48 protein-coding genes and 1 pseudogene (2 of these 49 only partly in view) are annotated in these 56,380 nt (G+C 67.7%); 20 read left to right on the top strand and 29 right to left on the bottom strand.

The window, feature by feature from the left end; genetic code table 11:
- On the top strand, window positions 1–102 hold the 3' end of the coding sequence (alr, locus tag J8847_RS05475; RefSeq protein WP_229429518.1) for an alanine racemase. The gene continues 1,029 nt to the left of window position 1, outside the view; only the last 102 of its 1,131 coding nucleotides appear in the window; its start codon lies beyond the left edge, outside the window; its stop codon occupies window positions 100–102.
- A 1-nt stretch (window position 103) separates the two neighbouring features.
- Here alr and J8847_RS05480 read toward each other — a convergent pair whose 3' ends face one another.
- Window positions 104–475 carry a cupin domain-containing protein gene (locus tag J8847_RS05480; RefSeq protein ID WP_211523676.1) on the bottom strand — a complete coding sequence of 124 codons (372 nt, stop codon included), beginning with the start codon at window positions 473–475 and terminating at the stop codon, window positions 104–106.
- A gap of 76 nt (window positions 476–551) precedes the next feature.
- Between J8847_RS05480 and J8847_RS05485 the strand changes: the two genes are divergently transcribed.
- Window positions 552–1,463 (top strand): LysR family transcriptional regulator, encoded by a 912-nt coding sequence (locus J8847_RS05485; protein WP_211523677.1) that lies wholly within the window; start codon window positions 552–554, stop codon window positions 1,461–1,463.
- Window positions 1,464–1,468: 5 nt separating this feature from the next.
- Here J8847_RS05485 and J8847_RS05490 read toward each other — a convergent pair whose 3' ends face one another.
- A complete protein-coding gene (locus J8847_RS05490) occupies window positions 1,469–1,648 on the bottom strand; it encodes a hypothetical protein (protein ID WP_211523678.1) in 180 nt (59 codons plus the stop codon).
- Window positions 1,649–1,962: 314 nt separating this feature from the next.
- Here J8847_RS05490 and J8847_RS05495 point away from each other — a divergent pair, with 314 nt between their 5' ends.
- From J8847_RS05495 to J8847_RS05530, 8 genes are all read left to right on the top strand, one after another.
- Window positions 1,963–3,597, top strand: coding sequence for a sensor domain-containing diguanylate cyclase (locus J8847_RS05495; RefSeq protein WP_211523777.1), 1,635 nt, complete (start codon window positions 1,963–1,965; stop codon window positions 3,595–3,597).
- Between the two features lie 243 nt (window positions 3,598–3,840).
- A complete protein-coding gene (locus J8847_RS05500) occupies window positions 3,841–4,233 on the top strand; it encodes a hypothetical protein (RefSeq protein WP_211523679.1) in 393 nt (130 codons plus the stop codon).
- An 83-nt stretch (window positions 4,234–4,316) separates the two neighbouring features.
- Complete coding sequence (locus J8847_RS05505; protein ID WP_211523680.1) at window positions 4,317–4,607, top strand: hypothetical protein; 291 nt, start codon at window positions 4,317–4,319, stop codon at window positions 4,605–4,607.
- On the top strand, window positions 4,604–6,019 hold the full coding sequence (locus J8847_RS05510; RefSeq protein WP_211523681.1) for a TolC family protein: 1,416 nt from the start codon (window positions 4,604–4,606) through the stop codon (window positions 6,017–6,019). Before J8847_RS05505 ends, J8847_RS05510 begins: the two co-directional genes overlap by 4 nt.
- A gap of 14 nt (window positions 6,020–6,033) precedes the next feature.
- Window positions 6,034–7,425, top strand: coding sequence for a multicopper oxidase family protein (locus J8847_RS05515; RefSeq protein ID WP_211523682.1), 1,392 nt, complete (start codon window positions 6,034–6,036; stop codon window positions 7,423–7,425).
- Window positions 7,426–7,463: 38 nt separating this feature from the next.
- Entirely contained in the window at window positions 7,464–7,802 is a 339-nt protein-coding gene (locus J8847_RS05520) for a copper-binding protein (protein WP_211523683.1), read from the top strand.
- Window positions 7,803–7,922: 120 nt separating this feature from the next.
- On the top strand, window positions 7,923–8,252 hold the full coding sequence (locus tag J8847_RS05525) for a four-helix bundle copper-binding protein (protein WP_211523684.1): 330 nt from the start codon (window positions 7,923–7,925) through the stop codon (window positions 8,250–8,252).
- Window positions 8,253–8,381: 129 nt separating this feature from the next.
- Window positions 8,382–8,657 (top strand): hypothetical protein, encoded by a 276-nt coding sequence (locus J8847_RS05530; RefSeq protein WP_211523685.1) that lies wholly within the window; start codon window positions 8,382–8,384, stop codon window positions 8,655–8,657.
- A gap of 21 nt (window positions 8,658–8,678) precedes the next feature.
- On the opposite strand, the gene J8847_RS05535 is transcribed toward J8847_RS05530, so the two are convergent.
- Entirely contained in the window at window positions 8,679–12,218 is a 3,540-nt protein-coding gene (locus tag J8847_RS05535; protein WP_229512530.1) for an indolepyruvate ferredoxin oxidoreductase family protein, read from the bottom strand.
- 124 nt (window positions 12,219–12,342) lie between these two features.
- On the opposite strand from J8847_RS05535, the gene J8847_RS05540 reads away from it, so the two are divergent.
- The gene (locus J8847_RS05540) at window positions 12,343–12,810 is read left to right on the top strand and encodes an Lrp/AsnC family transcriptional regulator (protein WP_211523686.1); all 468 of its coding nucleotides are present in this window, start codon (window positions 12,343–12,345) and stop codon (window positions 12,808–12,810) included.
- Window positions 12,811–12,813: 3 nt separating this feature from the next.
- On the opposite strand, the gene J8847_RS05545 is transcribed toward J8847_RS05540, so the two are convergent.
- Complete coding sequence (locus J8847_RS05545; RefSeq protein WP_211523687.1) at window positions 12,814–13,788, bottom strand: tripartite tricarboxylate transporter substrate binding protein; 975 nt, start codon at window positions 13,786–13,788, stop codon at window positions 12,814–12,816.
- A gap of 139 nt (window positions 13,789–13,927) precedes the next feature.
- Here J8847_RS05545 and J8847_RS05550 point away from each other — a divergent pair, with 139 nt between their 5' ends.
- The 3 genes from J8847_RS05550 to J8847_RS05560 all read left to right on the top strand — a co-directional run bounded on the left by J8847_RS05550 (window position 13,928) and on the right by J8847_RS05560 (window position 17,609).
- Window positions 13,928–14,626 carry a response regulator gene (locus J8847_RS05550; protein ID WP_211523688.1) on the top strand — a complete coding sequence of 233 codons (699 nt, stop codon included), beginning with the start codon at window positions 13,928–13,930 and terminating at the stop codon, window positions 14,624–14,626.
- Window positions 14,623–16,041 carry a sensor histidine kinase gene (locus tag J8847_RS05555; RefSeq protein WP_211523689.1) on the top strand — a complete coding sequence of 473 codons (1,419 nt, stop codon included), beginning with the start codon at window positions 14,623–14,625 and terminating at the stop codon, window positions 16,039–16,041. The genes J8847_RS05550 and J8847_RS05555 overlap by 4 nt, the downstream gene beginning before the upstream one ends.
- Before the next feature lie 128 nt (window positions 16,042–16,169).
- Window positions 16,170–17,609, top strand: a complete 1,440-nt coding sequence (locus tag J8847_RS05560; protein WP_211523690.1) for a CitMHS family transporter — start codon at window positions 16,170–16,172, stop codon at window positions 17,607–17,609.
- Here J8847_RS05560 and J8847_RS05565 read toward each other — a convergent pair whose 3' ends face one another.
- From J8847_RS05565 to J8847_RS05595, 7 genes are read right to left on the bottom strand one after another with little or no spacing between them, the layout of a single operon-like run.
- Complete coding sequence (locus J8847_RS05565; protein WP_211523691.1) at window positions 17,610–18,848, bottom strand: Zn-dependent hydrolase; 1,239 nt, start codon at window positions 18,846–18,848, stop codon at window positions 17,610–17,612.
- Window positions 18,849–18,859: 11 nt separating this feature from the next.
- Window positions 18,860–20,254, bottom strand: a complete 1,395-nt coding sequence (gene hydA, locus J8847_RS05570; protein ID WP_211523692.1) for a dihydropyrimidinase — start codon at window positions 20,252–20,254, stop codon at window positions 18,860–18,862.
- Between the two features lie 15 nt (window positions 20,255–20,269).
- Window positions 20,270–21,739: an NCS1 family nucleobase:cation symporter-1 gene (locus J8847_RS05575; RefSeq protein WP_211523693.1), complete on the bottom strand. Its 1,470-nt coding sequence runs from the start codon at window positions 21,737–21,739 to the stop codon at window positions 20,270–20,272.
- 1 nt (window position 21,740) lies between these two features.
- Window positions 21,741–23,030 (bottom strand): NAD-dependent dihydropyrimidine dehydrogenase subunit PreA, encoded by a 1,290-nt coding sequence (preA, locus tag J8847_RS05580; RefSeq protein ID WP_211523694.1) that lies wholly within the window; start codon window positions 23,028–23,030, stop codon window positions 21,741–21,743.
- Window positions 23,018–24,394: an NAD(P)-dependent oxidoreductase gene (locus J8847_RS05585; protein ID WP_211523695.1), complete on the bottom strand. Its 1,377-nt coding sequence runs from the start codon at window positions 24,392–24,394 to the stop codon at window positions 23,018–23,020. Before J8847_RS05585 ends, preA begins: the two co-directional genes overlap by 13 nt.
- A 15-nt stretch (window positions 24,395–24,409) precedes the next feature.
- Window positions 24,410–25,903, bottom strand: coding sequence for a CoA-acylating methylmalonate-semialdehyde dehydrogenase (locus J8847_RS05590; protein ID WP_211523696.1), 1,494 nt, complete (start codon window positions 25,901–25,903; stop codon window positions 24,410–24,412).
- A gap of 5 nt (window positions 25,904–25,908) precedes the next feature.
- Entirely contained in the window at window positions 25,909–27,225 is a 1,317-nt protein-coding gene (locus tag J8847_RS05595; RefSeq protein ID WP_211523697.1) for an aspartate aminotransferase family protein, read from the bottom strand.
- A 183-nt stretch (window positions 27,226–27,408) separates the two neighbouring features.
- Between J8847_RS05595 and J8847_RS05600 the strand changes: the two genes are divergently transcribed.
- Window positions 27,409–28,848, top strand: a complete 1,440-nt coding sequence (locus tag J8847_RS05600) for a PLP-dependent aminotransferase family protein (RefSeq protein WP_229512532.1) — start codon at window positions 27,409–27,411, stop codon at window positions 28,846–28,848.
- An 8-nt stretch (window positions 28,849–28,856) separates the two neighbouring features.
- Window positions 28,857–29,477 (top strand): TetR/AcrR family transcriptional regulator, encoded by a 621-nt coding sequence (locus J8847_RS05605; RefSeq protein WP_211523698.1) that lies wholly within the window; start codon window positions 28,857–28,859, stop codon window positions 29,475–29,477.
- On the opposite strand, the gene J8847_RS05610 is transcribed toward J8847_RS05605, so the two are convergent.
- Together J8847_RS05610 and J8847_RS05615 are read right to left on the bottom strand one after the other, a co-directional pair.
- Window positions 29,474–30,586 (bottom strand): 6-phosphofructokinase, encoded by a 1,113-nt coding sequence (locus J8847_RS05610; RefSeq protein WP_211523699.1) that lies wholly within the window; start codon window positions 30,584–30,586, stop codon window positions 29,474–29,476. The genes J8847_RS05605 and J8847_RS05610 overlap by 4 nt on opposite strands.
- Window positions 30,587–30,589: 3 nt before the next feature.
- Window positions 30,590–31,027 carry a universal stress protein gene (locus tag J8847_RS05615; RefSeq protein ID WP_211523700.1) on the bottom strand — a complete coding sequence of 146 codons (438 nt, stop codon included), beginning with the start codon at window positions 31,025–31,027 and terminating at the stop codon, window positions 30,590–30,592.
- A 318-nt stretch (window positions 31,028–31,345) separates the two neighbouring features.
- On the opposite strand from J8847_RS05615, the gene J8847_RS05620 reads away from it, so the two are divergent.
- On the top strand, window positions 31,346–31,774 hold the full coding sequence (locus tag J8847_RS05620; protein ID WP_211523701.1) for a hypothetical protein: 429 nt from the start codon (window positions 31,346–31,348) through the stop codon (window positions 31,772–31,774).
- A 52-nt stretch (window positions 31,775–31,826) separates the two neighbouring features.
- On the opposite strand, the gene J8847_RS05625 is transcribed toward J8847_RS05620, so the two are convergent.
- On the bottom strand, window positions 31,827–33,269 hold the full coding sequence (locus J8847_RS05625) for a sorbosone dehydrogenase family protein (RefSeq protein WP_211523702.1): 1,443 nt from the start codon (window positions 33,267–33,269) through the stop codon (window positions 31,827–31,829).
- Window positions 33,270–33,364: 95 nt separating this feature from the next.
- Complete coding sequence (locus J8847_RS05630; RefSeq protein WP_211523703.1) at window positions 33,365–34,345, bottom strand: tripartite tricarboxylate transporter substrate binding protein; 981 nt, start codon at window positions 34,343–34,345, stop codon at window positions 33,365–33,367.
- Between the two features lie 144 nt (window positions 34,346–34,489).
- Here J8847_RS05630 and J8847_RS05635 point away from each other — a divergent pair, with 144 nt between their 5' ends.
- Window positions 34,490–35,449, top strand: a complete 960-nt coding sequence (locus J8847_RS05635) for a LysR substrate-binding domain-containing protein (protein WP_211523704.1) — start codon at window positions 34,490–34,492, stop codon at window positions 35,447–35,449.
- On the opposite strand, the gene J8847_RS05640 is transcribed toward J8847_RS05635, so the two are convergent.
- The 7 genes from J8847_RS05640 to J8847_RS05670 all read right to left on the bottom strand — a co-directional run bounded on the left by J8847_RS05640 (window position 35,446) and on the right by J8847_RS05670 (window position 45,311).
- The gene (locus J8847_RS05640) at window positions 35,446–36,528 is read right to left on the bottom strand and encodes a porin (protein ID WP_211523705.1); all 1,083 of its coding nucleotides are present in this window, start codon (window positions 36,526–36,528) and stop codon (window positions 35,446–35,448) included. The two genes, J8847_RS05635 and J8847_RS05640, sit on opposite strands and share 4 nt — an antisense overlap.
- 41 nt (window positions 36,529–36,569) lie before the next feature.
- Complete coding sequence (pyk, locus tag J8847_RS05645; protein ID WP_211523706.1) at window positions 36,570–37,988, bottom strand: pyruvate kinase; 1,419 nt, start codon at window positions 37,986–37,988, stop codon at window positions 36,570–36,572.
- On the bottom strand, window positions 37,978–39,249 hold the full coding sequence (locus J8847_RS05650; RefSeq protein ID WP_211523707.1) for a glycerate kinase: 1,272 nt from the start codon (window positions 39,247–39,249) through the stop codon (window positions 37,978–37,980). The genes pyk and J8847_RS05650 overlap by 11 nt, the downstream gene beginning before the upstream one ends.
- Before the next feature lie 17 nt (window positions 39,250–39,266).
- Window positions 39,267–40,607 (bottom strand): dicarboxylate/amino acid:cation symporter, encoded by a 1,341-nt coding sequence (locus J8847_RS05655; RefSeq protein WP_211523708.1) that lies wholly within the window; start codon window positions 40,605–40,607, stop codon window positions 39,267–39,269.
- Between the two features lie 114 nt (window positions 40,608–40,721).
- A complete protein-coding gene (locus tag J8847_RS05660; protein WP_211523709.1) occupies window positions 40,722–41,810 on the bottom strand; it encodes a tartrate dehydrogenase in 1,089 nt (362 codons plus the stop codon).
- Window positions 41,811–41,929: 119 nt separating this feature from the next.
- Entirely contained in the window at window positions 41,930–42,919 is a 990-nt protein-coding gene (locus J8847_RS05665; protein WP_211523710.1) for a peptide-N-glycosidase F-related protein, read from the bottom strand.
- A 172-nt stretch (window positions 42,920–43,091) separates the two neighbouring features.
- Window positions 43,092–45,311: an NADP-dependent malic enzyme gene (locus J8847_RS05670; protein WP_211523711.1), complete on the bottom strand. Its 2,220-nt coding sequence runs from the start codon at window positions 45,309–45,311 to the stop codon at window positions 43,092–43,094.
- Between the two features lie 292 nt (window positions 45,312–45,603).
- Here J8847_RS05670 and J8847_RS05675 point away from each other — a divergent pair, with 292 nt between their 5' ends.
- The gene (locus tag J8847_RS05675; RefSeq protein WP_211523712.1) at window positions 45,604–46,356 is read left to right on the top strand and encodes a transporter substrate-binding domain-containing protein; all 753 of its coding nucleotides are present in this window, start codon (window positions 45,604–45,606) and stop codon (window positions 46,354–46,356) included.
- 147 nt (window positions 46,357–46,503) lie between these two features.
- Here J8847_RS05675 and J8847_RS05680 read toward each other — a convergent pair.
- Window positions 46,504–47,475: pseudogene (locus J8847_RS05680) on the bottom strand (chloride channel protein); the annotation flags it as partial.
- Between the two features lie 36 nt (window positions 47,476–47,511).
- Window positions 47,512–47,703 carry a hypothetical protein gene (locus J8847_RS24490; RefSeq protein ID WP_373999836.1) on the bottom strand — a complete coding sequence of 64 codons (192 nt, stop codon included), beginning with the start codon at window positions 47,701–47,703 and terminating at the stop codon, window positions 47,512–47,514.
- A gap of 245 nt (window positions 47,704–47,948) precedes the next feature.
- On the opposite strand from J8847_RS24490, the gene J8847_RS05685 reads away from it, so the two are divergent.
- Window positions 47,949–49,904, top strand: coding sequence for a sigma-54-dependent Fis family transcriptional regulator (locus J8847_RS05685; RefSeq protein WP_211523780.1), 1,956 nt, complete (start codon window positions 47,949–47,951; stop codon window positions 49,902–49,904).
- Window positions 49,905–49,906: 2 nt separating this feature from the next.
- Here the strand turns inward: J8847_RS05685 and J8847_RS05690 are convergent, their stop codons facing one another.
- The 5 genes from J8847_RS05690 to J8847_RS05710 form a co-directional block, all read right to left on the bottom strand.
- Entirely contained in the window at window positions 49,907–50,893 is a 987-nt protein-coding gene (locus J8847_RS05690) for an FAD:protein FMN transferase (RefSeq protein ID WP_211523713.1), read from the bottom strand.
- A gap of 14 nt (window positions 50,894–50,907) precedes the next feature.
- On the bottom strand, window positions 50,908–52,977 hold the full coding sequence (locus J8847_RS05695) for a 4Fe-4S binding protein (protein WP_211523714.1): 2,070 nt from the start codon (window positions 52,975–52,977) through the stop codon (window positions 50,908–50,910).
- A 12-nt stretch (window positions 52,978–52,989) separates the two neighbouring features.
- Entirely contained in the window at window positions 52,990–54,138 is a 1,149-nt protein-coding gene (locus J8847_RS05700; protein WP_211523715.1) for a porin, read from the bottom strand.
- A gap of 274 nt (window positions 54,139–54,412) precedes the next feature.
- Window positions 54,413–56,146, bottom strand: coding sequence for a PQQ-dependent methanol/ethanol family dehydrogenase (locus J8847_RS05705; RefSeq protein WP_229512544.1), 1,734 nt, complete (start codon window positions 56,144–56,146; stop codon window positions 54,413–54,415).
- Between the two features lie 40 nt (window positions 56,147–56,186).
- On the bottom strand, window positions 56,187–56,380 hold the 3' portion of the coding sequence (locus J8847_RS05710; RefSeq protein WP_211523716.1) for a DUF779 domain-containing protein. Its footprint extends 193 nt past the window's final position; 194 of the gene's 387 nt are visible here — the last part of the coding sequence; the start codon falls outside the window, past its right edge; its stop codon occupies window positions 56,187–56,189.

Raw genomic sequence — 56,380 nt, forward strand, 5'->3', positions numbered from 1 at the left:
GAGCAGCAGCCGGTGGACGCCGTCGCTACCCAGGCCGGCACCATCGGCTACGAGCTGCTGACCCGCCTGGGCCGCCGCTTCCACCGCAACTACACAGCCTGAGTCACCAGGGCAGCGGGATCTCCCTGCCCTCGGCATCCACCACCGGCACCGGCGAGCCCGACAGAATCCCATAGAGGGTCAGCGGCTCGCCGCCGGTATTCACGATCTGATGCAATTCGTTGGGCTGGCACAGCAGCACCGTGCCGGCCGCGCATGGCGTCTCGGTTCCCGCGTGGTGCATAATTCCCTCACCCCCGGTAAAAACGACCACTTCCTCGCAGTCGTGGCGGTGCAGCGGGGTCGCGCTGCCCGGCGCGAGCGTCTGCTGCCAGACTTCGAATGCCTGGATACCGCCCGCCTGCGAGGCGAGGGTCTGGTGCCGGATGCCGGGCAGTGCGAACACCGGGATCGAATCGACGTGGCGGACTTGCATGGGCTGCTCCTTTCGCTGCGTGGGTAGGGAATGCGGGAATTATCCGCGCGCGCCGGCACAAAGGGAACGGCACAACATGGCGAAACCATCTGGACTCAAAGTCAACACCGGCGCCCAGGACCTGATCAAGCAGCGCTGCTTCGTGCAGACCGTGCGCACCGGCGGCATCACCAGCGCGGCGCGCCTGCTGGGCCTGACGCCCTCGGGAGTGAGCAAGAACATCGCGCGGCTGGAAGCGGAACTCGGCGTGCAGCTGCTGGCGCGCGACAGGCGCAGCATGGCGCCGACCGGGCGCGGCCAGGAAGCCTTCGAAGCCTACGACGCCCTGATCGCCCAGCTCGACCAGATGCAGGAACAATTGGCGGCGCCCGCCGAACTGACGGGGCAGCTGGGGCTGTCGCTGCCGGGCGGCTGCCTGCCCTGGCTGGCGCCGCTGCTGGCGCGCTACCGCGCCGCCCATCCGCTGGTACAGCTGCGCCTGAACGTCAGCGACGTCCACAGCGACCTGGTGCGCGACCGCAACGACCTGGCGCTGCGCTTCGGCCGCCTCAAGGACAGCAGCGTGCGTGCGCTCGGGCTGGCGGCGACGCCGCTGGTGGTGTGCGCCAGTCCCGCCTACCTGGAGCGCGCGGGCGTGCCGCGTCAGCCGGCCGAGCTGGCCGGGCATGAAGGTGTGTTGTTTCGTCTGCCGGAAACCGGCCGTGCGCGGCCGGTGGAGCTGGTGCCGGAATCGGCTTCCTGGCGTGCGGTCGCCGTGATCGACGACGGCCAGTCGCTGGTGCATGCGGCGCTGGCGGGATTCGGCCTGATCCAGGCGCCGCTCCTGCTGGTGGAGGCCGAGCTGGAGGCCGGGCGGCTGGTGGAAGTGCTTGCGGCGCACCGCCCGGCGCCGCTCGAGGTCAATCTGCTGTTTTCAAGCCACGCCTGGCTGCCGGCGCAGACGCGCGCCTTCATCGACCTGGCGCGCCTGCAGTTCGGACTCGGCTGACTTTCTTACTTGGCCTGCTCGGCCAGGCGGCGCAGGACGGCCGGCGACACCGAGTCGGCGCCGTGGTTCATGCGGTACAGCGCCCAGACGTCGTTCGAGGCGGTGAACAGGCCACGGACGGCGTCGACAGCGGCGCGGGCGAAGCTGGTGGCGTGGGTGGTGGTGCGGAGGCTCAGGGTCGACATGGTGTTTTTCCGGGTGCGTTGATCTTGCTTACCAGTATGGGCTCTTTGAGATAGAAATCAAATTGCGATCCATGATGATCGCCATTCATAAATCAACTATCTCGCCCGCCCTTGTTGTTTCGCGATGACATCTTGCAATCGGTAACGATGTATATGAGCAACAAATCTGTATATACGGAAACTTACACCGCAGTTCCGATATACTCACCAATTATCACAGTCATGCGCCCTACTCATGCGCAGACTGCCCACCTGGCCCTGACTCCGCCGGATTCGTTCGCCGATATTGACGCGCAGGAGTCGCCGTGCCCCCGATGCTCCATCATTTTTCCAGTTTCAAGGTCAAACTCTCGGTGCTGGTCACCGGCATGGTGCTGATCGCGGCCGTCGGGGTCGGCGGCATCTCGCTGCTGTTCGCCGACTTCCAGATCGAGCGCATGATCGCCAAGCAGGAGCTGCTGGCCCTGGGCGGCGCCGCGGCCTATATCGACAACGACCTGCGCCACAAGCAGCAGCTGCTGCGCGCCGTCGCCGAAGAAGCGCTGACGCGCGAGCTGGGCCCGCAAGAGATCCAGGCCCTGCTCGAATCGCACGACAGCCTGCGTGACGAATTCGTCAACGTCGCCGCCTACGATGCGCGCGGCGACCGCGTGGCGAGCCTGCGGGACCGCCAGGACAAGTTCATCAACGTCAGCCGGAGGCCCTACTTCCGCCAGACCATGGCCGCGCGCGAGAGCGTGGTGTCCGAGCCCTTTCGCAGCGCCTTGACCAGGCGCCCGGTGGTCTCGGTCACCCAGCCCGTGATCGACCGGCGCGGCAATATCGTCGCCGTCCTGCTGGGCGGGATCGACCTGCTGCGCCCGTCCTTCGCCGCCCAGATCGACGCCCTGCGCGCGGGCGAAGCGGGCTACCTGTTCATCGTCGCGAAAGACGGGACCGTGGTGCACCACCCGAACAAGACCCTGCTGCTGGCCCGTCCCGGCGAGGAAGCCCAGCCGGTGCTGCATGCGGTGCGCGCGGCGCCCGAGGGCTGGCGCACCGACATGGTCGACGGCGGCTCGCGCGCGCTGGTGGCCTGGCGCCGCCTGTCGCACGTGGACTGGACCATCGCGGTGTCGTATCCGCTGCGCAGCGCCTTCGCACCCATGGTCTCGGTGCGCCTGAACTCCTTCGCCGCGGCCGGCCTGTTCACCGTGCTCGCCGGCCTGTTCGGCTGGGCGCTGGTGAAGATCCTGCTCGAGCCGCTCGACAAGCTGCAGCGGAACATCGAGGCGCACGACGCGGGCGCCGCCGGCATCGAGGTGTTCGACACCCAGGAGCGCGACGAATTCGGGCTGCTCAGCCGCGCCCTGTACCGGCTGTCGCGCCACCGCCAGCAGTCGGAACGGACCCTGCAGCGCCAGGCCACCACCGACGTGCTGACCGGCGCCTACAACCGCCGCATGTTCGAGGACTTCCTGCCCGCCGCCCTGGCCAGGAGCGACCGCTCCGGCGAACCGGTGGCCGTCGCCTTCCTCGACATCGATCACTTCAAGGACATCAACGACACCCACGGCCACGCGGCGGGCGACGCGGTGCTGGTCGAGTTCGCGCAGCGGCTGGCGGCGTCGGTGCGCGCCGCCGACACCGTCGCGCGCCTGGCCGGCGACGAGTTCGTGATCGTGTTCGAGCAGCTGCAGGCGGCCGACGAGGCGCACATGATCGGCGCCAAGATCATGGCCGCCATGGCCCCGCCCTTCCACGCCGGCGGCCAGGCCGTGCGCGTTACCGCCAGCATCGGCATCGCCGTGGCCACCCAGGCCACCAGCATGGAGGCGATCATGCGCTCGGCCGACGAGGCCTTGTATGGCGTGAAGGCGGCCGGACGCAATGGCTATGCCGTCAACCTGGCCGGCGCCGGAAAACTCGGCACGGTGCGCCCCAAGCCGCTCAGGCAGGCGGCTTCCTAGGGTCGGGCGGCGTCTGCACAGGCGGCATACCGGCGCGCCGGTAGCGGCAAAACAGGCAGGGCGGGCAGCGCGGGACGGGCGGCGCCAGCGGCAATTCTTGCGCTTTCATCTAGCCTCCTCGGGGTTGGAATTCCGCACTCTGCGGCTTCCCATAATGGCAAGGTCAAGCGGATTATTCAGCGCGCTTTAAGCATGCTTAAGGCCGTCCCCTGGCAAAAACGCCGTGCTATACTCGCCGCACCTATGACCCGCGCATTCAAGACATTCCTGGTGTGGCTCCTGATGGCCGTGCTCCCGCTGCATGCGGTGGCGGCGGGCGCCGGCATGTCCTGCATGCCGCAGCACCAGGCCGCCAAGGTCGAGGCCAAGGCGCAGCACGGCGCCGACCAGGCGCATGCGCACCATGGGCATCACGAGGCAGTCCAGGCGGACGATGTCCCCGAGGCGGATACGCAGACGCATTCGTCCTGCAGCGCCTGTTCCGTCTTCTGCGTCGGGGCGGTCGCCCCGCCTTCGGCGTATATGCCGCTTCTTTCCTTCGACGGCTCCGAATCCGTCGTCGTCACGCCCGCAGCCTTCGCCGCGGGCTTCATTCCGGACGGTCCGCAGCGGCCTCCCCGGCGTCACTCCGCCTGATCGAAGCAGCCAGGGCTTTCGCCCTTCCTGCGCGCACCCGCGTGCTCCCGGCACGCGACCGTTTCCGATTTTGAGGATGCACCATGAAACACACGCTTTGGGCCGCCATCGGCGCCCTGCTGGCCGCGCCGCTGGCCGCACAGCCCCAGCGCGCCGCTGATCCGGCCGATCCCGGCGCCGCCGTGGCGCCGCTCGTGTATGAATCCGTCATCGCCACGCCGCCCGTGCAGGATGCGGCGACACCCGACAAGCGCTGGCGCGCCGCCAACGACACGGTCGGCGGCCAGCCTGGCCACGGCCACGCGCATGGCGCCCCGGCCGCGCCGGCGCCCGTGGATCACAGCAAACACCACCACAGCGAGGGAAAGCGATGAGCGCCCTTTCCACCTTGCCTGTCCCGCGCGCCATCTGCGCGGCGGTGCTGACGCTGGCCCTGGGCGGCTGCGCCAGCTTCTCGAAGGACGGCGGCATGTATGCCGTTTCGGCCCTGACCGCCGAGCGCACCGGCCAGGACGTCCGCCTTCCGGCGGCCGGCGGCGGCGATGAGGCCGCCCAGGCCGAGCTGGCGCGCCTGCTGAAGGAGCCGCTGGGCGCCGACCAGGCGGTGCGCGTCGCCCTGCTCAACAACCGCTCGCTGCGCGCCTCGCTGGCCGGCCTGGGCGTGGCCGAGGCCGACCTGGTGCAGGCCGGCCGAATCGCCAATCCCGGCTTCAGCTTCAGCCGCATGGCCGCCCATGGCGAAACCGAGATCGAACGCAGTGTGATGTTCGACCTGGTCGGCCTGCTGACCATGCCGATCCGGCGCGACATCGAGGCGCGCCGCTTCGAAGGCGCCAAGCTGGTCGCCGCCACCAGCGCGGTGCAGCTGGCCGCCGACACGCGCAAGGCGTATTTCGATGCGGTGGCGGCCAGGCAGTCGGCCGCCTATGCGCAGCAGGTCCACGAAGCGGCCCAGGCCAGCGGCGAGCTGGCCCGGCGCATGGCCCAGGTGGGCAACCTGAGCGGCCTGGACCAGGCGCGCGAACAGGCCTTCTCGGCGGAGGCCGCGGCCCAGCTGGCGCGCGCCCGCCACAACGCCACCGCCGCGCGCGAACGCCTGGCGCGCCTGCTGGGCGTGTGGGGCGAACACACCGCCTTCACCTTGCCTGACCGTCTGCCGGAGCTGCCGGCCGCGCCGCGCGAGGCCGGCAACATCGAAGCGCTCGCCATGCAGCAGCGCCTCGACCTGCGCCTGGCCCAGCTGGAAGCCAAATCGACCGCGCGCGCCCTGGGGCTGACCAAGGCCACCGGCTTCGTCAACGTGCTGGAAGCGGGCTACGTCAATGCCAGCAAGAGCGGCGAACCGCGCGAGACCGGCTACGAGATCGAACTGGCCCTGCCGCTGTTCGACTGGGGCGGCGCGCGCGTGGCCAAGGCCAAGGCGATCTACATGCAATCGGTGCACCGCACCGCCGGCATCGCGGTCAACGCCCGCTCGCAGGTGCGCGAAGCCTATTCCGCCTACCGCACCAGCTTCGACATCGCCAAGCAGCACCGCGACGAACTGGTCCCGCTGCGCAAGAAGATCTCGGAAGAAGTCCTGTTGCGCTACAACGGCATGCTGGTCAGCGTGTTCGAGCTGCTGGCCGACGCGCGCGCCCAGATCGCCGGCGTGAACGCGGCCATCGAGGCCCAGCGCGACTTTTGGGTCGCGGAGACCGACCTCCAGGCCGCTGTCAGCGGCGCCGGCGGATCGACCGTTACCCTCGGCAGCGCCGCTCCGGCACAAGCCGCTCCCGCACATTGAACGAGGACACAGCAATGACTTCCCGTCGCAATTTCTTTACCGGCGCCGCCGCCCTGGTGGGCGCGGGCCTGGTGAGCCGCGCCGGCGCCGCCACCCTGCCGGAAGCGCCGATCATGAACAGCGCGGCCACCCAGCCGCCTCCGCCGCCGCCCAACGGCCGCCCCTACAATCCGGTCGTCACCCTGAACGGCTGGTCCCTGCCCTGGCGCATGAACAATGGCGTCAAGGAGTTCCACCTGACCGCCGAACCCGTGGTGCGCGAGATCGCCCCGGGCATGAAGGCCAACCTGTGGGGCTACAACGGCCAGAGCCCGGGCCCGACCATCGAGGTGGTCGAGGGCGACCGCGTGCGCATCTTCGTCACCAACCGGCTGCCGGAGAACACCAGCATCCACTGGCACGGCCAGCGCCTGCCGAACGGCATGGACGGCGTCACCGGCCTGACCCAGCCGCCGATCGCGCCCGGCAAGACCTTCGTCTACGAATTCGTGGCGCGCCGGCCGGGCACCTTCATGTACCACCCGCATGCGGACGAGATGGTGCAGATGGCGATGGGCATGATGGGCTTCTGGGTCACGCACCCGAAGAACCCGGCCCACCATGCCGTCGATCGCGATTTCGTGTTCCTGCTGGGTTCCTACGACATCGACCCGGGCAGCTACACGCCGAAGGTCAACGAGATGCTGGACTTTAACCTCTGGACCTTCAACAGCCGCGTCTTCCCGGGCATCGACACGATGAACGTGCGCCAGAACGACCGCGTGCGCATCCGTGTCGGCAACCTGACCATGACCAACCACCCGATCCACCTGCACGGCCACGAGTTCGAGGTGACCGGCACGGACGGCGGCTGGACCCGGCCCGAGTCGCGCTGGCCGGAGGTCACCACCGACATCGCGGTGGGCCAGATGCGCGCGATCGAGTTCATCGCCGATGCGCCGGGCGACTGGGCCTTCCACTGCCACAAATCGCACCACACCATGAACGCCATGGGCCACGACGTGCCGAACCTGATCGGGGTCGACCACCGCGGCGTGGCGGAAAAGATCTCGAAGCTGGTCCCGGACTACATGGTCATGGGCGACAAGGGCGGTTCCATGGGCGACATGGAGATGCCGCTGCCGGAAAACACCCTGCCGATGATGACCGGCCAGGGCCCCTTCGGCGGCGTCGAGATGGGCGGCATGTTCACCGTGGTGAAGGTGCGCAAGGACCAGAAGCGCGGCGACTACAGCGATCCGGGCTGGTACAGGCACCCGGCCGGCACCGTCGCCTACGAATGGAAGGGCGAAGCACCGGCGGCCGTGCGCAGTCACGATCACGGTGGCCACGCGATGCCGTCAAAGAATGCCAGGGAAGTCGAGATCAAGGTGCGCAAGCCCGTCGGTCACCATGGCAAGCATTAAGCAGACCAATAACACCGAGACAAACGAAAGGAATCACCATGAAAGCAATCACCCGTATCGCCGCGGCGCTCGTCCTGAGCGCGGCTTGCACCGCCGTCTTCGCCCAGCATGGCGGCCATGACGGCGACGGCCACGCCCGTCCGGCCGCCACGGCCGAACTGGCGGACGGCGAGGTTAAAAAGATCGACAGGGAAACCGGCAAGATCACCCTGCGCCACGGCGAGTTGAAGAACCTGAACATGGCGCCGATGACGATGGTGTTCCGCGTGAAGGACGCAGCGATGTTGGACCAGGTGAAGGCTGGAGACAAGGTTCGCTTCAGCGCCGACCGCGTCAACGGCGCCCTCACCGTAGTCCAGCTCCAGGCTGCGCAGTAAGGATGCAGCATCGGATCCGCCGTCGACTTTCATACAGGAATCGAACGAGCAGCGTCCCGGCCTTGCGCTACCATTGGACCCTACCGACCCGATGAGGAGCAAGCGATGAGCGGATCTGAAATGGCAAATGTGCAGTCGTGTATCGAAGCCTGCCAGGAAGCGCTGCGGGCCTGCCAGGCCTGCGTGGCCGGCGACGTCCGTGACGGCTCGACAGACTGCATACCGGTCAACCTCGACTGCGCCGACATCTGCGCGGCCACGATCAATGCGCTGGCGCGCGGCTCGGCCCACCACGGCGACTTCTGCGCCCTGTGCGCCCACATCTGCCGCGCCTGCGCCGCCAAGTGCGCCCAACATGCGGCCATGCACAAGCACTGCGCGGAATGCCAGGCCGCCTGCGAACGTTGCGCCGCGGAATGCGACAAGCACGCCAGGGAAAAGCACATCTGAGGCCAGGCCCGGAGGTGGCTGTTACTTAGTAGCAGTTATTTACAAATTCGTCTTGGAATCCCGCGCGGACGCGGCGCTAGAATGGGTCATCGTTCCTGATTGTCCCTTACGTCCACGGGGGAGGCTGCCATGAAAACGCAGACCAAAGGCGTCGCGAAACGCCTCGTCATTTCGCTCCTGCTGGCAGCCGGCCTCGGCGGCTGCGTGTATGCGCCGCCCTACTCGGCCTACGATGGCGGCTATGGCTACAGCGGCGGTCCGGCCTACGCCTACCCGCCGGTCAGCCTCGACCTGGGCTTCTCGTACTACGACCGCGGCCCGCGCTACCACGGCGGTGGCCATCATCACTGGCGCGGCCACCACGGACGCGGCCATCATCGCGGATGGGATCGCGGCCGGCACTGAGCTTTCCGTGCCGGCCGGCGATTACGCCTGGCGCTTGATCTGGATGACGCGCGCCGGAGGATGGCGGTAGTTCGCCATCAGCTCCGCCCACTGCGCATCCATCGCATCCATGGCCGCTTCCTTGATGTGGCCATAGCCGCGCACCGCATCCGGCAACTGCGCCAGCTTGAGCGCCGCGTCCTTGTTCTCCGCATTCAGGCCGCTCGCCAGATCGCGCACGAAGCCGAGGTAGCGGTCGCGCATGGCGCGCTCGCGCTTGCGCTCGTAGGTATAGCCGAACACGTCGAAAGCCGTGCCGCGCAAGCCCTTGAAGCGGGCCAGCACGCCGAACACCGGCATCAGCCACGCGCCGAACTGCATCTTGGCCGGCACATCCGATCCCGGCTTGCGGCGTGCCAGCAGCGGCGGCGCCAGGTGGAAGGCCAGCTTGTAGTCGCCGTCGAACTGCGCCGCGATCTGCTCGCGGAACACAGGGTCGGCATGCAGGCGCGCCACTTCGTACTCGTCCTTGTAGGCCATCACCTTGAACAGGTTGCGCGCCACGATCTTGCTGAGCTGCTTGCGCGAACCGGCGCCTTCCAGCGCCGCTTCGCGCTGCTCGACGGCGGCCACGGCTTCCTGGTACAGGCGCGCATAGTCCGCGTTCTGGTAGCGGGTCAGCCAATCGACGCGGAAGGCGACGGTATCGGCCAGGGACTTGGGGGCGCTGAACTGGATGACCTGGGGCGTCTGGGTGAGCCGGTCGAGCGCCTTCTCGTCCGCGGCGGCCAGGCGGCCCAGCATGAAGGCGCGCTTGTTCATGTCGACCGCCACCGCATTCAGTTCGATCGCCCGCATCAATGCGGCCAGGCTCACCGGCACCAGGCCCTGCTGCCAGGCATAGCCCATCAGCAGGATGTTGCTGCCGATGGTGTCGCCCAGGAAGCGCGCCGCGATCTGCTGGGCGTTCAGGCGCAGCAGGTTCGCCTCGCCGGCGGCCTTGCCGAGCTTCTCGAGCAGGCCGTCCTTGTTGATCGTGGCATCGCGCTCGCGGGTGAAGTCGGCGGTCGGGATTTCGTATTCGTTGGCGACCACGCGGGTATGGCCCTCGCGCATCACGGCCAGGCCGTCCGGCATCGCCGCCACCACCAGGTCGCAGGCGAACACCGCGTCCGCCTGGCGCAGGTCGATGCGCACCTGGTGCAGGCGCTCGGGCGAGGACGCCACCCGCACATGCGACAGCACCGCCCCGCCCTTTTGCGCGAAGCCCATGAAGTCCAGGGTCGAGGCGCCCTTGCCTTCCAGGTGGGCCGCCATGGTGATCAGGGCGCCCACGGTGACCACGCCGGTGCCGCCGACGCCGGCCACCAGGATCTCGTAAGGCTTGGCCAGCGCATCCGCCGCCGGCGCCGGATAGGCCGACAGCGCCTGCTCCAGGTCGGCCAGCGACAGCGATACGCCGGCCGGCTTGCGCAGCGATCCGCCCAGCACCGAGACGAAGCTCGGGCAGAAGCCTTCGACGCAGGAGTAATCCTTGTTGCACGAAGACTGCTCGATCTGGCGCTTGCGGCCCAGTTCCGTCTCCAGCGGCAGGATGGACAGGCAGTTGGACTGCACGCCGCAGTCGCCGCAGCCTTCGCACACGGCCGGGTTGATCACCATGCGGCGCGCCGGGTCCGGGAACACGGTCTTGTCCGGCGTGTTCTTCTTGCGGCGGCGGCGCTTTTCGGCGGCGCAGGTCTGGTCGTAGACCAGCACCGTCACGCCGGGAATCTCACGCAGCATGCGCTGGATCGCATCCAGTTCGCCGCGGTGGTGCACGGTGACGCCGGCCGCCAGGCTGACGCCCTCGTAGCGGCCGGGATCGTCCGTCACCACCACGACCTTCTTCGCGCCCTCGCTGCAGACCTGCTGCACGATCTGCGGCACCGACAGGCTGCCGTCCACCGGCTGGCCGCCGGTCATCGCCACGGCGTCGTTGTAGAGGATCTTGTAGGTGATGTCGATGCCGGCCGCGATGGCCTGGCGGATCGCCAGCGAGCCCGAATGGTAGAAGGTGCCGTCGCCCAGGTTCTGGAAGATGTGCTTCTCGCCCACGAAGGGCGCGGAACCGGCCCAGCTGACGCCCTCGCCGCCCATCTGCGACAGGTAGTAGGTGTCGCGCTTCATCCAGGTGGCCATGAAGTGGCAGCCGATGCCGGCCAGGGCGCGGCTGCCTTCCGGCACGCGGGTCGAGGTGTTGTGCGGGCAGCCGGAGCAGAAATACGGCGTGCGGCGGATGCCGTCCGCGCTGTTCGATGGCAGCTCTGCGGCGCAGAAAGCCGGCAGCATGCGCGCCAGCTCCAGCTGCGGGAAGCGCGGCGCCAGCCAGCGCACCAGCACCGGGGCGATGCGCGAGGGACGCAGTTCGCCCAGGGCCGACAGCAGGGGCTGCCCCTCGGGGTCGGTCTTGCCGATCACGCTGGGTCGCTGCCCCGCCGGCAGGTTGTAGAACAGGTTCTTGACCTGCTGTTCGATGACCGGGCCCTTCTCTTCCACCACCAGGATCTCGTCCAGGCCGGCGGCGAAGGCCGCCAGGCGGGTGTGCTCGAGCGGATAGGTCAGGCCCGGCTTGTACAGGCGCACGCCCAGGGCTTCCAGCTTCTCCAGGCTCAGGCCCATGCGCTCCAGCGCTTCCAGCAGGTCGAGCCAGGCCTTGCCGGCGCTGATGATGCCGATCCTGGCCTGCGGCGCAGGCACCGCCAGGCGGTCGATCGAGTTGGCGCGGGCGAAAGCCTGCACCGCCTCCAGCTTGGCGGCCACGCGCTGCTCCAGCGCCAGGCCCGGCAAATCGGGCCAGCGGTTGTGCAGGCCGTCCGGCGGCGGCGCGTAGTCGGTCGGCGCGACGAAGCGCGGCATGGCGGGCAGCTCGACCACCGCGCCGCCTTCCACCGTCTCGGAAATCGCCTTGAAGCCGCACCAGGCGCCGGTGTAGCGCGACAGGGCCCAGCCGTACAGGCCGAACTCCAGGTATTCCTGGATGTTGGCGGGATTAATCACCGGCATTCCCCAGGCCATCAGCGCCTGTTCGCTCTGGTGCGGCATGGACGAGGACACGCAGCCGTGGTCGTCGCCCAGGATGACCAGCACGCCGCCGTGCGGCGAGGAGCCGTAGACATGGCCGTGCTTGAGGGCGTCGCCGGCGCGGTCCACGCCCGGCCCTTTGCCGTACCACATGGCGAACACGCCGTCGACCTTGCGGGTCGGGTTGGCCTCGACCTGCTGCGAGCCCATCACCGCGGTCGCGCCCAGCTCTTCGTTGATCGCGGGGAGGAATTCGACCTTGTGCTGTTCCAGCAGCTTGCGGGCGCGCCACAGCTCCTGGTCGACCGCGCCCAGCGGCGAGCCGCGGTAGCCGCTGACGAAGCCGGCGGTGTTCAGCTGCTGCGCTTCGTCGCAGCGTTTCTGCATGCACAGCAGGCGCACCAGGGCCTGGGTGCCGGTCAGGAACACCCGGCCCTGCTGGCGGGTCAGGTTGTCGGTGAGCGCATAGTCCGGGTCTGCCAGCCGGATCGGCGCAGAGGTCTCCATCGTCGTGTCCATGTTTTCTTATTGTGTGAGTCGAAAAGATGACAGAAGGATATGCCGCACGGGGCGAAATATTTTTTCTATCTTTTCGGTTTTCAGTACTAGAATTGCAAAAACATTTCTAGAACTGGCCTCAAATATGAAAAACGTGTCGATGGATCACGCATCGATGAAAATCCTGTGCGAATTGCAGAAGAACGGCAGGATTTCCTCGAACGAGTTGGCGGAGAAGGTGGGCATGTCGGCCAGCCCCTGCTGGCGCCGCCAGAAGGACCTGGAAGAGAACGGCGTCATCCTGCGCTACACCGCCCTGCTCGACCGCCGCAAGCTGGGGCTGGCGGTGGTCTGCCTGCTGCACGTCTCGCTGCTGCGCCATGCGGAAGGGGTGGTCGAGCAGTTCGAGGAAGCGATGCGCCTGCGCCCGGAAGTCGTCGAGTGCTACGAGACCACGGGCAATTCGGACTACCTGGTCAAGGTGGTGGTGGCCGACATGGACGCCTACCACGACTTCCTGCACAACGTGATGGTGAAGCTGAACGGCGTCTCGCAGGTGAATACCAGCGTGGCGCTGCGCGAGGTGAAGTACGAGACCGCGCTGCCGCTCTAGCGGTCAGCGCTCGCGCACCAGCTTGAACTGGATGGCGCGCCGGTTGTAGTCGGCGATCGACTGCTTGACGTAGCGGGTCAGCGCCTCGCCGGTGAGCGAGAACGGATACAGGCCCGCCTCCTGGCGCATGCGGGCGAAGTCGGGACGCGTTTCCATGTGGGCGAAGGCCGCGACCCAGCGCCGGTAATCGGCGTCAGGCACGTCCGGCCCCATCCACACGCCGCGGATCACCGGCCACACCACGTCGTAGCCCTGCTCGCGCGCGGTCGGCACGCTGGCCAGGATGCCCGGCAGGCGCTGCTCGGACAGCACCGCCAGAACCCTCACCTGGCCGCGGCTGGCGTACAGCAGGGCTTCGGAGGTGTCGCCCGAAATCGCCTGGACGTGGCCGGCCTGCATGGCGACGAATTGCTCGCCGCCGCCTTCCAGGGCCACGAAACGCAGCTTGCGCGGCTCGACGCCGGCCTGCTGGACCAGCAGCGCCATCTTCATCCAGTCCTGGCTGCCGATGGTGCCGGACATGCCGACCAGCACGCGGCGCGGATCGCGCTTGAGCGCCTTGAGCAGTTCGCCCAGCGAGCGGTACGGAGAGCCGGCAGGCACGGCGATCATGCCGTAGTCGGTGCCGAAGGCCGCGACCCAGCGCACGTCGTCGGCGCTGGCCTTGCCGAATTTGCCGCGCGCCAGGTTCAGCACCGAGCCGCCGGAAAACGCGACCAGGGTGTTCGGCTCGCTGCGGCGCTGCGAGACCAGGGTATGCCAGGCCACGGCGCCCACCCCGCCCGGCATGTAGCTCAGCTTCAGTGCGGGCGCGCCCGGTTCGCCGGGCAAGGCATGCTGGGCCAGCTTGCAGGTCAGGTCCATGGCGCCGCCCGGCTTGGACGGCACCAGGCATTCGGCGGCGGCCGGCTGCCTGGCCTGGGCCTGCCAGCAGGCGGCCGCCAGAAGCGGTAACAGGAGGGTGCGCAGCATCTTCATGGGCTCATCATAGCGCGTGGCGGCCGAGTGTACAGCGGCCAGGCTTTCAGTTCGCTTTCAGGCTTCCCGGACGTTGTGGAAATCCCTTATCGGCCCGCCGGAGGCCCCGGCGCGCGGATTTTGCGCTTACACTGGCGCGATGAGAATCCTGCTAGTCGAAGACCACGTCGAGCTGCAGCACTGGGTATCCAAGGCCCTGCGCGACGCCAACCTCACCGTCGAATGCGCGGCCACGGGCGCCGACGCCGACGCCCTGCTGCACACCCAGGACTACGCCCTGGTGATCCTGGACCTGACCCTGCCCAAGATGGACGGGCTGGACGTGCTGCGCCGCCTGCGCGCGCGCGGCGGCGCGCGCGGCGGCACGCCGGTGCTGATCCTGACCGCGCGCGGCGGCCTGGAGGAAAAGGTGCAGGGCCTGAACCTGGGCGCCGACGACTACCTGGCCAAGCCCTTCGAACTGGCGGAGCTGGAGGCGCGCGTCAAGGCGCTGCTGCGGCGCCGCTTCGGCGGCGGCGGCAACGAGAACCTGGTGCAGCGCTGCGGCGGCCTCAGTTTCGACACCGTCTCGCGCATGTTCCACTACTGCGGCGAGCCCTTGGCCCTGACGCCGCGCGAGCATGCCGTGCTGGAAGCGCTGATCGCACGCCCGGGGCGCGCTCTCTCGAAAGACAAGCTGTTCGACGAAGTCTTCGCCCTGGTCGACGACGCCAACGTCGACGCCATCGAGCTCTACATCCACCGCATCCGCAAGAAGCTGGAGCGCCGCGCCGACGGCAACGCCGCGATCGTGACCTTGCGCGGCATCGGCTACCTGCTGCAGGAGCGCCAGGCTTGAGAAAGGCGCCCGGCAGCCTGCGCAACCAGCTGCTGCGCTGGCTGATCCTGCCGCTGGTGGCGCTGGTCGCCGTCAATGCCGTGTCGCTCTACCGCGACGCGCTGGAGGCCGGCGACATCGCCTACGACCGTTCCCTGCTGGCCTCCACCCGCGCCCTCGCCGAGCGGGTCTCGGTACGCGGCGGCAAGGTGGTGGCCGACGTGCCCTACGTCGCCCTGGACAGCTTCGAGACCGACACCCTGGGCCGCATCTACTACAAGGTCACCGGGCCGAACGGGGAAACCGTCTCCGGCTACGACGACCTGCCGCCGGTGCCGGAGGGCGTGCCGCGCTCCGACCTCTACCCTGCCCTGGTGCGCTTCTACCATGCCGAGTACAACGGCGAACCGGTGCGCATCGCGGCCCTGCACCAGCCGGTGTTCGACGATTCGATGCGCGGCATCGCCCTGATCCAGGTGGGCGAGACGCTCGACGCCCGGCGCGCGCTGTCGCGCCGGATCCTGCTCAATACGCTGTGGCGCCAGGCCCTGCTGGTACTGGCGGTGGCGACCCTGGTGTGGTTCGCGGTGCGCCTGGTGCTGCGCCCCCTCATGGCGCTCAAGACCGAGGTCGAGACGCGTTCGCTGTCCGACCTGTCCGATGTCGATCCGGCCCTGGTGCACAAGGAAGTGCGGCCGCTGGTGACGGCCATGAACGGCGCCATGACGCGCATGCAGAACCTGATCGCCAGCCAGCGCCGCTTCATCGCCGACGCTTCGCACCAGCTGCGCACGCCGCTCACGGTGCTCAAGACCCAGGCCGAGCTGGCCCTGCGCGAGGACGATCCGGCCGCCATGCGCGCCATCGTGCGCTCGATCGCCGGCACCACCGATTCCGCCATCCACCTGGCCAACCGCCTCCTGACCCTGGCCCGCATCGAGCATGGCAGCGGGAGCGTGGCCAGCGTCCCCGTTTCGCTGGCGGCCGTGGCCGGCCAGGTCGGGCTGGAGCTGGCGCCGCTGGCGGTGCAGAAAGGGATCGACCTGGCGCTGGAGGCCGAGGATGGCGCCGACACCACCGTCCATGGACAGGAACTCCTGCTGCACGAGCTGGTGTCCAACCTGGCCGACAACGCCATCCGCTACACGCCGCCAGGAGGAAGCGTGCAGCTGCGCGTGGCGCGGACGGAGACCGGCGTCCTGCTAGAGGTGACCGACAGCGGGCCGGGCATCCTTGACGCCGAAATGGAAAAGGTCTTCATGCCCTTCTACCGCGCCCAGGCAAGCCTGGAGGCCAACCCCGGCGGCACCGGCCTGGGCCTGGCCATCGTGCGCGACATCGCCACCATGCACGGCGCCACCCTGGCGCTCGAACGCGCCCCCCACTCCCACGGCCTGAAAGTCAGCGTCCTGTTTTTTCGCCGCACTGAAAGCTAACTGAAAGCCAGCCCCGCCTATAGTTGGCGCAACAAGGCCGGGACTGCGCCGAACCATTCACCCCAGATCCGCCGGCCAATAAGAACTATTGACGACAGCTGCAACGCAGCACTTCTGAGGAGAATCCCATGCTGACCATCCTGGCATACTCGATGATCATCGTGTTCATGTTCCTGATCATGACCAAGCGCCTGCCGGCCATGGTCGCACTGATCGTCGTGCCCATCGCCTTCGGCCTGATCGGCGGCTTCGGCGCGGAGCTGGGCCCGATGATGCTCACCGGGATCAAGAACCTGGCGCCGACCGGCGTCATGCTGATGTTCGCGATCCTGTACTTCGGCATCATGATCGATGCCGGCCTGTTCGACCCGCTGATCCGCCGCATCGTGACCCTGGTCCAGGGCGATCCGGTCAAGATCGTGGTCGGCACCGCGGTGCTGGCCATGTTCGTGTCGCTCGACGGCGACGGCGCCACCACCTACATGATCACGGTCGCGGCCATGCTGCCCCTGTACAAGCGCCTCGGCATGAACCAGCTGATCCTCGCCTGCGTGATCATGCTGGCCGGCGGCGTCTTCAACATCCTGCCCTGGGGCGGCCCGACGGCGCGCGCCGCCAGCGCGCTGGGCGTGGACGTGAGCACCATCTTCGTTCCCATGATCCTGCCGATGGTCGCGGGCGTCTGCTGGGTGCTGTTCGTCGCCTACGTGCTGGGCAAGAATGAGCGCGCCCGCATCGGCAAGGTGCGGCTGGCCGCCCAGGCCAGCATCAAGCAGGCGGCCAACGTCAGCGTCCTGAAGCCCGCCCAGGCCAGCCTCGCGGCGTCCGGCGAGATGGACGGCACCACCGGCCAGTGGATCGCCCATGCAAGCTCAATTGGTGAGGACAGCACCGTCCAGGCCAGGGAAACCGACACCACGGTTTCCGATCCGGCCTTCGCACGTCCGAAACTGATCTGGGTGAACTTCGCGCTCACGGCCCTGCTGCTTGGCTTGCTGATCAAGGGCGCCCTGCCGCTGCCGGCGCTGTTCATGATCTTCTTCGCGATCGCACTGATGATCAACTATCCGCGCCTGGAAGACCAGAAGGAGCGGATCGCGGCGCACGCGGTCAATGCGGTGCCGGTCGTGTCGCTGATCTTCGCCGCCGGCATATTCGTCGGCATCCTGCAGGGCACCAAGATGGTGGACGCCATCGCCCTCAGCGTGATCGCCGCCGTGCCGGACTGGATGGGTCCTTACCTGGCCATCGTGACTGGTCTGCTGAGCATTCCCTTCACCTTCTTCATCTCGAACGACGCCTTCTACTTCGGCATCGTGCCGATCCTGGCCAAGGCCGCCGCCGTGTACGGCATCAGCCCGGCGGAAATCGGCCGCGCCTCGCTGATCGGCCAGCCGGTCCACCTGCTCAGCCCCCTGGTCGCCTCGACCTACCTGCTGGTCGGCATGGCCAAGGTCGAATTCGGCGACCACCAGCGCTTCACCCTGAAGTGGTCGATCACAGCCTCGCTGGTCCTGCTGGTCGCTGCCGTGGTCTTCGGTGTGATCCCGCTGGTCGGGAATCTCTGATCAGCGCGCGATCCCCGCTCTTTCCAGCATCGCATGCAGGAGGACGTTGCAGCCGGCTTCCAGATGATCCGGCTGCGCGTCCTCGATTTCGTTGTGGCTGATCCCGTCCTTGCAGGGGACGAAGATCATGCCTGACGGGGCCACCCGGGCGGCGTAGATGGCGTCGTGGCCGGCGCCGGACACGACGTCCATGGTCGAGTAGCCCAGCTTTTCCGTTGCCTTGCGCACCGCGCCCACGCAGTCCGGGTGGAAGGGGCAAGGCGGATAATAGGACACCCGCTCCACCTCGATCCCCAATCCGGTTTCCCGGCGCGTCTGCGCCACGAAGGCCAGCATCTCCTCGTGCATGGTGTTGAGCAGTTCGTCGCTCACGTTGCGCAGGTCGATGCTGAACTTGACCTGGCCGGGAATGACGTTGCGGCTGTTGGGGAACACCTGCACCATTCCCACCGTCCCGCGGCCGTAGGGCGGATAGCGGTTGGCGATCCTCACCACTTCCTGCATGACGATGGTGGCCACCTGCAGCGCGTCGCGCCGCAAGCCCATCGGCGTCGGTCCGGCGTGGGCTTCCATCCCGGAAACAAGGCAGTCGTACCACGACAGGCCCATCACCGCCGGCACCACGCCGATCACCTTGCCCGCATCCTCCAGCACCGGCCCCTGCTCGATATGGGTCTCGAAATAGGCGCCGATCGGGTGGCGGCCCGGGACTTCGTCGCCGCGGTAGCCGATCCGCTCCAGTTCCTCGCCCACGCTCTTGCCCTCGGTATCGCGGGCCGCATAGGCCGTCTCCAGGCTGAAGGCGCCGCAGAACACGCCCGAACCCATCATCACCGGCACGAAGCGCGAGCCTTCCTCGTTGGTCCAGAACGCGACCTCGATCGGCGCCTCGGTCTGGATCTGCGAATCGTTCAGGGTGCGCACCACTTCCAGCCCGGCCAGCACCCCGTAGTTGCCGTCGAACTTGCCGCCGGTCGGCTGGGTGTCGATGTGGCTGCCGGTGACGACGGGCGGCAAGGCCGGGTTGCGGCCTTCGCGGCGCATGAAGACATTGCCGATCTGGTCGATGGTGACCGTCATGCCCGCTTCCCGGCCCCAGCTCACCACCAGGTCACGGCCCTGGCGGTCGAGATCCGTCAGGGCCAGGCGCTTGACGCCGCCCTTTTCCGTCGCGCCGATCCGGGCCAGTTCCATCAGCGAGGCCCACAGGCGCTTGCCGTCGATACGCAATTCGTTCATCTCAGCTCCCCTCAGGACGCGGACACAGCCGAAAAGGCCGGGCGGGTCACGTAGCGTCCGGCGCCCTCCTCGGCGCGCAGCTCGCCGCGCTCGAACACCAGCTTGCCGGCGGCGATGGTATGGGTCGGGATGCCGCGCACGGTACGGCCCTCGAATACATTGAAGCCGCCCTTCGAATGCTGGGTCGCGGCCGAGATGGTGCGCTTGCCTTCCGGGTCCCAGACCACGATGTCGGCATCCGCCCCCGCCGCCACCAGGCCCTTGCGCGGGTACATGTTGAAGATCTGGGCCGCATTGGTCGAAGTCACCCGCACGAACTCCGACGGAGTCAGCCGCCCGCTGCCGACGCCGGCATCCCAGACCACGGCCATGCGCTCCTCGACGCCGCCGCAGCCGTTCGGGATTTTGGTGAAGTCGTCCTTGCCGGCCGCCTTCTGGGCCGCGCAGAAGGTGCAATGGTCGGTCGCGGTCGTGTGCAGGTTGCCGCCCTGGAGGCCCTGCCACAGCGCCTGCTGGTGGTGGCTGCTGCGGAACGGCGGGCTCATGACGTGGCCGCGCGCGAACTCCGGGTCCGGGTGGCGGTAGACGCTGTCGTCGATCACCAGGTGGCCGGCCAGCGCTTCGCCATACACGCGCTGGCCGCGTGCGCGGGCGCGGGTGATGGCGTCGAGCGATTCGGCGCAGGACACGTGGACGATGTAGACCGGCGTGCCGAGCACGTTGGCGATGGCGATGGCGCGGTTGGCCGCCTCCGCTTCTACTTCCGGTGGGCGCGACAGCGGATGCGCCTCGGCGCCGCGCATGCCCTTGGCCAGCAGTTCCTGCTGCAGCTGGTAGACCAGTTCGCCGTTTTCCGCATGCACGGTCGGGATCGCGCCCAGCTCCAGGGCGCGGCGGAAGCTCTTCACCAAGGTCTCGTCGTCCGCCATGATGGCGTTCTTGTAGGCCATGAAGTGCTTGAAGCTGTTGACGCCGTGCTCGCGCACCAGCACCCCCATCTCTTCGTGCACCGAGGCGTCCCACCAGGTGACGGCCACGTGGAAGGTGTAGTCGCTGGCCGCCTTGCGCGCCCAGCCGCGCCAGGTATGGAAGGCTTCGAGCAGCGACTGCCTGGGGTCGGGAATCACGAAGTCCATGATGGTGGTCGTGCCGCCCGCCAGGCCGGCCGCGGTGCCGGTGTAGAAATCGTCGGCGGTGACCGTGCCCATGAAGGGCAGCTGCATGTGGGTGTGGGTGTCGATCCCGCCCGGCATCACGTACTGTCCGCGCGCGTCGATTACCTTGGCGCCGCCGGGGGCTTCCAGGTTCTCTCCCACGGCGACGATCTTGTCGCCTTCGCACAGCACGTCGGCTTGGTGCGCCCGGTCGGCGTTTACCACGGTACCGCCACGGATAATCACGGTCATACGAGCTCCCTCGGGTTAAGGTTGTGGGGCCGCCAGCGCCGGCACGGCGCGCGCCTTCATCATGGTTCCGTACACCAGCGCCGCGATGGCGAGGCCGACGAACCAGGCATAGGTATAGATGGTCTTGAAGGTCTCGCCCACGCCCGGGAAGGCGTCGGGGAAGGCCGCGTTCAGGAAGCCGGGAATGTTCGGCAGCACGCCGAGCACGAAGGCGAGGACGGCCGCCATGTTCCAGCCATTCCTGTATGCGTAGATCCCGTCCTCGCGGTACATCTGGGCGACATCCAGCTCCGTCTTGCGGATCAGGTAGTAGTCGACGATCAGGATGCCCGCGATGGGCCCCAGCAGGGCCGAATAGCCGACCAGCCATGTGAAGATGTAGTTCTGGGTCGATTCCAGGATCTTCCAGGGCATCATGGCCAGCGCCAGCCCGGCCGTGATGTAGCCGCCGGTACGGTAGCTGATGCGCCTGGGCGCCAGCGCCGAGAAGTCGTAGGCCGGGCCGACCAGGTTGGCCGCCAGGTTCACGCTGACCGTATCCACCAGCAGCACGATCAGCGCCACCAGCACCGCGATGCCGGTCATGCGGCTGGCCAGGTCGACCGGGTCCCACAAGGCCTTGCCGTACAAGACCACGGTGGCCGAGGTCACGATCACGGCCAGCGCCGCCAGCAGCCCCATGGGCAGCGGCAGGCCGACGCTCTGGCCGACCACCTGGTCGCGCTGGCTGCGGGCGAAGCGGGTGAAGTCGGGGATGTTCAGCGCCAGGGTCGCCCAGAATCCGACCATGGCCGTCAGCGAGGGCCAGAACACCTGCCAGAACTGCCCCGCCTTCTTGCCGCCCGGGGCGAATTCCGAAGGACGGTCCAGCAGCGGTCCGAAGCCGCCCGCTTTGTCATACACCCACCACAGCAGCAAGAAGCAGATCGCGATCTTTAATGGCGCCGTATAGGTCTCCAGCTTGCGGATCGATTCGATGCCGTGCACGATGAACCAGACCTGGATCGCCCAGAAAGCCAGGAAGCAGGCCAGCTGGCCCAGGTTGATGCCCAGCCCCGGCAGCGGCTCGCCGCCGATGGGCGCGCCGTTCATCACCCCCAGCAGCGTATAAATCATGCTGCCGCCGAACCAGGTCTGGATGCCGTACCAGCCGCAGGCGACGATGGCGCGCATCAGCGCCGGCAGCCGGGCGCCGCGCGTGCCGAAGGAAGTGCGCGCCAGCACGGCGTAGGGAATCCCGTACTTGGTGCCGGCGTGGCCGATCAGCAGCATCGGCACGAGCACGATGGCGTTGGCCAGGAAGACCGTGAACACGGCCTGCCAGCCCGACATGCCGGCGTCGATCAGGCTGGCCGACAGGGTATAGGCCGGGATGCACATCACCATCCCCACCCACAGGGCCGCGAAATGGTACCAGCGCCAGGTGCGCTGCGCGGCCGTGGTGGGGGCCAGGTCGGCGTTCCAGAGTTCGGCGCTGTGGCTCATATCAGGCCACCTTCGCCGCAGCCGTCTCCGCACGGGGATTGCGCGGATCCTCGGTCCAGTTCATATAGGGCTTGCCGGTCTGCTGCGGCACCATCGTGATGCAGGCCTCAACCGGGCAGGTGATCTCGCACAGGTTGCAGCCCACGCATTCGTCGCGGATGACCTCGTAGCGCCGCTTGCCGGCCCCGTCGACGGCGCGGGCGATGGCCTGGTGCGAGGTGTCCTCGCAGGCCACGTAGCATTTGCCGCACTGGATGCACTTGTCCTGGTCGATCCGGGCGATTACCTGGTAATTCATGTCCAGGTATTTCCAGTCGGTGGTATTGGGCACCGCCTTGCCGGAGAAGGCGGCGATGTCCGCGTAAGCCTTGCTGTCCATCCAGCGCGCCAGGCCATCCTTCATTTCCTCGACGATGCGGAAGCCATGCAGCATGGCCGCCGTGCATACCTGCACGCAGCCCGCGCCCAGGGCGATGAACTCGGCCGCGTCGCGCCAGCTGCCGATGCCGCCGATGCCGGAGATCGGCAAGCCGCGCGTCGCCGGGTCGCGTGCGATCTCGGCCACCATGTTGAGCGCGATCGGCTTGACCGCCGAGCCGCAGTAGCCGCCGTGGGTGCTGGCGCCGCCGACCACCGGGAAAGCCACCATGCGGTCCAGGTCGAGGTGGGTGATGGAATTGATGGTGTTGATCAGGGAGACGGCATCGGCGCCGCCAGCCAGCGCGGCCCGGGCTGGGGCGCGCACATCGGTGATGTTGGGCGTCAGTTTGACGATCACCGGCAGGCGCGTGTGCTTCTTGCACCAGGCGGTCACCATCTGCACGTAGTCCGGCACCTGTCCCACGGCCGCGCCCATGCCGCGCTCCGGCATGCCGTGCGGGCAGCCGAAATTCAGCTCGATGCCGTCGGCGCCGGTGGCCTCGATCAGGGGCAGGATGGCGGCCCAGGGCGCTTCCTCGCAGGGCAGCATCAGGGACACGACCAGGGCCCGGTCCGGCCAGTCCTTTTTCACCTGCGTGATTTCGCGCAGGTTGATCTCCAGGCTGCGGTCGGTGATCAGCTCGATGTTGTTGAAGCCGAGGACTTCGCGGTTCTTGCCGTAGTGGGCCGAATAGCGCGAGGAGACGTTGACCGCCGGCGGATCTTCTCCCAGGGTCTTCCAGACCACCCCGCCCCAGCCGGCCTCGAAGGCGCGCACGACGTTGTAGGCCTTGTCGGTCGGCGGCGCCGAGGCCAGCCAGAACGGGTTCGGCGACTTGATGCCGCAGAAGTCGATGCTCAGGTCGGCCATGCTGCCTCCGATGTCGATTGGATATCGTTGTGAATGGAGAGCGCTGCCAGCTTGCCATGCTGGACCGCCTGCACCGTCAGGTCCTGACCCGGCGCCACGCAATCGCCGCCGGCGTAGATGCCGGGCAGCGCGGTGCGGAAGCGCTCGTCGATCCAGATGCGCTCGCCCTCGCGCGACAGTTCCCGCGCCAGCGGCTCCTGTAGCCCCTCTTCGCTCATGCCCTGGCCGATGGCCTTGAACACCGCGTCCGCCGCGATCTCGAGATAGCCGCCGGTGCGCACCAGCCGGCCGTCCTCGATGCGGGTCTGCTCGAAGCGCATGCCGGCCACCTTGGCGGTGTCGTCCAGCAGCACCTCCAGCGGCGCGGCCCAGGTGCGAATCTGGACCTGGTTGGCCTTGGCGATCTCGATTTCGTGGCCGGTCGCGCTCATGGATTCCATGCCGCGCCGGTACACCAGGGTCACCTCCGCCGCGCCCAGGCGCTTGATCTGCACCGCCATGTCGATCGCCGTATTCCCCGCGCCGATGACGATGGCGCGGCGCGGCACCGGCAGGCTGGCCAGGTCGCTCGCCTGGCGCAGCGCGGCGATATAGTCGATCGCCGCCATCAGGCCAGGCGCATCCTCGCCCGTCAGGCCGAGTGCGCGGCTGGCGCCCAGGCCGATCCCGAGGAAGACCGCGTCGTAGCGGGTGTGCAGCTCGGCCAGGCTCAGGTTCACGCCCAGCTTGCGGCCGTGGGCGATCTCGATGCCGCCGATGGCCAGCAGGAAGTCCACCTCCGCCTGGGCGAAGTCGCCCGGCAGCTTGTACCTGGCGATGCCGTATTCGTTCAGGCCGCCCGCCTTCTCGCGCGCCTCGTACACGACCACGTCGTGGCCCAGCATGGCCAGGCGGTGGGCGCAGGACAGGCCCGCCGGCCCCGCGCCGACCACGGCCACCACCTTGCCGGTGGACGGGGCGCGCTGGAACGGGTGGCCATTGAAATGGGCATGATCGATGGCGTAGCGCTGCAGCAGCCCGATGCGCACCGGCTCGCGCTCGGCCGGGTTGTTGCGCACGCAGGCGTTCTCGCACAGGATCTCGGTCGGGCAGACGCGCGAGCAGCTGCCGCCGAAGATGTTGGCCTTCAGGATGCCGTAGGCGGCGCCATCGATGTTCTGCTCATGGATATTGCGGATGAAGCCGGCCACGTCGATATCGGTGGGGCAGGCGTTCATGCAGGGCGCGTCGTAGCAATAGAGACAGCGGGCCGCCTCGACCGCCGCCTGGCGCGCGGTGAGCGGCGGGGCCAGGTCGGTGAACTGGGCGGCCAGTTCGCTGCTCGAACCGGCGGCGGACGGCAAGTGTTGGAGTGAGTCGAGCATAGGCGTCCCTTATGTCTATTTCATCTGCGGGAAAGCGAACTGCGGTCCGGAACTGGCGCTGTCCGGCCAGCGCTGCATCACCGCCTTGTGGCGCGTGTAAAAGCGCACGCCCTCGGGGCCGTAGGCATGGTGGTCGCCGAACAGGCTGCGTTTCCAGCCGCCGAAGCTGTTGAAGGCCATCGGCACCGGCAGCGGCACGTTTACGCCCACCATGCCCACTTCGATCTGGCGCACGAACTCGCGCGCCACGCCGCCGTCGCGGGTGAAGATGGCGACGCCGTTGCCGTATTCGTTGGCGTTGATGAGTTCCACGGCGCTGCCCACGTCCGGCAGGCGCACCACGCACAGCACCGGCCCGAAGATCTCTTCCTTGTAGATCGTCATGTCCGGCTTGACGTGGTCGAACAGGGTGCCGCCCACGAAGAAGCCTTTCTCGCAGCCCGCGACCTGGTGGCCGCGCCCGTCCACGACGAGTGTCGCGCCCTGTTCCACGCCCTGGCCGATCAGGCGCTCGATGCGCTCCTTGGCGGCCCTGGTGATCACCGGCCCCATCTCGGCGCCGTCCTCCATGCCGTCGCCGATCTTCAGCCGGGCCGTGCGCTCGGCCAGCGCCGCCACCAGGCGGTCGCCCGCCTCGCCCACCGCTACCGCGACGGAGATGGCCATGCAGCGCTCGCCCGCAGAGCCGTAGGCGGCGCCGATCAGGGCGTCGACGGCCATCGTCATGTCGGCGTCGGGCATCACCACCATATGGTTCTTGGCGCCGCCCAGGGCCTGCACGCGCTTGCCCTTGGCGGAACCGCGCGCGTAGATGTATTCGGCAATCGGGGTCGAACCGACAAAGCTGACCGCCTGCACATCGGGATGGTCGAGCAGCGCATCGACCGCCACCTTGTCGCCCTGGACCACGTTGAACACCCCGTCCGGCAGCCCCGCTTCCTTGAGCAGGCGCGCATGCAGCAAGGAGGCCGAGGGATCGCGCTCCGACGGCTTGAGCACGAAGGTATTCCCGCAGGCGATCGCGATCGGGAACATCCACATCGGCACCATCACCGGGAAGTTGAAGGGCGTGATGCCGGCCACCACGCCCAGCGGCTGGCGCATCGACCAGGCATCGATGCCGCGTGCGATCTGGTCGGTGAACTCGCCCTTGAGCAGCTGCGGGATGCCGACCGCGAATTCCACGACTTCGATCCCGCGCGCCACTTCGCCCTGGGCGTCAGCGAAGGTCTTGCCGTGTTCGCGCGTGACCAGGGCCGCGAATTCGTCGGTATGCGCGCGGCACAGTTGCAGGTAGTTGAACAGCACCCGCGCCCGCTGCAGCGGCGGCGTCGCCGCCCAGGCCGGGAAAGCCGCATGGGCGGCGCCCACGGCCGCGTCGACGTCCTCGTGGTCCGCCAGCGCCACGGTGGCGCAAGGCGCGCCGCGCGCCGGGTTGTAGACATCGGCCTGGCGCAGGCTGGGCCGCTCGAGCTGCTGGCCGTTGATGAAATGCGAGATGAAGGTCATAGGTCTTAATCCAGGTTCTTCAGGACGGTAGCCAGCTTGCCGAACAATTCGTCGATGTGCTGCTTGCCCAGGACGAGCGGCGGCGACAGCGCGATGATGTCGCCGGTGGTGCGGATCAGGAGGCCGTCCGCGAAGGCCTTCTTGAGCGCGCTGTAGGCGCGCGCACCGGGCTTGCCGGGGATGGATTCCAGCTCGATGCCGCCGACCAGGCCGATCGAGCGCAGGTCGATCACATGCGGCAGGCCGCGCAGCGCATGCAGCGCGTCCTCGAAGTAAGGCTGCATCTCGCGGGCGTTGTCGAGGATGCCCTGCTCGCGGAACACCTCGAGCGTGGCCAGCGAGGCCGCGCAGGCCAGCGGATGGCCGGAATAGGTATAGCCGTGGAACAGTTCGATGCCCGCCGGCGCGTCCATGACGGCGTCGTGGATGTGGCGCTTGGAGAACACGGCGCCCATCGGCACGGCGGCATTGGTCAGGCCCTTGGCGACCGTCATCATGTCCGGTTCGACCCCGAAGTAATCGCTGGCGAAGGGCGTGGTCAGGCGGCCGAAGCCGGTGATGACTTCGTCGAAGATCAGCAGGATGCCGTGCTTGTCGCAGAGTTCGCGCAGGCGCTTCAGATAGCCCTTGGGCGGCACCAGCACCCCGGTCGATCCCGACACCGGCTCGACGATGACGGCCGCGATGGTCGAGGCGTCGTGCAGCGCCACCAGGCGTTCCAGTTCGTCCGCCAGCTCCACGCCGAAGTCCGGCTCGCCACGCGAGAAGGCGTTCTTGAGCAGGTTGTGGGTATGCGGCAGGTGGTCGACGCCGGGCAGCAGCGGGCCGAACTGCTTGCGGTTGGGACCGATGCCGCCCACCGACAGCCCGCCGAAGCCGACCCCGTGGTAGCCGCGCTCGCGGCCGATCAGGCGGGTGCGTCCGCCCTCCCCGCGCGCCTTGTGGTAAGCCAGCGCCATCTTGAGCGCGGTGTCGACCGCCTCGGAGCCGGAGTTGGTGTAGAAGACGTGGCCGAACTTGTGGCCCGTGTAGTCCATCAGCTGTTCGGCCAGCTCGAAGGCCGCCGGGTGCCCCATCTGGAAGGTCGGCGCGAAATCCAGCTGGCCGGCCATGGTGGCGATCGCCTCGGTGATGCGCGGCTGGGCGTGGCCGCAGGGCACGCACCACAGCCCGGCGGTGCCGTCGAGGATGGGATTGCCGTCGACATCGCGGTAATACATCCCTTCGGCCGACACGAGCAGGCGCGGACTGGTCTTGAAGTCGCGGTTGTTCGTGAATGGCATCCAAAATGAGGACATCGACTGGGGCCTGGACTCGTTCATGCGGTCTCCTTCGCCGTCGCGGCAAAATTTTTACCAATTGGCAAAATACTGGTCAATAATAGATAGCAAGGCAACATTGGCAACAGATACACCACCGGCAAAAGCGACCAACCGTACTGGTCACGCGGCCTGTACAGTTCTTAACCCGTCGAGCGGAGCGCGATGATGGAAGAAGCGGTGTTGATGGAAGATGTCTCATGCAAGCACAAAGGCGCGGCCTGGCCGCAGCTCGACATTGACCGAGGCAAGCGCGGCGGCCTGGTCGACCAGATCGTGGCGGCCATCTCGGCGATGGTAAGCGAAGGCCAACTGGGCGCCGGGACCAAAATGCCCTCGGTTAGACAATTCGCAAAGTACAACGCGGTCAGCACCTTCACCGTGGTCGAAGCCTACGAGCGCCTGCACCAGCTCGGCCTGTTGTCCTCGCGCCGCGGCTTGGGCTTCTTCGTCGCGCGCCCACAACCCCAGCCTGCGCCGGTGCCGTCGCAGCCCGGCCTGGTGTCCGAGATCGACGCCCTCGCCCCCGACCTGTATTCCGGCCAGGCGGAAGCCCTGCCGGTCGGCGCCGGCTGGCTGCCGCCCGAGTGGTACGGCGAAAACACCATCCTCGACGCCGTGCGCCACGCGATGAAGATCCCGGCCGGCCGCCTGCGCGGCTATGGCCACCCGCTCGGCTTCCCGGCCCTGCGCCAGCAGCTCGCCGCCAGCCTGAGCAGCGAGCTGTTCCCGGTCGACGCCGACCAGATCCTGCTCACCCATGGCGCCACCCACGCGTTCGACCTGGTGCTGCGCACGCTGACGCGCCCCGGCGACGTGGTCTTCGTGGAAGACCCCGGCTACAGCAACCTGCTGGCCCTGATCCGCCATCACGGCTGCGTCCCGGTCGGCGTCCATCGCGGCGCCCAGGGACTCGACCTCGACGAGCTCGCGCGCCAGGCGGGCGAGCACCACCCCAAGCTCATGTTCGTCAACACCGTGCTGCAGAACCCCCTCGGCACCTCGCTCACCCAGCGCCAGGCCCACCATCTGCTGGGCCTGGCCGAGCAGTTCGACTTCTGGCTGGTGGAAGACGACATCTACCGCGAGCTCGCCCTGCCCGGAGAAGCGTCGCTGGCGGCGATGGACGGCCTGCGCCGCGTGATCCGGGTCGGCAGCTTTTCCAAGACCCTGTCGCCGGTATTGCGGGTCGGCTCGCTGTGCGCATCGGCCTCGCTGCTGCCGGAACTGCTGCGCGTGAAAATGGTGGCCGGGCTGACGACTTCCGAGATCAACGAGCGCGCCGTGCTCGACGCCATCGGCACGCGCGGCTACCGGCGCATGGTCGAACGCCTCGCGCGCCAGCTGGCCGATGCGCGGGAACGCACCCTTGAATCCTTGCGCGGCGTCGGCATGGCGCCCCTGGCCCAGCCGCGCGGCGGAATGTTCGTCAGCGCCGGATGGCTCGATGCGCCCATTGCCACGCGCAACGGGCGCGGCATCGCCGACGCCGCCCTCAAGGCCGGCATCCTGCTCGCGCCGGGCGAGTTCTTCACCCAGCGCCAGCCCCAGGGCATCTGGTTCCGCTTCAACGCGGCCTATGCGGACGACGAACGGCTGCTGGCCTTCCTGCGCACCCAGCGCTGAGGATCGACATGGATATCAACGTCAAACGCCGCGACAAGCTCGAGACCACGATCCTCGCCGCCGCCACCCGGTTGTTCGCCGAACGCGGCTTCGAAGGCACGAGCATCGCCGCCGTGGCCGAGCATGCCGGCATCTCGAAGCAGAACCTGCTCTACTACTTCCCCGCCAAGCAGGACCTGTACCGGCGCGTGCTCGACGACGTGCTCGACGACTGGCTGGAGCGCATGCAGCACCTGGCCGAGGCCGAAGGCGCGCCCGCGGATGTGCTGCGCGCCTATGTCGCGGCCAAGCTGCGCTTCTCGCGCGAGCAGCCCTGGGCCTCGCGCGTGTATGCGATGGAAGTCATCGGCGGCGCCAAGTTCTACGGCGAGCAGATCCGCGAACGCGTGGTGCCGCTGCTGCGCCGGGATATCGAGGTGTTCGAGCGCTGGATCCGCGAGGGCCGCATCGCGCCGGTGAACGCGACCCACCTGCTGTTCGCGCTGTGGGCGATGACCCAGTCCTATGCCGACTTCGCCGCCCAGATGGCGCTGGTGCTGGACCGGGACGAACTGGCGGCGGCCGATTTCGAGGACGCCGAGCGCACCATCGGCGACCTGGCGGTGCGGGCCGTAACAAGCACGCGCTAGCGGTCGCCGAGGCAGATGCCGAGATCGCGCGCCGTGCGCACCGTGTCGCCGTCGAGCGGCACGCGCTTGGTGCGGCCGGCCACCTCGGCCAGCGGCGCGGTGCCGATCCCGTGCTCGCCCAGGGTCACCATCACGCCCGATTGCCCGGCCGCCAGCGCCCTCACCGCCGCCGCGCCGAAGCGCGCGGCGATCACGCGATCGACGGCGGACGGGCTGCCGCCGCGCAGCAGGTGGCCCAGCACCACGCTGCGGCACTCCTTGCCGGTGCGCTCGGCCAGGCGCGCCTCGACACAGGCGCCGACGCCGCCCAGGCGCTCCGCGTGCCCCGCTTCGGCCGCCGCCTGCACCAGGCGCTGGCCGCCCAGCGGCTGGGCGCCTTCGGCCGCCACCACGATGGCGTGATGCCGCCCGCGCGCATCGCGCCGCCGCACCGCATCCACGACGGCGTCGATATCGAAGTCGAGTTCAGGCAGCAGGATCGCATGCGCGCCGGCCGCCATCCCCGCGTGCAGCGCGATCCAGCCGGCGTAGCGCCCCATCACCTCGACCACCATCACGCGGTGCTGGCTGTCCGCGGTCGTATGCAGGCGGTCGATGCATTCGGTGGCGAAGCCGGCCGCGGTGTCGAAGCCGAAGGTCTGGATGGTGCGGTCGAGGTCATTGTCGATGGTCTTGGGCACGCCCACCACCCGCACGCCCTTGCGCTCCAGGGCGGCGGCGATTTCCATCGAACCGTCCCCGCCCACGACGATGAGCGCGTCGAGGCCGCGCCGGCGCAGCAAGGCCGCCAGTTCGTCGCTGCGGTCTTCCTCAACCAGGCTGCCGTCGCTGCGCCTGACCGGATAGCGCAACGGATTGCCCCGGTTGGTGCTGCCGAGGATGGTGCCGCCGAGATGGCCGATGCCGTGCACATGGTCGGCCAACAACTGCGGCACCGGCTCGCCGAGGCAGAGTTCGGGCGCCAGCAGGCCGTTGAAGCCGTCGCGGATGCCGTAGCACGCCCAGCCCAGGCGGTCGGCCGCCAGCACGGCCGCGCGGATCACGGCATTCAGGCCGGGGGCGTCGCCGCCGCCGGTGACAATGGCCAGGCGCCGGATGAGCGACCCCATGGCCTAGCGGTGCACCAGGACCGGAATCGCACTGTGGACCAGCACTTTATGCGTCTCGCTGCCCAGCAGCAGGCCCTTGATGCCATGGTAGCCGTGGGACGCCATCACGATCAGGTCGCAGCCGCGCTCGCGCGCGGTGGCGATGATGGCTTCGTACGGACTGTCCGTCACCACCCGCAGGCTGGTGGCGGGCACGCCGGCATCGCGTGCCGCGGCGGCGGCCTCGTCAAGCAGGCGCTGCGCCCGCGCGGCGCTGGCCGCTTCATAAGTATCAGGAGTCTGTTCCAGCATCTCGGCGCTGACGCTGAAGGTATGGAAAGCCGGCGTGGCCGTCATGGCGACCACCTCGGCCCCGACGCTCCTGGCGAAATCGATGCCGGCCTGGACGGCGCGCCCGGACGCCTCGGAACCGTCGGTCGGCAGAAGTATGCGCTTGTACATATCATTCTCCCTTGCGGGCAGTGACGCCCTTTTCTCCAGCATATGCGGTCGCGCCGAATAGGCAAGGCCCATCCGTATAGAGTTCATCCGTTGATCGTGATCCGACATTCCGGGGACCTGCACGTTTCCTGTGTCATATCCCTTTGATCTGAGCGCTGGGCGCTCAAGATCGTTTCGTGATACCCAACGGATAACGCTTGTGCCTGGCGGCCACCGCCTTAGACTGGGAGTAGCGCTACTGGCGAAGACCAGGGTGCGAAGCATGCCCGAAGGCGTCCTGCGCCATGAAGGCCAATTCAAGTCTTGAAGGAGCACATCATGCGTACCCGTTACCTCGCAGTCCCTGTCTGCCTGCTGCTGATGGCCGATGCAGGAGCCCAGTCAGGAAAACTACCGTATCCCGCCATATCGCCAAGCTCGACCGTGCAAGTGACGGCGACGGCGCCCACCTACCGGATCCAGTCCGACGAGCAGGACCGGGTGGCCGGCCGCTATGCCATGTCGAATGGCTGGCGCATGCAGATCGAACCGACCGGGAACGGCATCGAAGCGCGCATCGACAGGCGCCGCCCGATCCAGCTGGTGGCCCAATCGGCCGACCGCTTCGTCTCCCCCGACGGCAATGTGACCATGGAGTTCAACCGCGGCGCCCACGGCGACGACATGCTCATGAGCTATGTGCCCGAATCGAGCGATCCGCGCCTGGCCCAGGTCATCGTCATCAAGGCGACCATGGCGCAACGGTGAGCAACCGGACCGGCGCCCTTACGCCGCCGGTCCGTAGCCGGGCCAGCGCGCCTCAGCGCCGCGCCCGTACGAACTTCATGACCACCCCTGTCGTGCCGAGCAGTGTCCCGCTGCCGTTGGCCAGCAGGTAGAGTTCGCCGCGCTGGTCCTGGGCGAAACCGAGCACCGCCAGGTCGAAGGGATTCCGGTTGACCGGAGTCAGGTTCTCGACCCGGTTATTCCTGCCGAGTACAAAGAGATGCCCTTGCGGCGTCGGCCCGCCCCTGCCTGAATAATCGCCGAATACATACTGCCCTTTCAGCTGCTGCAGCCGGTTGCCGCGATAGACGTAGCCGCCGATGACGGCGACGCGGCTCGGCGGCGCGCCGGCGCCGTCGGCATGGTCGTACTGGGCGATCGGATCGACCAGGCCAGCCGGCAGGCCGGGACTATCGGCATGGACGAAGCCCGGCGCATCCGGGCCGCCGGTGTCGAACAGGAAGGTCCCTTCCTTGATCCGCCAGCCATAGTTGCCGCCGGCCGTCACGACATCGACTTCCTCGACCTGGTTCTGGCCGACGTCGCCCACGATCAGGCGTCCCATCGGGTCGAAGGACATCCGGAACGGATTGCGGAAACCATAGGCGAAGATCTCGTCTGCGCCGTCGCGGTTGACGAAGGGGTTGTCGGCCGGGATGCCGTACCTGCCGTTGGCCGCATTGCGTCCCAGCGGGTCGATGCGCAGGATCTTGCCGAGCACATTGCCCGGCGCCAGGCTCTGCGCATTGCCGCCGGCGACGTGGCCCACGCCCTCGTCGTCGGCCGCGCCGCCATCGCCGAGGGAGATGTACAGCATCTGGTCGGGACCGAAGGCGATCGCACCGCCGTTGTGGTTGAACTGGGGCTTGTCGATACGCATCAGTTCACGCGCGCTGCCCAGGTCGACCGGGCTGTTGCGCCGGCCGGGACGCTGGACCCGCCATTCGGTCACCACGCTCTGGCAATTCGGCGCCGCGCCCGCCGGCATGGTGCTGAAGTCGGCCGCGCCCTTCACCGGCTGGGAGGTGAAGGTATAGAACAGGCCGTTGAAGCGGAATTGCGGATGGAAGGCGATGCCGAGCAGTCCGCGTTCGTCGTATTTGCCCGGTCCCAGTCCCAGCGGGCTCACCAGCAGGCTGCGTACGTCGAGAAACTGTTCGGGCTGGCGCGAGCCGGCGTCGTCGTCGTCGTCGTCGCCGTCGTCGCCATCCTCGGCCCGGTTGGCGATGTGGACGCGCCACACGAGGCCGATCTGGTCGGCCACGTACAGGTGGCGGCGGTCGCCTGGCGCGACGGCGGCGGCCACCGGGGAGACCAGGCCGGAGACGACCGTTTCCAGGGCGACCATGGCGTGGCTCTGCGCCAACTGGCCTGGTATCGGATCGGCCAGTGGGGCCGGCGCCTGGGCGCCGGCGGCGGTGGCGACCATGCCGGCCAGCGCCGGCATCAATATGCGGAACATCGTGCTTGGCTTCATGACATGCCCTTTCCTTGGCCGGACGGCCGTTGACTAGACCGACGGTTAATGCCCCGCCGGTCCGGAAAGGTTCACGTCATGCGCCAGGCGCCGGCTTACTGGGCGGTGATCTTGGCGTCCTTCGCCAGCCTGGCGAAGCGCTCGGTGTCGGTCTTGATCTGGCTGGCCATCTGCGCGGCGCTGTTACCGACCGGAACGGCGCCGATCTCGTCCATCCGCTTGCGGAAGTCGGGCGAGTTGACGATCCTGACGATCTCGGTATTCAGGCGGGCCACGACGTCCTTCGGCGTCGCGGCGGGCGCCAGGATGCCGAACCAGGTGCCCTGGTCGAAGCCTTTCAGGCCGGCCTCGTCCAGGGTCGGGACGTTGGGCAAGGCGGCCGAGCGCTGGATGGTGGTCACTGCCAGTGCGCGCAGCTTGCCGGCGCGGATATGCGACAGCACCGGAGTGACCGTGTCGAAGGACATGTCGACCTGGCCGCCCAGCAGGTCGATGGTCAGCGGACCGCTGCCCTTGTAGGGCACGTGCAGGATGTCGACGCCGCTGGCAAGGTTGAACTGGGCGCCGATCAGGTGCTGGCCGGTGCCGTTGCCGTTCGAGCCGAAGGTCAGCTTGCCGGGCGACTTTTTCGCCAGCGCGATCAGTTCCTGGACGTTCTTCGCCCCGAGGTTCGGGTTCACCACCAGCACATTGGGCACCATGGCCACGGTGGTGACCGGCGCCAGGTCGCGCTGGAAGTCGTAGGGCAGCTTCTTGTAGACGCTGGTGGCGATCGTGTGGTGGACGGCGCCCACCAGCAGGGTGTGGCCATCCGCCCCGGCCTTGGCGACATAATCGGCCCCGATGGTGGCGCCGGCGCCCGGCTTGTTTTCCACGATCACCGGCTTGCCCAGGCTCTTGGACAATTCCTGGCCCAGGGCGCGCGCGATCACGTCGGTGGTGCCGCCGGTCGCGAACGGCACGACGATGCTGATGGTCTTGGCAGGCCAGGCCTGGGCCATGGCCGGGCCGCCGCTCCCCAGCAAGACGGCAAGGGCGAGGGCTTTCGCAACGCGGGGATAGTGCTGGTTCTGCATGCTTGTCTCCTGATTGTTTGTCGAAGTCGCCCTGGAGCTGATCTGGATTCTTGTTGTCTTGTCACCGGGGGCAAGAGCAATATACGGCTTGCGTGAGTTTAAAAACGCCGCTAGAGTTGAAGTACTATTAAATTTGAGTCAACAATGTCCACACCCATCAATGCCCAGTCCGAGATGGCGTTTTTCAGCCTGCTGGTGCGTGCCGGCAGCCTCTCGGCGGCCGCGCGCGAGCTGAACGTCACCACCGCCGGCGTCAGCAAGCGGCTGTCGCAGATGGAGGCGCGCCTCGGGGTTCCGCTGCTGCACCGGACCACGCGCCGCATCGGCCTGACGACCGAAGGCGAGATGTACCTCGAGAATTCGCGCCGCATCCTGGCCGACATCGAAGACATGGAGCAGATGATCACCAGCGCGCGCACGGCGCCCAAGGGGCTGCTGCGGGTGAACGCCACGCTGGGCTTCGGCCGCAGCCATATCGCGCCGCTGATTTCGGCCTATCACAAGCGCTATCCCGAGGTGGAGATCCAGCTCCAGCTGACGGTCAACCCGCCTTCGCTGATCGAAGACGCCTGCGACGTGTGGATCCGCTTCGGTGAACCGCCCGATACGCGGGTGATCGCGCGCCGCCTGGGCTCGAACCGGCGCCTGATCTGCGCCTCGCCCGCCTACCTGGAACGGCATGGCACTCCGCGCGTCCCGAACGACCTGGCCCAGCACAGCTGCATCGGCATCCGCCAGGGCGCGGAAGCCTATGGCATCTGGCACCTGAGCTCCGGGCAGCGAACGGAAACGGTGAAGGTGCGCGGCCCGCTCAGCACCAACGACGGCGGCATCGCCGTCAACTGGGCGCTCGAGGGGCACGGCCTGATCATGCGGGCGGAATGGGATATCGCCAGGTACCTGGAAAGCGGACGCCTGCGCCAGGTCCTGGCGAACTGGGAAACGCCGCCGGCCGACATCTATGCGGTCTACCCGCACCAGCTGCAGACGGCGGCGCGGGTGCGCACCTTCGTCGACTTCGCGGCCGAAGCCTTTTCGTCGGCGACCCCGGCGGGCCAGGAAGTGGCGCGCTGGGATGCGAGCGGCGCGAACGAGCGCCCTTAGAAGCTGTGGCGCACGCCGAGGTTGAAGGCCTTGTCGCCGCTGCCCGCCTCGGTGTTGTTCGCCACCGTGTAGCCGGCGCCGTTACGGTTGTCGACCCCGCCGTACACCGCATACAGGCTGCTGCGCTTCGACAGCGAGTACAGGTAGCCCAGGCCCCAGGAACGCGCATCCTGGTTCAAGCTGGTCTTGTCGTCCTTGCGCATGATCGTCGCGACCACGTTGCCCGGACCGGCCGGGATGATCGCCCCCAGCAGGATCTCGTTGCCGTCGGTGGACGCCGTCGGACGCACGCCGCCGTAGGGATTGTTGTTGTTCCCGAGCGGCGCGGCGTTGAAACCCTTGTCGACGCTGAACGCGAAGTAAGCTTTCAGCAGCTTGAAGTCGTAGTTCGCGACCAGCAGCTTGTTGCTGGCGTTGCCGCGCGTGACCGGGCTTACGCCGGGCGCCGCGGCGACATCCGAATTCTTGTGGTTGTAGGCCAGGCGCACATTCAGCGGCCCCCTGGAATAGCCGACCGAGGCGCCGAGGTTGCGTCCCGACCTGGTGCTGCCGAGCTGCTCGCCGGCCGCGTAGGCGATGTCGGCGGTGACGCCGTTCACGGTGGGCGTGGTGTACATCACCGTGTTGCTGGTGCGGACGTTCAGGCCGAAGTCCGGGAACACGTTCTTCGAGCCGCCGGCGTAGCCGGTGCTGAATGGATCGCCCACCTGGGCCAGGGCCTGGTGCCAGGGGGTGTACTGGCGGCCCAGGGTCAGCGATCCCATCCTGCTCTTGAGGCCCACGAAGGCCTGGCGGTTGAAGATGGCGCCGGCGGAATCCACTTCGCCCGTGTCCATGCGGAAGCCGTTTTCCAGGTTGAAGAACACCGAGGCGCCGCCGCCCAGGTCTTCGCTGCCGCGAAAGCCGATGCGCGAATGCGAGCCGACGCCGCTGGTGATCTTGTTGACGTCGCCCGCCGCGCCGCCGCTTTCGTGCACGAAACCCGCATCGGCGATGCCGTAGATCGTCACGTTGGTCTGGGCCTGGGCTGGGTCGGCGCCGAGCGCCAGGATGGCGGCGCCAATGAGGCTCTTCTTCATCTTGTCTCCTTGTTATATGGGCGCGAAGCCCTTCTTTGGTACTACGAAACTTGTGCGATGCGCAGCAGGTTGGTCGTGCCCGCCGTCCCGAAAGGCATGCCGGCGGCGATGACGATGGTCTGGCCCGGAGCGGCCAGCCCTTCCCTGCCGGCCGTGCTGCAGGCGAAGTCGGTCATCTCGGAAACCGAGGCCACGTCGTGGACCAGGACCGCATGCACGCCCCACACCAGGGCCAGGCTGCGCGCGGTGGACAGGCGGGGCGTCATCCCGATGATCGGCGCCTTCGGCCGCTCGCGCGCGATCCGTAGCGCCGAGTGGCCGGAGCTGGTATAGGCCACGGTCGCGGCCACGTCCAGCAGGTCGGCGACGTTGCGCAAGGCCAGGCCGATCGCGTCCGCGATCTCGGCCCGCGCCGGGCTTTGGCTGGCCTGCATGGATTCCAGGTAGTAGGCGTCCGATTCCGTCTGCTCGATGATCTTGTTCATCATGCTCACCGCCTCGACCGGGAACTTGCCCGATGCCGACTCGGCCGACAGCATCACGGCGTCGGCGCCGTCGTAGATGGCCGTGGCGACGTCGGATGCCTCGGCGCGGGTCGGTACCGGCGCCGCCACCATCGATTCCAGCATCTGGGTCGCGACGATCACCGGCTTGCCGAGGCGGCGGCAGGCGCGCACGATGCGCTTCTGGATCGCCGGCACTTGCTCCGCCGGCATTTCGACGCCCAGGTCGCCCCTGGCCACCATGACTCCGTCGGCGGCCTCCACGATCGCGTCCAGCCGGGCGACGGCGGACGGCTTCTCCAGCTTGGCGATGATCGCTGCGCGGCCCTGGACGATCTCCCTGATCTCGTGGATGTCCTCGGCGCGCTGCACGAAGGACAGCGCCACATAGTCGACGCCCAGGCCCAGCCCGAAGTCGAGGTCCCTGCGGTCCTTGTCGGTCATGGCCGACATGGGCAGGACCACGCCCGGCACGTTCACGCCCTTGCGGTCGGACAGCACGCCGCCGTTGACCACGATGGTGTCGGCATGGTCGGCCCCGAAGCGCTCGACCTGCAGTTCGATGCGGCCGTCGTCGAGCAGCAGGCGCGCGCCCGGCTCCAGCGCGGCGAAGATTTCGGGATGCGGCAGCGCCACCCGCTCCACGTCGCCCGGCCTGGCGCCGTGCAGGTCGAGGCGGAAGGCGGCGCCCTTCTCCAGCTTCACCGACCCTTGGGCGAAGGCGCCGATGCGCAGCTTGGGGCCCTGTAAGTCGAGCAGCACGCCGATGGGGCGTCCCAGGCGCTGTTCCATGGCGCGCAGCGTGGACAGGCGCTGGCGGTGGTCCTCGTGGCTGCCATGGCTGAAGTTCAGGCGGAAGACATCGGCGCCGGCCAGGAACATGGCCTCCAGGGTGGAGGAATCCGAGCTGGCGGGGCCGACGGTGGCGACGATTTTTGCTTTGCGGTTACGGTTCATGGTGCACTCGAGAGATGAGGATGGCCCGGAAGTCGTTGACGTTGGTGAGGGTGGGCCCGGTGACCACCGAATCGCCCAGCGCCTGGAAGAATCCGTGGCCATCGTTCCGGTCCAGGCTGTCGAGCGGGCGCATGCCCTGCTGGAAGGCGCGCGCGATCGTGTCGGGCGAAAAATAGGCGCCGGCGATCTCTTCGCGGCCGTCGACGCCGTCGGTATCGCCTGCCAGGCCGTGCACGCCCGGCTCGCCACGCAGGGCGATGGCGGCGGACAGCAGGAATTCCACATTGCGCCCGCCCCTGCCGTCGCCTTTCAGGGTGACCGTGGTTTCGCCGCCCGACAGCAGCACGCAGGGTCCCGCACAGGGCTGGCCGCGGCGCGCAGCCTGGAATGTGATGCCGGCGATGACCTTGCCGACTTCGCGCGCCTCCCCTTCGATGCTGTCGCCGAGGATGCAGGCGGCGACGCCCTCCTCTTCCGCCACTTTCGCCGCCGCTTCGAGCGCCATCTGGGGCGTGGCGACCATGCGCACCACGTGGCCGGCCAGGCGCGGATCGCCCGGCTTGACCGATTCGCCCGCGCCGCTCTCCAGCACCTGGCGCACCCGCGGCGGCAATCCGATGCCGTAGCGGTCGAGGATGGCAAGTGCGTCGGCGCAGGTGCTGGCGTCGGCCACCGTGGGGCCGGACGCGATATCGCGCGGATCGTCACCGGGCACGTCGGAGATCAGGAGGGTCACCACGCGCGCCGGGTGGCAGGCCGCCGCCAGGCGTCCGCCCTTGATGGCGGACAGGTGGCGGCGCACGCAGTTCATTTCGCCGATGCTGGCGCCCGAGGCCAGCAGCGCGCGGTTGACCGCCTGCTTGTCCTCGAGCGTGATGCCGGGCAGCGGCAGGGGCAGCAGCGACGAGCCGCCGCCCGAGATCAGGCACAGCACGGTGTCCGCTGCGCTGAGACCCCGCACCAGCTCGAGCATGCGGGTAGCCGCGTCCAGCCCGGCCTGGTCGGGCACCGGATGCGCGGCCTCGACGATCTCGATCTGCTCGCAGGGCACGGCATAGCCATAGCGCGTGACCACCAGGCCTTCGAGCTTGCCCCGCCAGTTGCGTTCCACCGCGCGCGCCATCTCGGCCGAGGCCTTGCCGGCGCCGATCACGACCAGGCGTCCCGGCGGCGGCTCCGGCAGGTGGGGCGGAATGCACAGGGCCGGCTGGGCCGCCGCGATCGCGGCCCGGAACAGCCGCTCCAGGAATGCGCGTTCCATCGCGTTCTCCTCCCGGCTCACGCGGTGGCCTTGTGGCTGGCCGGCAGCCCGACCACGCTCAGTTCCGCGCCATCGTCGGCCGGCTTGGCCAGGGGCGCGACCTCATGGCCATCGAGGATGCGCTGCATGCGCGGACGGTCCACGGCTCCCACCCAGCGGGCGATGGCCATGGTGCCGACGGCGTTGCCGATGGTGTTGGTGATGGCGCGGGCTTCCGACATGAAGCGGTCCACGCCCAGCAGCAGCACCATGCCGGCCACGGGGATGTTGCCCATCGAAGCCAGGGTCGCGGCCAGGGTGATGAAACCGGAACCCGTAACGCCGGCGGAGCCCTTGGAGGTCACCATCAGCACGCCCAGGATCACGAACTGGTCCATCAGCGACAGCGGCGTATTGGTGGCCTGGGCGATGAAGATCGCCGCCATCGTGTAGTAGATGCACTGGCCGTCGGGGTTGAAGGTCACGCCGGACGGCACCACCAGGCCGACCACCGGCTTGGACACGCCGAGGTGCTCCAGCTTGTGCATCAGCTGCGGCACCACCGATTCCGAGGAGCTGGTGCCCAGCACGGTAAAGATCTCGTCCTTGATATAGCGGAGGAACTTCCACAGGCTGAAGCCGGAAATGCGGGCGATCGCGCCCAGCACCACGAATACGAAGGCGGCGCAGGTCAGGTACATGCAGGCCATCAGCTGGCCGAGCGAGAGCAGCGACTCCAGGCCGTATTTGCCGACCGTGAAGGCGATCGCGCCGAAGGCGGCGATCGGAGCGATCCGCATCACCATGCCGACCACCACGAACATGGCGTTGCTGAAGGCTTCCAGCATATCGACCACCGGCTTGGCGCGGCGGCCCATGTGCGACAGCGCGACGCCGAACATGGTGGCGAACACCAGGATCTGCAGGATGTTGTTCTTGGCCAGGGCGTCGACCACGCTGGTGGGCACCATGTTGAGCATGAACTCGATGAAGCCGTCGGACTTGGCCGCCGCCGCCGTGTAGTTGGCGATCGAGCCGGTATCGAGCGCCTTCGGGTCGACGTTCATGCCGGCGCCGGGCTGGAACACATTCACCACGATCAGGCCGAGCAGCAGGGCAAAGGTCGACAGGATCTCGAAATAAATCAGGGCGCGTACACCGACGCGCCCCAGTTCCTTCATGCTTTCCATCTTGGCGATGCCGAGCACCACCATGGCGAAAATGACCGGTGCGAACACCATCTTGATCAGGCGGATGAAGACATCGCCGAGCGGCTTGAGGTCCGCGCCGAGCTGGGGATACAGGAAGCCGAGCAGGCCGCCGGCGAACACGCCGACCAGCACCTGCACGTACAATTTGCGAAAAATACCGAGTGACATGATGTCTCCTTGAATGTCGTGCATGCGCTCCCCTTCCCGCTCTGCGGCGGGATTGGCGGATCAGGGGCTGGCAGCCGCCGCGGGCGCGGCGGCGATGCAATAACGCGGTGTGCCTCAGGCGGCGGCGCGTTCGCGGCGGGCGCCGAGGAAGTCGCAGACCGCTTTCGTGACGTCGGCGGTGGTGGCGCTGCCGCCCAGGTCGCGAGTATGCAGCGACGGGGTGCTGGTGACGCTCTCGATGGCCTGCATGACCTGCCTGGCCGCTTCCTGCTCGCCCAGGTGTTCCAGCAGCATGACCACCGACCAGAAGGTGCCGATCGGATTCGCCAGGCCCTTGCCCATGATGTCGAAAGCGGAGCCGTGGATCGGCTCGAACATCGACGGATAGCGGCGCTCCGGATCGATGTTGCCGGTCGGGGCGATGCCCAGGCTGCCGGCCAGGGCGGCCGCCAGGTCGCTCAGGATGTCGGCGTGCAGGTTGGTGGCAACGATGGTGTCCAGGGTCGCCGGGCGGTTGACCATGCGCGCGGTAGCGGCGTCGACCAGTTCCTTGTCCCACTTCACGTCCGGGAACTCCTTCGAGACCTGCAGCGCGATCTCGTCCCACATCACCATCGCGTGGCGCTGAGCGTTGCTCTTGGTGATCACGGTCAGCAGCTTGCGCGGACGCGACTGGGCCAGCCTGAAGGCGAAGCGCAGGATACGCTCGACGCCGACGCGGGTCATCATGCTGACGTCGGTCGCGGCTTCGATCGGGTGGCCCTGGTGCACGCGGCCGCCGACGCCCGAGTATTCGCCCTCCGAATTCTCGCGCACGATCACCCAGTTCAGGTCTTCCGGCACGCAGCGCTTGAGCGGGCCGTCGATGCCCGGCAGGATGCGGGTCGGGCGCACGTTGGCATACTGGTCGAAGCCCTGGCAGATCTTGAGGCGCAGGCCCCACAGGGTGATGTGGTCGGCGATGTCCGGGTCGCCGGCGGAACCGAACAGGATCGCATCCTTGCCGCGCAGCGCCTCGAGGCCGTCGGCCGGCATCATCACGCCGTGCTGGCGGTAGTAGTCGCCGCCCCAGTCGAAGTCCTCGAAGGAGAACTGGAAATCCTTGCTGCCCGAGGCCAGGGCTTCGAGGACTTGGCGGCCGGCCGGAACCACTTCCTTGCCGATGCCGTCGCCTGGGATGGTTGCGATGTGATAGGTTTTCATTGCTGCTGTCTCCGTCTGGTGGTGTGTCGTGCATGCACTGTACCCCGCCCGGGACGAAAAAATGCTCGCAGAATTCAAAGCATTATTAACTTCAGGTTAAATATCAGGCATAGGCAGGCTTACTGGTAGCCGATCAGCACCGAGCTGACGTTGTAGAACGGCATGGTGTGGCCGTTGTTGTCATAGGTCTGCTGCTGGTTCACGTAGGGCGGCTTGCCGTAGTCGACCTGGTAGTGGAAAGTCACCTGGCTGCCGGGCGCTGGCAGCTTGGGCGCCAGGTCCGCGCTCAGCCACGGCTGCACGGCGCCGCCCGGGCACCAGCCCGCACGGGAATAGGTATAGGTACCTTTTTGCGGACTCACGGTCGAGGTCGCGCAATCGGTGCGCCAGATGCGGGCATTCAGGGTCGAGGGATGCTTCGCCCAGATGATGGCGTGGTTGTTGTCGTAGAACTCGGCGGCATTGTGGGCATCGCCCTGGCCATGGCCGGTCACCAGGGTGCGGATCTTGAATTTGCTCGCGTTGGCGGGCAAGGTCACGGTCTTGTCGGGCACCGCCGGGAGGCTGCCTGCGGTGGCCGCCGACTTGCCGTATTCGGCTTGCGAGGCGCCGTTGAAGGCGGCGTCATTCCAGAGCGGCAGCACCGCGACCGGCCTGGGCTCCGGCGTCCCGGCGACCACGGAATAGCTCCAGTTGGCGATCCAGCCCTTGGGCGCGCCTTCCCAGATATCGATCGTCACGCGCATCGGGACCTTGCTCCGCCCTGCGAAGATCGGCTGCAGGTCAGTCACGTCGAAGCTGTACGTGGCCGGCACGCCGTAGGGAGTGATGAAGCGCGCCACATGGATCCAGTTCCCGTCGGGCTGCTTCAGCTCCACGAAGCCCTGCACGTCCCACGAACCGCATTTGCCGGCGCTCGGACAGGCCAGGTCCAGGTTGATCACGGCACGCTTGAAGCTGTTCGCGCCCGCGAACGCCGTGCCCGTATCGAAAACGACGCTGCGCTGGGAAGCGTTGAATTCGTTCCATGCGGTCTGCGCCATGGCGCCCGGCGCCGCCGTCAACATCAATGCGCCCGCGATGCCTCGCCATTGCCGTGAAATCAGCATATCCGCTCCCTTTTTTCTAGTGGTCATGTGCTCCAGGATGAGCTGCGGAACTTATACAGAGGAGGACGTCCGGGTTCTACAGAATTCCGTTTTTCGGGCAAGGTTTAGCAAGATTTAGTAAAAAAACGGGCCCTGAACGGGCCCGAATCTGCTGCGCGAGGAGGCGGACTGCTTACGCCGCCTGCTCTCCATTGCCGATGTCGGCCGCCGCGAGCGCCGTCATGTTGACGATCCGGCGCACGGTCGCGCTCGGGCTCAGGATGTGCACCGGCTTGGCGGCGCCGAGCAGGATCGGGCCCACCGTCACGCCCTTGCCTGCCGTGACCTTGAGCACGTTGAACAGGATGTTGGCCGCATCGACCGAGGGCATCACCAGCAGGTTGGCGCTGCCGGCGAAGCCATCCTCGATCTTGTAGATCGAGCGGATGTCTTCCGACAGCGCGGCATCGCCATGGATCTCGCCGATCACCGACAGTTCCGGCGCCGCTTCCTTCAGCAGCGCGCGCGCTTCGCGCATGCGGCGCGCCGACGGGCGCTCGGAAGAACCCAGCGAGGAATGCGACAGCAGGGCCAGTTTCGGCTCCAGGCCGAACTGGCGCACTTCGGCGGCCGCCAGGCGCGCGATCTCCGCCAGTTGGGCGCTTGATGGCTGGTCGTTGACATAGGTGTCGGTGATGAACAGCGTGTACTTGTCGAGCACCAGCGCATTCATGGCCGCCAGCACGCCCACGCCCGGCGCCGTGCCGATCTCGTTCTGCACATGCACCAGGTGGCTGTCGTAGCTGCCCCGCATGCCGCAGATCAGTCCATCGACCTCGCCCGACTTCAGCAGGCGCGTGCCCTGCAGGGTCGTGTCGCCCTCGGCGTCGACCAGCGTGTAGTCGGCATCGCGCTTGAGGCGCAGGCCGGCTTCCTTGATCGCACGCTCGACCTTGTCCGCCTGGCCGATCAGCACCGGCTTGGCGAGGCCTTCGTCGACCACGGTCTGGACCGCGCGCAGCACGCGCACGTCGGCGCTTTCCGCGTAGGCGATCTTGCGCAAGGTGGCGCGGGCCTTGTTGAACACCGGTTTCATGAAGAAGCCGGTGTGGTAGATCATCTGGGCCAGCTTGTCGCGGTAGGCCGCCATGTCCTCGATCGGACGGGCCGCCACGCCCGACGCGGCGGCCGCTTCGGCCACGCGCGGCGCGATCGCCGCCAGCAGGCGCGGATCGAAAGGCTTGGGGATGATGTAATCGGGACCGAAGCTCAGGTCCTGGCCCTCGTAGGCCGAGGCCACCACGTCGCTGGCTTCGGCTTCGGCCATCTCGGCGATGGCGGTCACGCAGGCCAGCTTCATCTCGTCGGTGATGCGGGTCGCACCGCAATCGAGGGCGCCGCGGAAGATATAGGGGAAGCACAGCACGTTGTTGACCTGGTTCGGGTAGTCCGAACGGCCGGTGGCGACGATGCAGTCGGGACGCGCGGCCTTCGCGACTTCCGGACGGATCTCCGGTTCCGGGTTGGCCAGCGCCAGGATCACCGGCCGCGCGGCCATGGTCTTGACCATCTCGCCGGTCAGCACGCCCGCGGTCGAGCAGCCCAGGAAGACGTCGGCGCCATCGACGATGTCGGCCAGGGTACGGGCCCGGGTGTCCTGCGCATAGCGCGCCTTGTTGGCTTCCATGTTGGCTTCGCGGCCGATATGGATCACGCCGCGCGAATCGGTGACGTAGATGTTTTCGCGCTTCACGCCCAGCAAGACCATCATGTCCAGGCAGGCGATCGCCGCTGCGCCGGCGCCGGAAGCGGCCAGCTTGATCTGGCCGATGTCCTTGCCGACCACCTTCAGCGCGTTGAGCAGCGCCGCGGTGGAGATGATCGCGGTGCCGTGCTGGTCGTCGTGGAAGACCGGGATGTTCATGCGCTCGCGCAGCTGCTTCTCGATGTAGAAGCATTCGGGCGCCTTGATATCTTCCAGGTTGATGCCGCCCACGGTCGGCTCCAGCATGGCGATGGCGTCGACCAGCTTGTCCGGATCGTTCTCGGCGAGTTCCAGGTCGAACACGTCGACCCCGGCGAACTTCTTGAACAGGCAGCCCTTGCCTTCCATGACCGGCTTGGAGGCCAGCGGCCCGATATTGCCCAGGCCCAGCACGGCAGTGCCGTTGCTGATCACGGCCACCAGGTTGCCGCGCGAGGTGTAGTCGGCGGCGGTGTTCGGGTCGGCGGCGATTTCTTCGCAGGCATAGGCCACGCCCGGCGAATAGGCGAGCGACAGGTCGCGCTGGTTCGACAAGGGTTTGGTGGCGACCACTTCGATCTTCCCGCGCACGGGGCTGCGGTGGTATTCGAGGGCGTCGGCGCGGAGCTGGGTATCTGCGACTTCGTTAAGACTGGATTCTGTGCTCATGGCGTTTTCTGATGTGTGAATGGGGAATTCGGTTGCGATTCGCCTCGAATCGCTCGTGCATGGCATCGTGTTGCAGATGCGCTCCAGGCTCGTTTACTGGTGCAGCTGAACAGCTTGGATATGCCGGGGAGATAACCGGCATTCATTGATCGGCCCACCGGTATGGCGGCATCGCTCTTGCCCTATACCTGACAGATTACCAAAAGAGCGGACACTGCTGTCAACAGCGATGCATTTTTCTCAAAGTTGATACTGATACACTGGAAACTACTTTCAACACCCGACCGACACCATGCCCCTGAATCCTTGGATCCAAGCAGCCTTCACTCCAAGCGGCAAGCTGCGCGCCGCGATCAACCTGGGCAACCCCATCCTCGCCTGCCGTGACGCGGCGGGCCGGGCCTGCGGCGTATCCGTCGACCTGGCAACCGAGTTCGCCCGGCTGCTCGATACGGAACTGGAACTGGTGGTCGTGGACACCGCCGGCAAATCGGTGGATGTCGTGGTGGCGGAGAACGCCGATATCGGTTTCTTCGCCGTCGATCCCGTACGCGGCGAGCACGTTGCCTTCACCGCGCCCTACGCGCTGATCGAAGGCTGCTACATGGTGAAGCAGGAGTCGCCGATCCGCGCCAACGAACAGGTCGACGATGCCGCTCACCGTGTGGTCGTCGGCAAAGGCAGCGCCTACGATCTGTACCTGACGCGCAGCCTGCGGCATGCGCGCATCGTGCATGCCCCGAGCTCGCCTGCGGTGGTCGATACCTTCCTGCAAGAAGGAGCGGAAGTTGCGGCTGGCGTCAAACAGCAGCTCGAAGCGGATGCCCGGCGCCTGGGCGACCTGCGCCTGCTGGACGGACGCTTCATGGTGATCCAGCAAGCGATGGGTACGCCGAAAAGCCGCGGGGATGAAGCGGCGGCCTTCCTGGCGCACTTTGTCGAGACGATGAAAGCGAGCGGATTCGTGGCGCAGGCGCTGGCGCGGCACGGCGTCCATGGCGCCTCGGTGGCGCCCATCGCTGCTGATGCGTTCCAGGAAGAGTGATCGCGGGCGGCCCTGGATGTCCTCAGCGCAGTGGCCGGGGCGGCAGCTGGATCGCGGCCAGCGCCCGTACAGCGGCGGGCTCAGCACGCGCGACACAGTGCTGGCCACGACCGCGCAGACCATCAGGCTCAGCACCATGCTGTGGGCGTCGACCATTTCCATGACGATGATGAAGGCGGTCAGCGGCGCCTGGGTGGCGGCCGCCAGGAAGCCGACCATGCCCAGCGCGATCAGGGCGGCGCCGTGGGTATAGCCCGTCAGCAGCGCGATGTCGTGGCCCAGGGCGGCGCCGATCGAGAGCGAAGGCGCGAAGATCCCCGCCGGCACCCCGGACCATGCGGTCAGCCAGGTCGCGACGAACTTGAAGAAGGTGAATGCGCCCGGCAGGCTGGCCTCGTTCTCGAGCAGGCTGCGGGTCGCCTCGTTGCCGCTGCCGTAGGTCGCGCCGCCGCTGAGCGCGCCGATCAGCGCCACCAGCAGCCCGCAGCCGGCCGCGAACCACACCGGATGGCGCGCGCGCCAGCGGCTGGGCGCATCGGGCGACTCGCCGCGCAGGCAGGTCAGCAGCAGGCGCGCGAACAGGCCGCCGGCGCAGCCGCTGGCCAGGGCCGCGAGCAGACCGGGGCACAGCAGCGCCAGCCCGATCGGCCCCGGATGGATGACGCCGAAATGGGTGCCGTTGCCATGGACCGACACGGCGATCAGGCCGGCCAGCACGATCCCGGCGACGATCAGGCCGCTGTTCCGTTGTTCGGGTGAGCGCGACAGCTCCTCGATGGCGAACATCACCCCTGCCAGCGGCGTGTTGAAGGCGGCCGCGATCCCCGCCGCGCCCCCGGCCACGAGCAGCGAATGGGCGCTGACGCCGCTGCCCTTCGGCAGCCAGCGGCGCGCGCCCAGCATCACCCCGGCGGCGATCTGCACCGACGGCCCCTCGCGGCCGAGCGACAGGCCGCCCAGCAGGCCTGCCGAGGTCAGGCCGATCATCGCCATGCTGAGCCGCAAGGAGACGAGCAGCGGCCGGCGGCCTCCCGACAGCGCAGGATCGAGCGCCGCCATCACTTGCGGAATGCCGGACCCGGCCGCGCCGCGCGCATAGCGCCGGGTCGCCCAGACCACCGCCGCGCAGCACAAGGGCGTCCATGCGATCGGCAGCTACCAAGCCTGCCCTTCCAGGCTCCGGAACAGTGCGAACGCCGCCTCGGCCAGCCAGGTGAAGCCCACCACGACCAGCCCGGCGAGCGCCGCCGTGCTGACGACCACGGCGCGGGTGGCCCAAAGATGCGGAGAGATGATTTCGCGTTGGAAGGCAGTGCGGACGTCGTGCTGGGAAGGATCGGGAGGCATGGTGGAGCGTCAAGGTCGCAAGCCGCTCATTATATATACATTTGTAGAAATTGAGTTTCCCTCGATGCAAGCACCCCCCCACCATGGCATCGCATTTGCATAGCTTTCCACCAAACCATCTGAATCAGGCTTGTCCCACGAATTCCGCATAGGGGAGATGTTCCGTCCTGGTACAGGTGTTACATTATGGAACAGCGATTCCAGCACGAGAGCCCGCCCACCGGGCCCAAAGGAGACATGCAATGATGCATCGAGACCCCCTGCCGGCGTCATCGGCTTCCCGCTTGCCCGCGGCCACCTCCGGCGTCGAAGGAGAAGCGACCGCCGTCATCGAAATCTCGCACCAGCGCTCGGCAGGCTACGGCCTCTGCCCGGGCGCTCGTCCCGATTTCAATCCGCTCGCGCGCAACGACCTGTCCTTCCTGCTGGAAAAGAACGCCCAGCTGCACACCCACGCGGTGCCTGCCATGGAAACCCTCTACCAGCAGATCATGAATACCCATAACATGATCCTGCTGACTGACGCCCAGGGCGTGATCCTGCACACCCTGGGCGACGCCGACTTCATCGAAAAGGCGAACCGGGTCGCGCTCTCGGCCGGGGTGGGCTGGTCGGAAGAACGCATGGGCACCAACGCGATCGGCACCGCCATCGCGGAGCGTGCGCCCTCGCTCGTGCACGCCGACCAGCACTTCCTGGCGGCCAACCACTTCCTGACCTGCTCGGCCGCGCCCATCACCGATCACCAGGGCACGGTCATCGGGGTGCTGGACGTGAGTTCCGACCGCCGCAGCTACCACAAGCACACGATGGCGCTGGTGCGCATGTCCGCGCTAATGATCGAAAACCAGCTGTTCGCGGCGAACTTCGAGCATGCGATCATCCTGCGCTTCCATACCCGCGCGGAGTTCCTCGGCACCCTGATGGAAGGCATGGCGGCCTTCAGCCCGGGCGGGCGCTTCCTGGCGGCCAACCGCAACGGCCTGTTCCAGCTCGGCCTGTCCCTCCCCGCCCTGCAGACCCACACATTCAGCTCGCTCTTCGGCCTGCCCGTGTCCGCCCTGTTCGACCATTACCGCACCGCGGCGCCTGGCCTGCTCGACCTGTGCATGCACAACGGTGTGCGGGTGCGCGCACGCGCCGAGCTGCGCCTGGGCAGCGGCGTGCATGCGCTCACCAGCCCGGACGAGCATGCCCCGTCCCAGGTGCCGGCGCCGGTCCCGGCCAGGCTGCGCCGCCTGTCCGGCCTGCGCTACCTGAACACCGGCGACCCGCAGCTGGAAAAAGTGATCGACAAGGTCAACAAGGTGCTCGGACGCGACATCCCGATCCTGATCATGGGCGAGACCGGCACCGGCAAGGAACTGCTGGCCCAGGCCATCCACAACGACTCGCCGCGCGCCATGGGACCGTTCGTGGCGGTAAACTGCGCGTCGATTCCGGAAACCCTGATCGAGTCCGAGCTGTTCGGCTACGAGGACGGCGCCTTCACGGGCGCGCGCAAGAAGGGCGCGACCGGCAAGATCCTGCAGGCGAACGGCGGCACCCTGTTCCTCGACGAGATCGGCGACATGCCGGTCAGCCTGCAGGCCCACCTGCTGCGTGTGCTCCAGGAACGCATGGTCACGCCGCTCGGCAGCAGCAAGTCGATCCCGGTCAATGTGGAACTGATTTGCGCCACCAACCACAACCTGCGCGAGCGCATCGCCCAGGGCCTGTTCCGCGAAGACCTCTACTACCGCCTCAACGGCCTGGTGGTGAAGCTGCCGCCGCTGCGCGACCGCACCGACCTCGAGACCGTGGTGCGCAAGATCCTGGCGACCGAATGCGAAACCCGCCAGTACGCGGTCTCGGACGAGGTGCTGCGCCTCTTCCGGCGCCACAAGTGGCCCGGCAACTTCCGCCAGCTGACCAACCTGCTGCGCACCGCCATCATCATGGCCGGCGACGAGCCCGAGATCGGCATCGAACACATGCCGGACGACTTCCTCGACGACATCGACAGCATGCCGGAGGAACCGGAGGCTGCAGCGCTGCCCAGCGCCGAGCAGATGGTGGCGAACGGCGTCCAGCTCGGCGAAATGGAGCTGACCGTGATCCTCAAGTCGCTGGAAGCCCACGGCGGCAACGTGTCGGCCACGGCGCGCGCGCTGGGCGTCTCGCGCAACACCATCTACCGCAAGCTGCCGCACCTGAAGTAGTTTCATCTCACAGACTCAGGAAAACCCGGCGAGCGCCAGGCCTGGCCACGCTTGTCGATGGTCAGCACATCCACGCCGCCCAGGCGCGCCGCCAGGCTGTGGGCGCAGCGGGCGCCCATCACCATGAAGGCGGTCGACAGTCCGTCCGCCTCCAGCGCCGTGGGCGCCAGCACGGTCACGCTGGCCAGGTCAGCCGGCGAACTGCCGGTGGCGGGATCGAAGATATGGTGGTGGACGAAATCCCGCGTGAACGCGGCTTCGTAGTCGCCCGATGTGGCCACGCTGCGGCCGTCCAGGGCGAAGGACGCCGCCAGCCTGCCAGGTGCGCGCGGATCGGGCACGCCCAGCGCCCACGGCCGGTCCTGCGCCGCGCCGGCGGACGCGAACTCGCCGGTGTCGAGCAATGCATGCGCCACGCCATGCTGCCTGAGCGCGCGCAGGGCCAGGTCGGCGGCGTAGCCCTGGGCCAGGCCATTGAGCGTGATGCACATGCCGCGCTTGCGCAGCTGCACGCGCTCCGGGCTGGCCTCCACTTGCCGCCACCCCACCAGCGCGCGGGCCCGCTCGCGCTCCGCCTGCGATGGCGGCCGCCCCTGGGCGAACGCCTGCCGGCAGGCCTGCCACAAGGGCTGCACCGTGATGTCGAAGGCGCCATTGGTCAGCTGCGACAAGTCGCGCGCATGGCGCAATACCGCCAGCAGCTCGGGAGCCGGCGCGCCCAGCACACCGTCGCGGTTGAGGCGGAATACCTCGCTGCCCGGATCATAGATGCTCATCAGGCGCTGGATCCGCCCGACGGCCGCCAGCGCCGCATCGATCGCGCGCCGCGCCACGCGTTCATCCTCGTGGCGGACCGTGACGGCCACCGTGGTGCCGAAGGCCAGCGCCGCGCCGGTGTGGAGCCGGGTGCGCGGCGCCCTTGCCTGCGCGGTGTCTCCGAGGACGCTCGCCGACCCGAGCGCCGCCGCGATAAAGCTTCGTCTGTGCATCGCCGCCATCTCCCTCATTTTGCCGCCACCTGCAGGATGGCCACTGTCCGGCCGCGCTTCTTGTCGAGGATGCGCGGAGCGCACAGGCTGTCGCTCTCGATGATCGCCACGCAGTCCATGCACTGGAAACATTCGCCGTAGTCGATCTTTCCGTCCGCCCGGATCGCGCCGTAGCCGCAGCGGTGGCGGCAGGTCTGGCAAGGCGCGCCGCATTCCGCGCGGCGCCTGATCCAGTCGAGCACGCGCACCCGCCCCGCCAGCGCCAGCGCCGCACCCAAGGGGCACAGGTAGCGGCAAAAGAACTTGGTCGAGACCATCGCCAGCGCCAGCAGCGCCGCCGCCCATGCGACGAAGGGCCAGGCACGGTCGAAGGCCAGCGTGACCGCCGTCTTGAAGGGCTCGATCTCCACCAGCCCGTCCGCCAGCGCCGGCGCGAACCAGGCGGCGCCCAGGATCGCGGCCAGTACGACATACTTGATGCGCCGCAGGCGCGCGTCGAGGACGCGGCGCACCGCAAGCTGCGGCAAGCGCAGCGCGCGGCCGAGGTGGCCCGCGAGTTCCTGCAGCGCGCCGAAGGGACACAGCCAGCCGCAAAAGGTCCCGCGTCCCCACGGCAGCAGCGACACCAGCACGAAGGCCCACAAGGCCAGCGACATGGGATCGAACAGGAGGAAGTCCAGGCCGCGCCCTGCGCGCAGCGCCTGCAGGACCCCAGTCAGGTTGACGATCGAGAGCTGGGCCTGGGCGTGATAGCCGATGAAGGCGACCGTGAACAGCAGCCACGCACCGCGCATCCAGGCGAACCGGCTTCCATTTCTTGCAAGGCGGCCGGGCTGGGCCAGCGCGACGGCCAGCAGCGCGAGCGCGGCCGCCAGCACCAGCAGGTCCGGCAAGCGGGTGCGCCAGCTCGCTTGCCAGGCCGGGGACGGCGCTTCCCTAGGGTGATACAGGTGTTCCGGCAACCGGTACGCCAGCTGCAATTCGCGCGTGATCCGTTCCGGATAGACGATGCCCTTGTTGCGCGTGACCGGCAAGCTGAAGTCGAGCTGCCGCGCCGCATCCAGCCCCGCCTGGCCGATGACGCGCAGCGCCAGCACGTCCGCCCCTGGCAGCGGCTCCCGCAGCTTCAGGTCGAGGTCGAGGTCGCGCATCTCGATCGGCCAGCCATCCTGGCGCAGCGCGATCCGCTGGGGCACGCTGCCGCGCACGAAATCCTCGGCCAGGATGCCATGGCGGCCCGTGCTCATCACCAGCAGCGCATGGTCGCCGCTGTCGAGCCTGCCCTGGAGCCGCTTCCAGCTGGCGGCATCGAGCAGGTTGCGGCCGACCGCGGGCACTGAGGCCCAGGCCAGGTAGAGATCAATGAAGACCTCGTCCGGCCGGGCCAGCGTTTCCTGGTCCAGGCCTTCCCCGCCGCTGCCCGCGAACAGCTTCTCGGCGTCGCGGTTGAGTACGCGCAGGTGCGCGACCATGCCGGCCTCGCGCAGCGCGCGCAAGTCCATGGGCCGGAACACCGCAGGGTCGATGCGCGCGACCTGGCCGGGATCGCGTCCCTGCGCGAAGCCGAGCTTGGCGCGCGCCACCTGCAAGGCGGCCGACAGCACGCTCTGGTTGACGATGCGCACCGACGCCGTGGCCTTGGACACGCCGTCGAGCCGCACCCGCCCTGCTCCGCCCGGCCCGCCCACATCGATGTTCTGCCCCAGCGAGGCGCCTTCGTACTGCGCCACGAACTCGTGCAGCGGCCCCTCTCCCAATCCCTCCATGAATACCGGCTCGTGCTGCGACAGGACCGCCACCTCGATGAAGCGGCCCTTGGGGTCGATCGCCACCAGCAGGTTGGGCGGCACGCCGGTGAAGCCGGGCACCGGGGCCAGGTCGATGGATTCGAACACATAGCCGACCAGCTCCGTCGCCGTGCCGTTCTGCTTGAACAGCGGCCAGGCCGGCACTTCGCTGGCCTTGACGCCCACCACGATCGGCGCCGGAAAGCGCCGCGCCACCTCTTCCCTGGTGAGCACGCCGGCACGCGCCGCGCCGTCAAGCAGCAGCGCCAGCAACAACAGACAGCGGAACGCGCGCATGGGAGTCGCCCGTCAGAAGAAGATGATGCCGCCCAACGACACGCCATTCATGCGCGCTTCCTGGCCGGCGAAGGCTTCGGAGCGCGTCTGCCCGGCTTCCGCGACCAGGGTGATGACACTGTTGAGCGCGTAGTAGGCGCCGACGGTCAGGTTCGCGTTCGAGCGCAGCCCGCCGGTGCCCGGCGCGGCATCCTTGTTGCGGCTCTTGCCGTAGCCGATGCCCAGCTTGAGCTTGTCGGTAGCCTTGTAGGTGCCCTGTACCAGGAAGTGCGTGGTGCGCACCTCGCCCTGGTCCGCGTCGGACAGCACGCCGAGTCCCTTGCCGCTCTGAACGTTGACCAGCAGCCCCGCCGCGCCGGTATCGAAGGACGCGCCCGCTTCGACGCCGCGCATCGACAGGTCTGGCGTACCAGGCGCGATCCCGTTGAAGCGCTGCGCCTTGGCGCCGATCCAGCCTTTGAAGCCGCCCTGGCTCATCTTGAGCTGGACCTGGAACTGCGGCGACGAGGTCGACGAGTAGGCGGAGCCGGCCACCACCGGCGTATCGGCCACTGGGCTCATGACCGCGATGTCGGCAGTGAAGCCCCTGCTGGCGGGCGTGGTGTAGGCGATCTGGCCGTAGGTGCCGAGATAGCTGTACCCCGCGCCGATGTGGCCGAGCGCGACGCGGCCGCGCTGGGTCGCCTGCACCGGTGCGCCGGCGCCGACCAGGGTCATGTCGCCAAGGATCGCATGGCTGCCGAAGATGCCGTAGTCGCGGCCCAGCTTGAAGGTGCCCAGGTCCGCGCGGCCGAAGGTGAAAAAGGCCTGGCGCACGTCGACCGTACTGTTCTGCGCGATCGCGCTGTCGGTGGCGGTGGCGGCGTAGATGCCGACCAGTGCCTTCACGTCGAAACGGCCCTGCTGAGACGACGCCGATGCGATCAGGGCGTTGGGCAGCAGGCCGTTGCCGATGGTGGTGCGGCTGTCCTCGCCGCCGCAGCCGAGGCCCTGGCCGGCCAGCGCCAGGCCGCCGACCGCATCGCCCTTGCAATCCACCGCGGTGGCGTAGGCGTTGACGATGCCGCCGACCGATACGGTCCATTCGCCGGCCTTGATGTCGACCGCCAGTGCAGGCTGGATGCATGCCGACAGCGCGGTCAGTACGCAGATCTTCTTCATGTGTGTCTCCTCGCATTGTTTTTTGTGGGTGTGGGCATCTGGTGATGCACATGAAGGAAATGGCAAGGAGCGTGCCTGGGCGTTTCGCCCGTCGAATCGGGCGTTGCGCGCGATCGCTTGTCCCAGTACGGATCAGTCGGACTGTTCGCTGCGCCGTTCTGGGTCGCCTGGGCGGCTGCCCGAAACGGCAAAAAAAAAGCTGACGGCCGAAACCGTCAGCAAACATGGCAGGCGTGCACGGACCCGATGCACCCAGCCCTTCCGTTAAACAGATTTACCCTTTCGCGGCCAGCTTGAACACCCACACCGAGCCGCCCTGCTCGAGGAAGTTGACCTTCTTCGCGACCTCGCCGCCCCACAGCGGCACCGCCCCGCCCCAGCCGGACACCACCGCCACGTACTGCGTATCGCCGTCCTGCCAGGTGACGGGCGGCGCCACCACGCCGGAGCCGGTCTGGAACTTCCACAGTTCCTTGCCCGTCTTCGCATCGAGGGCCTTGAGGAAGCCTTCCGGCGTGCCGTAGAACACCAGTCCGCCCGCGGTCGCCATCGCGCCGCCCCACAGCGGCGCCGTATTCTTCGCCTCCCACACGATCTTTCCGCTCTTCGGATCGACCGCGCGCAGCGCGCCGATGTAGTCGTCGAACAGCGGCTTGATGGTGAAGCCTGCGCCCAAGAAGGCGCCGCCCTTCTTGTAGGAGATCGGTTCGTTCCAGATATCCATGCCCCACTCGTTGGCCGGGATGTAGAACAGGCCGGTCTGCTGGCTGTAGGCCATCGGCATCTGGTTCTTCGCGCCCAGGAAGGCCGGCGCCGCGAACACCGTGGAGCCCTTCTTGCCGTCGCCCTTGGTCGGGTCGCTGGGGCGGTTGCTCGCCACGTAGATCGGGCGGCCGGTCTTGAGGTCGATGCCGCTGGCCCAGGTGATCTTGCGCACGAAGGGGAAAGCGTTCTGCAGCTTGCCGCTGCTGGCGTCGATCACGTAGAAGAAGCCGTTGCGGTCGGCCTTGCCGCCGTAGCGCTTGCCGTTCATGTCGAAAGTGACGAACTCGTTGGCGCCGTCGAAGTCCCAGGAATCGTTGGGCGTGTTCTGGTAGGCCCACTTGATCTGGCCGGTCTTGACGTCCAGCGCCACGGTGGACGAGGAGTACAGGTTGTCGCCCGGGCGCAGGTGGCTGTTCCACGGCGCCGGGTTGCCGGTGCCGAAGTAGGCAAGCTTGGTCGTGGCGTCGTAGGTGCCGCCCATCCAGGTGGAGGCGCCGCCGGTCTTCCACAGTTCGCCCGGCCAGGACTTGTTGACCGTGCCGGACACGCCGTTCTCGATTTCCTTGCCGTCCTTGTCGTAGCGGTAGCCCATGTGGCCTTCCACCGTCGGGCGCACCCACAGCAGTTCCCCGGTAGCGGGGTTGCGCGCCTCGACGCGGCCAACCACGCCGAACTCGCCGCCCGACACGCCAGTCAGCAGCACGCCCTCGGCGATCAGGGGCGCCGCGGTCATCGAATAGCCGGCGGCATAGTCGTCGACCTTTTCCTTCCACACGATCTTGCCGGTGTCCTGGTCGAGCGCGATCAGCTGCGCGTCGAGGGTGCCGAAGATGACCAGGTTGCCGAACAGCGCGGCGCCGCGGTTGACCACGTCGCAGCAGGGCATGATCCCGTCCGGCAGGCGGTGCTCGTATTTCCACAGCTTGTTGCCGGTCTTGAGATCGATCGCGAAGATCCGCGAATAGGACGCGGTCACGAACATCTTCCCGTTGTGGATCACCGGCTGCGACTCCTGTCCGCGCTGCTTCTCGCCGCCGAACGAGAACGACCAGGCGGGCACAAGGTTCTTCACGGTGCCGGTGTTGATTTGCGTGAGGGTCGAATAGCGCTGGCCGTTGGTGCCCATGCCGAAGGAGAGCACGCTCTTCTGGTCCTTCGCATCGTTGTCGATCATCGCATTCGTCACCTCGACGGCCTGCACCGTTCCGAGGACGCCCGCCGTGGCGGTGAGTACGGCTAGCATGGTGTTCTTCATCATCGTCTCCTTGTTGTTATCGTTGCATTCAAAATCCCTGCTGCACCGGCAGGAAGCGCAGCAGCGCGCATTCCTCGTCGGTGAACAGCCGCGAGCGCGTCAGGAAGCGGCGCCCGGTCCCGTTATCGAGCGAGAACATGCCGCCGTTCCCGTCCACCACGTCGATCACCAGCTGGGTGTGCTCCCAGTAGCCGAACTGCTCGATGCCCATGTAGAAAGGCG

The organism is Massilia sp. AB1, assembly GCF_018119385.1.
Taxonomy (GTDB): Bacteria; Pseudomonadota; Gammaproteobacteria; order Burkholderiales; family Burkholderiaceae_D; genus Telluria.

What these genes read in the sequence shown, in the direction of transcription:
- J8847_RS05480 (WP_211523676.1), bottom strand. Translation starts at nt 475, where the DNA reads ATGCAAGTCCGCCACGTCGATTCGATCCCGGTGTTCGCACTGCCCGGC.
- J8847_RS05485 (WP_211523677.1), top strand. Translation starts at nt 552, where the DNA reads ATGGCGAAACCATCTGGACTCAAAGTCAACACCGGCGCCCAGGACCTG.
- J8847_RS05490 (WP_211523678.1), bottom strand. Translation starts at nt 1,648, where the DNA reads ATGTCGACCCTGAGCCTCCGCACCACCACCCACGCCACCAGCTTCGCC.
- J8847_RS05495 (WP_211523777.1), top strand. Translation starts at nt 1,963, where the DNA reads ATGCTCCATCATTTTTCCAGTTTCAAGGTCAAACTCTCGGTGCTGGTC.
- J8847_RS05500 (WP_211523679.1), top strand. Translation starts at nt 3,841, where the DNA reads ATGACCCGCGCATTCAAGACATTCCTGGTGTGGCTCCTGATGGCCGTG.
- J8847_RS05505 (WP_211523680.1), top strand. Translation starts at nt 4,317, where the DNA reads ATGAAACACACGCTTTGGGCCGCCATCGGCGCCCTGCTGGCCGCGCCG.
- J8847_RS05510 (WP_211523681.1), top strand. Translation starts at nt 4,604, where the DNA reads ATGAGCGCCCTTTCCACCTTGCCTGTCCCGCGCGCCATCTGCGCGGCG.
- J8847_RS05515 (WP_211523682.1), top strand. Translation starts at nt 6,034, where the DNA reads ATGACTTCCCGTCGCAATTTCTTTACCGGCGCCGCCGCCCTGGTGGGC.
- J8847_RS05520 (WP_211523683.1), top strand. Translation starts at nt 7,464, where the DNA reads ATGAAAGCAATCACCCGTATCGCCGCGGCGCTCGTCCTGAGCGCGGCT.
- J8847_RS05525 (WP_211523684.1), top strand. Translation starts at nt 7,923, where the DNA reads ATGGCAAATGTGCAGTCGTGTATCGAAGCCTGCCAGGAAGCGCTGCGG.
- J8847_RS05530 (WP_211523685.1), top strand. Translation starts at nt 8,382, where the DNA reads ATGAAAACGCAGACCAAAGGCGTCGCGAAACGCCTCGTCATTTCGCTC.
- J8847_RS05535 (WP_229512530.1), bottom strand. Translation starts at nt 12,218, where the DNA reads ATGGACACGACGATGGAGACCTCTGCGCCGATCCGGCTGGCAGACCCG.
- J8847_RS05540 (WP_211523686.1), top strand. Translation starts at nt 12,343, where the DNA reads ATGAAAAACGTGTCGATGGATCACGCATCGATGAAAATCCTGTGCGAA.
- J8847_RS05545 (WP_211523687.1), bottom strand. Translation starts at nt 13,788, where the DNA reads ATGAAGATGCTGCGCACCCTCCTGTTACCGCTTCTGGCGGCCGCCTGC.
- J8847_RS05550 (WP_211523688.1), top strand. Translation starts at nt 13,928, where the DNA reads ATGAGAATCCTGCTAGTCGAAGACCACGTCGAGCTGCAGCACTGGGTA.
- J8847_RS05560 (WP_211523690.1), top strand. Translation starts at nt 16,170, where the DNA reads ATGCTGACCATCCTGGCATACTCGATGATCATCGTGTTCATGTTCCTG.
- J8847_RS05565 (WP_211523691.1), bottom strand. Translation starts at nt 18,848, where the DNA reads ATGAACGAATTGCGTATCGACGGCAAGCGCCTGTGGGCCTCGCTGATG.
- hydA (WP_211523692.1), bottom strand. Translation starts at nt 20,254, where the DNA reads ATGACCGTGATTATCCGTGGCGGTACCGTGGTAAACGCCGACCGGGCG.
- J8847_RS05575 (WP_211523693.1), bottom strand. Translation starts at nt 21,739, where the DNA reads ATGAGCCACAGCGCCGAACTCTGGAACGCCGACCTGGCCCCCACCACG.
- preA (WP_211523694.1), bottom strand. Translation starts at nt 23,030, where the DNA reads ATGGCCGACCTGAGCATCGACTTCTGCGGCATCAAGTCGCCGAACCCG.
- J8847_RS05585 (WP_211523695.1), bottom strand. Translation starts at nt 24,394, where the DNA reads ATGCTCGACTCACTCCAACACTTGCCGTCCGCCGCCGGTTCGAGCAGC.
- J8847_RS05590 (WP_211523696.1), bottom strand. Translation starts at nt 25,903, where the DNA reads ATGACCTTCATCTCGCATTTCATCAACGGCCAGCAGCTCGAGCGGCCC.
- J8847_RS05595 (WP_211523697.1), bottom strand. Translation starts at nt 27,225, where the DNA reads ATGAACGAGTCCAGGCCCCAGTCGATGTCCTCATTTTGGATGCCATTC.
- J8847_RS05600 (WP_229512532.1), top strand. Translation starts at nt 27,409, where the DNA reads ATGGAAGATGTCTCATGCAAGCACAAAGGCGCGGCCTGGCCGCAGCTC.
- J8847_RS05605 (WP_211523698.1), top strand. Translation starts at nt 28,857, where the DNA reads ATGGATATCAACGTCAAACGCCGCGACAAGCTCGAGACCACGATCCTC.
- J8847_RS05610 (WP_211523699.1), bottom strand. Translation starts at nt 30,586, where the DNA reads ATGGGGTCGCTCATCCGGCGCCTGGCCATTGTCACCGGCGGCGGCGAC.
- J8847_RS05615 (WP_211523700.1), bottom strand. Translation starts at nt 31,027, where the DNA reads ATGTACAAGCGCATACTTCTGCCGACCGACGGTTCCGAGGCGTCCGGG.
- J8847_RS05620 (WP_211523701.1), top strand. Translation starts at nt 31,346, where the DNA reads ATGCGTACCCGTTACCTCGCAGTCCCTGTCTGCCTGCTGCTGATGGCC.
- J8847_RS05625 (WP_211523702.1), bottom strand. Translation starts at nt 33,269, where the DNA reads ATGAAGCCAAGCACGATGTTCCGCATATTGATGCCGGCGCTGGCCGGC.
- J8847_RS05630 (WP_211523703.1), bottom strand. Translation starts at nt 34,345, where the DNA reads ATGCAGAACCAGCACTATCCCCGCGTTGCGAAAGCCCTCGCCCTTGCC.
- J8847_RS05635 (WP_211523704.1), top strand. Translation starts at nt 34,490, where the DNA reads ATGTCCACACCCATCAATGCCCAGTCCGAGATGGCGTTTTTCAGCCTG.
- J8847_RS05640 (WP_211523705.1), bottom strand. Translation starts at nt 36,528, where the DNA reads ATGAAGAAGAGCCTCATTGGCGCCGCCATCCTGGCGCTCGGCGCCGAC.
- pyk (WP_211523706.1), bottom strand. Translation starts at nt 37,988, where the DNA reads ATGAACCGTAACCGCAAAGCAAAAATCGTCGCCACCGTCGGCCCCGCC.
- J8847_RS05650 (WP_211523707.1), bottom strand. Translation starts at nt 39,249, where the DNA reads ATGGAACGCGCATTCCTGGAGCGGCTGTTCCGGGCCGCGATCGCGGCG.
- J8847_RS05655 (WP_211523708.1), bottom strand. Translation starts at nt 40,607, where the DNA reads ATGTCACTCGGTATTTTTCGCAAATTGTACGTGCAGGTGCTGGTCGGC.
- J8847_RS05660 (WP_211523709.1), bottom strand. Translation starts at nt 41,810, where the DNA reads ATGAAAACCTATCACATCGCAACCATCCCAGGCGACGGCATCGGCAAG.
- J8847_RS05665 (WP_211523710.1), bottom strand. Translation starts at nt 42,919, where the DNA reads ATGCTGATTTCACGGCAATGGCGAGGCATCGCGGGCGCATTGATGTTG.
- J8847_RS05670 (WP_211523711.1), bottom strand. Translation starts at nt 45,311, where the DNA reads ATGAGCACAGAATCCAGTCTTAACGAAGTCGCAGATACCCAGCTCCGC.
- J8847_RS05675 (WP_211523712.1), top strand. Translation starts at nt 45,604, where the DNA reads ATGCCCCTGAATCCTTGGATCCAAGCAGCCTTCACTCCAAGCGGCAAG.
- J8847_RS24490 (WP_373999836.1), bottom strand. Translation starts at nt 47,703, where the DNA reads ATGCCTCCCGATCCTTCCCAGCACGACGTCCGCACTGCCTTCCAACGC.
- J8847_RS05685 (WP_211523780.1), top strand. Translation starts at nt 47,949, where the DNA reads ATGCATCGAGACCCCCTGCCGGCGTCATCGGCTTCCCGCTTGCCCGCG.
- J8847_RS05690 (WP_211523713.1), bottom strand. Translation starts at nt 50,893, where the DNA reads ATGCACAGACGAAGCTTTATCGCGGCGGCGCTCGGGTCGGCGAGCGTC.
- J8847_RS05695 (WP_211523714.1), bottom strand. Translation starts at nt 52,977, where the DNA reads ATGCGCGCGTTCCGCTGTCTGTTGTTGCTGGCGCTGCTGCTTGACGGC.
- J8847_RS05700 (WP_211523715.1), bottom strand. Translation starts at nt 54,138, where the DNA reads ATGAAGAAGATCTGCGTACTGACCGCGCTGTCGGCATGCATCCAGCCT.
- J8847_RS05705 (WP_229512544.1), bottom strand. Translation starts at nt 56,146, where the DNA reads ATGCTAGCCGTACTCACCGCCACGGCGGGCGTCCTCGGAACGGTGCAG.